This is a genomic window from Limosilactobacillus portuensis (assembly GCF_014838735.1).
GTDB lineage: Bacteria > Bacillota > Bacilli > Lactobacillales > Lactobacillaceae > Limosilactobacillus > Limosilactobacillus portuensis.
The window spans coordinates 57,672-101,382 of sequence record NZ_JABUXQ010000005.1 but is presented as its reverse complement, the minus strand read 5'-3'; the positions used below and the strand labels follow the sequence as shown (position 1 = coordinate 101,382).

The following is a 43,711-nucleotide window of genomic DNA, read 5'->3' as shown; positions in this document are numbered from 1 at the left end:
TTAACTTAGTCTCTAATGAGTACTTCTGATTATGCTTAGGTCTAATTAATCCCGCCAATCCAGCGAGTAGGAATTGCTTAATCCACTTACTCATGTTTGCTGGTCGGACACCATGGTAATCATGAAGTAATTTAAGCTTTTCAATAGTTGAATAACTTACAATGCAAAACACCCCCTAGGATTCACACTTTTATTATTTAAAGTGTCAACCCTAAGGGGTATTGTACGATCTCAGTTGCCTTTTTCTTCAGAGGGTAAGAACTATTTTTCTTGATCCTTCTTTGTAACTTCCATAACGTTATCAGTGGTTGTAACTTCTTGGTTAGCAGAAATCAATTGCTTGAAGTTAAATTCTTCACTGTTAGTAACGGTAACGATAACGGTATCGTCAAGACCGGCTTTCTTAATAGTTGGGTCCCAGAATTCCATTAATTCGTCACCTTTAGCAACGTGTTGTCCCTTGTGGAAGTAGGTAACAAATCCAGTACCGTGTAATTTAACGGTATCAATACCAATGTGGATTAACAATGCAATGCCATTATCAGAAACTAAACCGACGGCATGGCGGGTTGAGAAGGTTGCACGAACAGTACCGCTGAATGGTGCGTAAACCTTACCATCAGATGGCTTGATGGCAAATCCTTGGCCCATGCTTCCGTTAGCAAAGGCAGGGTCGCTAACATTCTTCAGGTCAACAACAGTACCAGCAACTGGGGCAGGAATTTCCGTTACACCAGGCTTAGGAGTTGATACTGATTCATCTTCATCAGCAATGATTGTTCCTTCGTCATCGCTCTTGTTAAGCTCTTTACCCCAAGTTTGTTCAAGTTCAGCAACAATCTTAGCGTGCATCTTTTCGTCCAACTTAACCTTAGTGGCAAAGATAATAACGGAAATGGCAAGCATGATTGCTGGTGCAAGGAACATAACAAGCTTAAATGTTGTTACACCTGATGCAGAAAGTGATGATGCGGTAGCTCCAGCAGTCATTCCGGCGGCAATTGCAGTAGGTCCGATGATCCAACCGGAAACGGCACCAGCGAATTTATCAAGCAAAGGCCGAACTGAAAGAGTTAATGATTCATCACGGTGTCCTAACTTTAATTGACCATATTCAACTGAATCAGTAATTGTCATTAAGACAACTAAGAAGACAAGTGGTTGTGGAATAAAGAATAATTCAGCACCAATTAGAACCATTACTAAAGAATGACCAGCAAAGGCAAAGATTAGTAATCCTAGTGCTAACATACTGATGGAACCATAGAATAACTTCCGCCGACTAATCTTATTAGTAAACATTGGGAAAGTAAGAACTGAGATAACACCGACAACCGTGTTCAAACCACCAAGGATTGAGAAGGCCTTGGCATTACCGAGAATATATGTGAAGTAGTAAAGTTCCATACTGTTAACAAGCGTAATCCCGGTTGTGTAGAACAAGTAGGACATTGCAATGGAGAATAGTTGATCGTTCTTAACAAGAACCTTGAAAACATCCTTAAGTTTAGTCTGTTCCTTGTTTTCACGAAGTAATGATTGTTGTTCGTGGGTTCCTAAACCAACACCAACAGCAGTAATGGCAGCGATGGCAGCGATAATTGCAGCAAAGATAAACCAACCACGGTCATCACCGGTACCGCCATTTTGGTTAGCAGAGAAGAATAGGACCATTGGCATAATAACAAAACCAACAATCTGACCACCAACAGTTGAACCAACCCGGGCAAAGGTAGCAATCTTATCACGTTCATGTGAATTGAATGATAAGGCTGGAAGCATTGACCAGAAACCAACATCGTTGAATGAATAGAAGATATCCATAATGATGTATAAGATGGCAAAAATAATTAAGTAAAGATAAGGGCTAGAAACGTTTAAGCCACCTAGTGGGGTGAAAAGTGCTGCTAAGATAACAGCAGAAATAATTCCACCACCAACAACCCAAGGCTTGAATTTACCCCAACGAGTATGGGTCCGATCAATCGCATTCCCGATCATTGGATCAATTAACAATTCGATAATCCGGAGAACCGCAATAATTGTGGTAATCCATAGAATCATGTGATCGTTGAACGCTTTGTTACCGGAATGGAATAAGTGTCCAGTAACATACATAATAAAGTAAGTAGAGAGTAAGGCATAGAAGGCATCGTGTCCAAATGCACCCATTGAGTAGGCGAAACGGGCACGACCAACATGTTCTTGACTCTTAGAACTATTGTTCATTGTAGACTCCCCTTTTCTGCATCAACATTTATAATAACTTACAGCCATTATGTTAAGCGCTTTCATAAAAGATGTCAATATTCTTTTAGTAAATTTTTACGAAAAAATTTGCTAAATAATTTGCTCATTAGGTAAAAAATGTTCAATTGGTATAGTTCTAATAGGCGAAATATAACAGGCAACGATGACTTAGTGATAATAAAATGACTAGGGAGAATGAGCGATTAGTAAATATTTATTTAATGATGAACAAAAAGGACTTATGATGACTTCATCATAAGTCCTTAATTTAATGGAACTTCGTTTAAATTATTGTTCTTCGTACCAGCTGTAGTGGTAGTTACCAGGACGATCTGTCCGTTCGTAGGTGTGAGCACCAAAGTAATCCCGTTGTGCTTGTAGTAAGTTTGCAGGAAGGACTTCAGCACGGAATGAGTCGTAGTAACTAATAGCAGCACTTAATGATGGAACTGGTACACCAGCCTTTACGGCAAGTGAAACAACGTCCCGAATAGCCTTTTGGTACTTCTTGGCAATGTCTTTGAAGTAGTCATCAAATAAGAGATTCTTCAAATCAGGGTTCTTTGTGAAGGCATCGGTAATATTTTGTAAGAATTGGGCCCGAATAATGCAACCAGCACGCCAAATTTGGGCTAATTCACCGTATTGGAGGTTCCAATCGTAACGTTCAGAATCGATTCTCATTTGTTCGAATCCTTGAGCGTAACTCATTACCTTACCGAAGTAGAGAGCTTGACGAATCTTTTCAACAAGTTCTTCCTTGTTGTCGATTGAAACAGCTTCAGTATCAACAGGTAATTCCTTACTTGCTTGAACCCGTTCCTTCTTCATCATTGAGATGTAACGAGCATAAACGGCTTCGGTAATAACAGATTGTGGTGCACCACCGTCAAGGGCAGTTTCAGAACTCCACTTACCAGTTCCCTTATTAGCACCACGGTCAAGAATCATATCAACGATTGGCTTACTCTTGTCATCGCCAAGGTCGTCTTTTCGGGTAAGAATGTCAGCAGTAATATCAACAAGATAGCTGGAAAGTTCACCCTTGTTCCATTCAGCAAAGGTTTTAGCAATATCGTCAACTGGCATCTTTAAGACGTTCCGCATGATATTGTAACTTTCATCGATCAGTTCTTCGTCACCGTATTCGATTCCGTTGTGAACCATCTTAACGTAGTGACCAGCACCGTTAGGACCAATGTAAGCAACACATGGCTTGCCGTCTTCTTCAGCTTTAGCAGCGATCTTAGTAAGAATTGGTTCTACCAAGTCATAAGCTTCTTTTTGACCACCAGGCATTAATGATGGACCATAGAGGGCACCTAATTCACCACCAGATACACCCATACCAATGAAGTTGATTCCGGACTTATCTAACTTAGCATTCCGCGCCATTGTGTCATGGAAGTTAGTGTTACCACCATCAATTAAAACATCACCCTTATCAAGTAATGGTAATAATTCATCGATAACAGCATCAGTAGCCTTACCAGCCTTAACCATCATCAGGATCCGACGAGGCTTTTCTAGTGAGTTAACAAAGTCTTCAATTGTGTAACTTGGCACTAATTTTTTATCACCGTGATCACGGATCATTTCATCAGTTCGGTTACGGTGACGGTTATAAACACCAACAGTAAAACCGCGACTTTCAATGTTTAAGGCGAGGTTCTTACCCATAACAGCTAAACCAACAACACCAATTTGTGCTTTTTGATCTGACATATTCTTACACTCCTTAGCTAATCTTGTGTTTATTTTCACAATAATTATTATACAGCAAACGACTTTGAAAGTAAAAACAAAAAAGGACAAGAAGAAAATTATTTTCTTCTCAGACCTTATCGGTAATTTATGTTATTTGTTAAGATCGTAAACCCACTTGCGACCGTCACGAGCTAACAATTCAGTAGCTGCGGCAGGACCCATTGATCCTGGAGTGTAGTTAGGGAATTGTGGCTTTTCGATGTCCCAGAGGTTCCGAATAACATCAACGAACTTCCATGCATAAGCAATTTCAGCCCATGAAGCAAAGTTAGTGTGGTTACCTTCAAGAGCATCGTGGAAAAGACGTTCGTATGGTTCTGTTGATTCCTTCTTGGCAGAGTCGCTTTGGAGGAACTTCAAGTCAACTGGTTCAATTGTGTAGCCTTGACCAACGTGCTTAGCATTTAATTGAAGAGCGAAACCAGACTTAGGTTCAACAAAGATAGTTAAAACGTTGGAATGAAGTGCTTGTTCATTACCAGAGTTTGGATTAGCGAAAATATCAATTAATGGCTTCTTGAAGACTACATCAATCCGTGTAAACTTGTCAGCTAACTTCTTACCAGTCCGAACGTAGAATGGAACACCTGACCAACGGTAGTTATCAAACATTAACTTAGCAGCAACGAATGTTTCAGTGCCTGATTCTGGATCAACACCATCTTCGTGCCGGTAATCAGGTTGACTGCCATCAGCACCATATTGACCACGAACAAAGTTAGCAGCGGCTTGTGATGGGGTGTAGACACGTAAACTACGTAATGCCTTGATCTTTTCAACACGAACATCGTCGTCAGTAAAGGCAACTGGTTCTTCCATTGCGAGTTGAGCGACAACTTGCATGATGTGGTTTTGAACCATGTCACGTAAAGCACCAGAATTGTCGTAGTATCCAGCACGTTCTTCAACACCAAGCTTTTCGCTAAGGGTTACTTGGATGTTGTCAATGTATCGGTTGTTCCAGAGAGCTTCAATAACTGGATTACCGAAACGCAATGCTTGGATGTTTTGAACCATTTCCTTACCAAGATAGTGGTCAATCCGGAAGATTTGGTTTTCTTCGAATGTTTGTGACAATTCGTCATTCAACTTCTTAGCTGAATCGAAGTCACGACCGAATGGCTTTTCGATAACAAGACGGTTGTAACCATCATCAGTTAATAAGCCTTGCTTCTTGATGTTGATAGCAATAGTACCGAAGAATTGTGGAGCCATTGACATGTAGAATAAACGGTTACCTTCAGTACCGAATTGCTTGTCAAGCTCAGTTAAGCGATCCTTCAACTTAGCATAATGTTCTGGTTTAGTAACATCATGAGCACAGTAGAAGAAATGCTTAGAAAATGCTTCTGCTTCGCCATCCTTTGCAGGAATATCCTTAATTGAGTTTAAAACCATTTCTTGGAATTCTTCGTCGCTCATTTCATGACGTGAAGTACCAAGTAATGCAAAGTGGTCAGCTAAGTAGCCCTTTTGATAAAGCTTGAAAAGGGAAGTGTAAAGCTTCCGCTTAGCTAAGTCACCAGTTGCACCGAATAATGTAATTAATGCCTTATTTTCTGTAGCCAAAATGTTCACTCCTTCTGAATATTCAGAAAATCTTCTAATGCTACAATTATATACTTTCAACAGCAATTCTGCATTAAAAATGGTAAACGTTTTCTCTATGAATTATTTACAAAAGTAATGGATCAACTGAGATCTTTATTCGTATGAAAAGAACATTCGCTATTGATAAATAATTGGTCTAGAACAAAACTTTTTTGCTTTTTATACAGAATTAAGCAAAATTACGAATGAAAAATCAAAAAATGATCGTTCTAATATATTAGAAAGGTGATTTTCAATGCCTTATTTTGGGACACTTGTTTGACGTGACACAAAATGAACAATATAATCAAAAAAGAGGATTTTAACGGAGGAAAAACATGACTGCACAGATATACCCATATTTAACATTTGAGAATGCAAAGGAAGCGATGGACTATTATGTTCAGAACTTTGATGCAGAAATTGTTTATCACCAGCCACTTAGTGAAGAGCAAGCGGAAAACTTGGGATTGGATATTGACTCGTTAAGCACTACAACTTTTCGTGGCATTTTTCAGGTTGCTGGTCAGAAGCTAATTTGTGCAGACGCGACGATGACGAATCCCCAACCATCGTCAATGGTTTCTATTATGCTTAATTTTGGTGAAGATGAGGCTGGGGCAGAGCAGTTATTTAATAAAGTAGCAAGCTCTGATGAACAGCGCGTTACAATTCCGTTCGGTAATCAAACAGCTGATAATCAACTTGGTCAAGTAGTAGACAAGTACGGAATCACTTGGTTGATTTGTAGTGGTAAATTGATGCAGGAAGATTAAATAAGGAGCTGGGAATTAACTTTCTCGGAGGGACGGTTGACTAACCTAGAACGATGAATGATGATGAAATCATCAGAATCGTTCGTAGTTAGGCTCGAGTCCCTCAGTTACGATACGAAGTGAGCCTATTTGGATTCCCGCGATTAGACTCTATAGGTTCGGAGAGCGCTAAATATGGAAAGAGGATGAGAAAAAACGCTTAGTTTTTTCCCATCCTCTTATTTTTTATCGATCACACTTTATTTTTCATTCCATCTCTTTGCAAGACGATCGTAGATAACCTCGATATCTTGAGAGGTTCCGCGAAGTTCATAATCAGCAAGGAAAGGAGCATCAAATTGCTTAGCGTACTTTCTTGCAGTTAGGCAGTATTGCTCGTTGAAGTTTCGGTTACCGCTGCCGACAATTCCGAGACACTTCTTAGCGTTGTCGCCATAAGCAATGTATTCGCCTAGAGCGGTGGTCATAATTTCTGTAAAGCCGGAAGTAATACCATCGCCACCATCTAAGTATGTCGGAACAAAAACAAAGAATGGTTCTTGCTCATTAGCTGGTTCTGTTTGGTCAGTGATTTCCTTAAGGTTTAGTAGTGGGCTGCTGGGATTAAAACTATGTTGTTGCTTAGCGTATGTTTCCATACGACTAAGAAATGAACGCGTATTTCCCTCAATGGAGATATAAATAATGTTCATTGATGTCATTTGAGATCCTCTTTCTATTATAACGTAATTGATTCTTAATCTATTTTAGATGAATAGGGCGATAAATAACAGTATAAATTATTTTATTGTTAAGGATTGCTAATAGTATTGTAAATGATGGTGAAATTCATTAAGCTCTAAAAAATAGCCTAAGAAATATTGAAGTAATCAGTAATTAGTAAAATATAAAAATCATTTTAAACCGATGACATAGTCTATTTATATAATTACATGATAAAATTAATCTATAATGTTTCTTAATTTGGGAGGACTCGATTTGAGTAGTATTGTTTTAGATAACTTAACATTCGATGCTAAGTCTGGGGATCAGCTTGAAAATGTTTCATTAGAATTGACTTCACCACAAGTGATTGCTTTTTGTAGTAATGATAATGGTGCGATAACAGCATTAAAGCAACTCTTAGATGCTCAGGGAAGCATTGAAGAGGGAGCAGTACTTGTAAACGGTGAGCCATTGGGAAAAGTAAATCGTCGCCACGGCAACTCGCTAGTAGCTCATTTTGATGATGTTGAGCTGAAAGGGAAAACTGTTTTAAAAGCAGTAAAGAATTCCCTTAAGCACCACCAAAATGTTTTGACTGTTGATCAGACTAACCAAATGCTTGAATCACTTGGCATTGTTCCAGGAAGACGAATTGCTGACTTAACTCCTGACGAACAGCAAAAGCTTCGAATTGTGCTCCTCCTTTCTTGGTGTCGACCGATTGTTCTTCTTGATAATGCCTTTGATGGTCTTGATGAAGATAGTCGCCTAACAATGAGTGACCTTGTTGCTGACTATACTAAAAAGACTGACTCATTAGTCATTTTTACAAGCCAGGACGTTTCAACATTGATGCGTTTTTCTAAAATAATTTATTATTTTGAAGGGAGTCATCTTACATCTGCTCGTAATGTTGAAATGCTGGATAGTGTTGACTGTGTAGTAACAATAATTGGAACAGGTTTTCCGGTTGAAAACGCGGTAAAGTTAGGAGCTCATATGTTAGAGGAAGCCCCGAAAGAAACACGCTTTCTTTTCACCGGTAATATTCAAGTCTTACTGCCGCTTCTAGAGCAGAGTACAATTACTGATGTTCGAATTGAAGACGCAACGGTGGAGGATGAACTGATGACTTGGTAAATGTTTAAGGAGGAATGCATGTGGGTAGAGTAGTACTGGTTGATAACCGGGAGGATGAATTGGCACTTAAAATTATGAAGAAGGTGCCGGATGCCATTGTATCAACAAACTTCAAGGTTCAATTTCAATCAGGAGATATTCTATGCTGGTTACCAAAACCAAGCGAGTACGTGGATGACGAAGTTCAAGAATTAGCCGATTTAATAGATCAGAGCACGTTTTTACCAATAAAAATTATCATGTTAAGCATTCCCGGAACAGCAGACGATGCTTCACTGGAGCAAGTAGAGAAGTGGTATGGTAAGGATGCACGTTCAATGATAATGGCGCATCAATATGCTATTAAGATGATTGATGAGTTTGAGATCCCGTATACGATTTTCCGTATTCCTCCATTGACGTTGATGAATACAAGTGTTTCAGTTGTTGGTGAAGGTCAACCGATGACTGGCGATAAACTAGGAATAAACCAACTAGTCTCGATTTTCCAAACGGTTCTTGAAACCAACCGCTACCTTAATCAGTCAATTGGGATTGTTAATAGCGAGGGAGGTCAACAATGACAAACTTAACAGAATTTAAACGCTGGGAGAATGGGATCTCCCGGATGCATTTTCCAAAATGGGAAGAATTACCAAGCTTGGGATTATATGTTGATCAAGTGGCAGCAGTAATTAATGAGTATTTAACGAGTTTGGGGATGGAACCCCTTACTAAGTCAATGATTAACAACTATGTAAAAAAGAAAACAATTCAGGCACCAATTAAGAAAAAGTATGCAGTTAATCAAATCGTTGACTTATTGCTGATTGGTTTTTTCAAAAACACTTTTACGATTAATGATATTCGACAAGGAATTCTTCAAGTCACCACCAAGGATTATCCTAAGCAAGCTTATAACCGGTTTGTGGAAGTCCTTAATGCGCGGTTAAGAAATGAGCCGATCCCAGCTAACCCTAATTTCAACTCGTCAAATGAACAATTAATGGTTCTAGGAATTGACGCTGTTCTGGCTGGGTTGAAGGCTCGATACCTGCTAGAAATAATAGCGGATAATAACAAAACAGAAAAAGAATAAAAATATGGGAGAGTTAATCCAGAGTCATGTGTGACTCCAGAGGAACTCTCCCATTAAATTATTCAGTTGCTAAGCGTTTATGGGTATCTGTCTTAATAATTTTATAAATAGCAGCGAATAACGGTACGGTAAACATCATTCCTAAAATACCGTAAATTCCACCACCAATAATAACTGCGGCAAAGACCCAAACGCTAGGCAGGCCAATTGATTTTCCGACAACTAGCGGGTAGGTAATTCGGTTATCAAGCTGTTGGAGGATGATAATAAAGATTAAAAATATTCCTGCTTGAATTGGAGAAACTGCGAAGATAATAATTACACCAATTCCGGCACCAAGAATTGCGCCAATAATGGGGATTAGGGCGCCAATCGCCGTTACCACGCCAATCATTGACGCGTATGGCATTCGGAGAACACTCATCCCAATAAAACAGAAAATTCCCAAAATAGCGGCATCTTTACATTGACCAACAATGTAACTGCTGTAGCTATCATTAAAAACCTTGGTAACGTAGAAGATATGCTTGCCTAACCGAGGAAGGTAGGCATTAATAAGCCGTTTTATTTGGCGGCTTAGAGTTTCCTTATAAATTAGAAGGTAAATGGAGAAAAAGAGAGCAACCACTGCAGTCGCAACAGTTGAAAATACCGATGATGCAGTTGAAATGATTGCCTTAAAAGTCCCGCCAAAACCAGTAGTAAGGTATTTGCCAACCTGATTCCATTTAATCTTTTCTAAATCAAAACTATTCCATAAGGTATTTAGATCCTTATTGTGTTCAATAAACCTTACGAAACGGTTAACAACTTGTCCATGATTAGCTACTAGTAATTTAATACAGGAAATAAGTTCCGGAATTACTAACGATGAGACGATCACTAGGATCAGAATAATTGTTAGGTAGGAAAGGACAATCCCGAATAATCGTCGGTATTTTTGAGCCCGCTTTGTTTTAAACGTTCTGGAATAAAGATGCTCGTACTGATTGAGAAGAAGGTTAACAATATATGCGATAATTCCGCCAATTAAGAGCGGCATCGCGGCACGAGTAACTGACCCAATTAATTTAGCCACTGTGGGCCAGTACCTTACTGCCAGGTACAGGCAAAAAAGAGCAATTATTAATGATAGGTGGTTTTTTTGAATTTTAACTTTCACACTATTCTCCTTGCATTAGTTTTTTAGCGATGGTGGTAAGATAACGGTGACTTTCAACCTGTTCATGACAATTCCATTGATCGCGAAGGTTAATTTCGTAGATGCTGCTAGCATCTGGGTTCAGTAGCTTTAGTACAGGAGCCCAATCAATCTTTCCCTTACCTAGCTGCAGACTATCATGTGTTTGTCCCATTGAATCTACAAGGTGGTAGTGGACAACGTGATCACGCAGATGCTTAAGCGATGCCTGCAGTGCGTGATTATCACCATGCATCTCAATGAAACAGTGTGAAGTATCGAATGCTAGTCGGTAGCCATGACTTAGTATCTCGTCTTCTTGTTCGGGATGGCCGTACGCAAATACTGGTGCGATTGAATTTTCGAACATAATATGACGACCGCCAGCCTTCGCAAAGCGATCTAACCGCTTATAAACTGCTTGACGAGCTTCTTCTGTGCTTGAATAAAGGTTAACCATTTCCTGAACTTCTTTACCAGCATAGCCACCGTGGACTAGCACTTGGATATCTCGCTTTTTGGCTAGATCAATTAATTGTTCAGTTGATGTTTCAATGAAACGATAAAGCTCGGGAAAGTTTTTTTCGGGTGCAACAACCTCTGAGTGCCACTCGTGGTAGACCATTGGGTGGTGAATAACAATCCTTTGAATTCCCTTTGACTGAACATATTGAACTGCTTCATCAAGCTGTTGATACCCTTCAGGTGTAAAGTCAGCAGCACTTGTATAAAATTCATATACGTCAGGGTGATATTGAAGGCGATCGTCAATCTGCCGCTGATCACTACTTCCCTTTAACCCTAGCATTGGCATAACCATCATTGTCAGTCCTTCCAATAAAATAGTTACCTTCATTTTAGCAGATTATATAGTTAGCGACTGATGAAGAAAGTAGAACCGTTTCACATGGAACAAAATAAGCTGAAGCTGGGAATTAACCCATTTAAGAGCCTGGTGGACTAACCTAGAACGACGAATGATGATAAATTCATCAGAGTCGTTCGTAGCCAAATAGGCTTGCTCCGCTGCGTTAGACTCGAAGGCTCGGGTTACGAAACGAAATGAGCCTATTTGGATTCCCACAATTAGACTCAGTAGTTTCGGAAATTACTGGTAATAGTAAGAAGCCGAGAAAAAACGTCTTGTTTTTTCTCGGCTTCATCTTATTTTTGAATATGCTACAGATTCTTATCCATAATAAATGTTAATTTAGAAAGCTCAAGACCATGCATAATTAAGTTACTCATTAACTCTTTAGTCCGTTTTGCCATTTCCGCAACCATCTTGTGGGTTTCTTCACTGAGGTAGGCACAAGCATCGTTATCACTCATCCCTTCAACCTTTGGCGCAACCTGATTGACCCACCGGTAAAGATATTCACGTGAGTCCTTTAAGTAGTTAAGGTCATCCTGAGTAAATTCAGCGTGATGAGCTTCAACAATCATTGAAAGTGCTCGATACATCCAGTAAGCACTCTTTAGATCCATATTAAGCTTCTTTGGTGTTTCACGGTAGCTGACATCAATATCATCTGCGTTACCAAAGAATGGAATATAAGGGGTGAAGGTTGGAATACCAAAACTCATCCACATAATGGTAGAGGAAGCTTCTGGTAGATCATTCCGTACTTGAAGGACGTGGGAGTTTTGTGTCCGGTTAAGAGAAATTGGCCGGAACAAGTGCTTTTGTTCTTCGGTACCGTGACCTAGTGGATCATATGGAGTGCCTTGATAGTGGCTGCTCAAAATCTTTTGCACATCTGCCAAAGTAATCCGGTGGTTGGTTCGCATAATGAATGGAAGATCAAAATCAAGTGGATCCTGTTCGACACTTGGATTGAGGACCTTATGACCGTACCATTGCCGTGGTGTATTGTAGTGCTGATCGAATACGTCGGCCGTTCCAAAGATGTGCCGGAAATCCCAACCGTATTTATCGGGGTTAAGATGATTCTTTTCAACAAATTCTTGAATATCTTCTGACCACATAAAGTTATCATGATCGTTGAAGTCCACTTGTTGAATGGCAACCCGATTGCCAGTTACTGCATAAGCATCATCTGGGATTCGTTCAGCAACCCAGTGATGACCGGTAACGATTTCCATGTACCAAACATCATTTTTATCACTAAAAATAACCCCGTTTCCTTCTGCGGAACCATACTTTGCAATCAATTGACCGAGGTACTTAACACCATCTTTAGCACTGTCAATAAATGGAAGCGTTGCGGCAACGATTAGGTCTTCATTAATGCCAGATTCAGTATTTAGCGGATCACATGCCAAAACTCGTTCGTTAGCATAAACACTTTCAGTGGCGCTCATTCCAACATTTTTTTCGTTAAAGCCGCTTTCATCAAAAACTCCCTCAGTCTTGTAATTAACGTTTGGAGTTCCTTGGTACCGATATCCGTCAGCTGGCCGATCAACAACACACTTATTTAAGTATGCTTTTACTTGATTAGGGTGATTATGGTAAGCAGGATAAGTGACGAACCGTTGGGGTGTTAATGGACCAAACGTATCGTCATTTCTGGCTGCCATTGTTGAGCCGTCAATTGTAGCGTCCTTACCAACCAGGACGGTGGTACAAGCAGATAAATTTTTCTTCATCTATTTCAAGACCTTTCTAGATAAAACATAAAAAATTGGTCATTATCATTTTAAGCTTCTTGATACCGGTTATCAATTTGAGTGCATAAGTTAGCTTAACGAGAACCGATTATATTGATTAAGTTAACAATGTTAAGAATGTTGTTCAAGATCAGCAAATTCAGCGTGAACCAGTTTAGCTAAGTCCTCTGAATTTAATTTAACCGAACGACCAAGCTTGCCAGATGAAACGTAAATCTCGCCTTGTTCTTTTGCCTCATTATCAATGAAAATTGGGTACTGGAACTTTTCGTAAATACCAATTGGGGTATTGGCACCGTGGACATATCCCGTAGTCTTCAAGAGGTTTTTTAACGGCACCATATTTACCTTTTTATTTCCAGAAACCTTAGCAAGTTTCTTTTCATCAAGGTGCTGATCTACCGGAACCACGCCAACAAGGGGACCAGTAACGTTACCGGAAAGCACCAGTGTCTTATAAATGTGGTGTTCATCAACACCGGAATGATCAACACTCATTGTTCGGACGTCACCATCTTGGTGGGTAGGAAATTCTGCTTGTTCATATGGAATGTTATTTTTATCCAGGATTTGTTCAACCTGGGTTTTCTTCATTTTACTTTTTTTCTTTTTACTCATAAATCTTAAGCTCCTTTTTTCTGGGACGAACCAATTTTTATTGAAATAGATCCCAATTTTAAATAGGTCTGCTATACTAGAAATAGAATTAATCGTCTATCAAATAATCCGAGGAGTAAATGACATGGCAGATTTAGTATACCGCTCAGTAATGAGTGATATAAAACAAAAAATCTTAGCAAATCAATATCCAGGAATGAAATTGCCTGATGAGCGGAGTCTTAGTGCAAGCTATAAGGTGAGCCGTAGTTCGATCAAACGCGCACTTGGTGTTTTAGCTCAGCAGGGGATTATTTTCAAAAAACGGGGATCTGGAACGTTTATTAATCCCTTATACCTAAAGAACCGGTCACTATTCCGCTATGAAGGAAGTAACTTGGGGGTTACCGACAGTTTTAAGTTTGGTGACAAGAAGCAGAGTATCAAATTAATGGACTATCAGGTCATTCCCGCAAGTAAAGATCTTCAGCAGGACCTTTTCCTTGAAGATAATGATTTTGTCTACAAGGTTAAACGACTTCGCTTAATTGATGATCAACCTTTTATTATCGAAACCGGTTATATTCCAATTAAGATCATTCCAACCCTTTCACCAGACATTGTTAAGAGTTCGATTTTTAATTATCTGGAAACTGCCAAGGGAAAGCGAGTTACAAAATCCTTTATGTCGATTAGTGTTGCCCCATCAAAGGCAGATGACCAGCGACTGCTTAAATTAAAGCCAACTGAACCGGTTGCCATTATGGAAGGGGTTTTCTTCCTTGATGATGGGACGCCATTCGAGGTTTCTAATATGCGTGTTCATTACCGTTACATGAAGTACGATACCTTTGTAGGTTTGGATCAAGAAAATTAAAATGTAAAGAACGGCAACTCTGATGCTAGCGTATCTATAGCATCAGAGTTGCCGTTCTTTACATTTTAATCGTCGGTAATAACTTTTAAGATATTACCAGCTAAATTCTAAAAAGACAACATAAATTAGCCATTAATTAGGTGGCGAAAGTGAAAGTTGTACTTAATAGTTGACCATAACCAATGGAAACCATAGGCGGAAATAAATGCTAACAAAACGGTCATTAGAATTAGAAGTGGAAATTTGATCATTAACGGAATTGTCCAGTGAGCTAATAGTTTCCAGTTCCAGTAAAGCCAGAATACGTGGGAAAGGTAAGCGCGGTGAGCATAGAGCGCCACCCAATGAACTAAGGGTAACCATTGGCTGTGAAACTTTTGCATATACAGCGCAATTGTTGCGATTAAACTAATTGAAGCTAAATTATAGAAAATCATTGATGGTAAATAATAAGGAGCATTATCTAGCCTGACTGGTGTACCATAATTAAAAAAATTGAAGGTAACGTAGTAAAGAAGAAGACACCAAATGGTAACCAGCAGTCCCCAATGATTCATTACGAATAAACAAAGGGACTCATGGAAAACCCATAAGAGGGTACCGCTAACGGCAAAAATAATAAAACTCGGAAATATTCGATCAAATAAGTACCATTGCTGAGCTTGCGGACCATGGAAAATTTCTAATTTATAAATCCAATGCCAGGTTAGTTCAAATGCTAGGGTTAGACTAAAAATGAGAATTCCCCGGTGCGGTTGCCCCGTACACCAACGAGCTAGGCTCCAAAAAATTGGCATTAAAATAATAAATTGAAGCATCATGACGTTGTACCAAAGGTGTGGGGCAGCATTCCCACTGATAAACTGCCAAACAAAACTGATTAGGTCATGATAGTGACCATGTTGTTGTAGTTGTGGTAAGAAAACTAGGTAGACCGTTGTCCAAAGAATTGAGGGGATGAACAAAATGTGCCAACGGTTAATCATAAACCGAGGATAATCGCATAGCCGAGCCTGGGGATGGGTCCGGGTCGATGAGAAGAGAATACCAAAGATAAAAGCAGATGCAGAAAATTTAACTACTTCATATATTCCGCCAAGTAAGAATTGCTGCCCTGTGGGTAAGGCGGTTTGCATCAAGAAACTAATGATCGATTGGATCATTACGGTAGTTACAGCGAAAAGCTTTACAAAGTCTCCAATATCCGCCTGACTGTTTGCGCCTAATTGTTGCAAAATTACTCCTCCATATTGTTATTTAAACTTACATTAATAAGTGTAAAGCGAGATTCTTTTTTCGTCACTAGTTTGGTAGGCTAATTATTCGTAAAAGCAAATTATATAAATTGGATCGGATCAATTTGTTAAAAGGTTGACTTTTATTTTAAATCCGTTATTATTAGTAATGTAAATTTGAATGATTTACGTATTGTTTAACGGCAAGAACGTATTTATTTATTCAGAAGGAGTGTTTATTAGAATGGCAGTAGATTACGATTCCAAGAAGTACTTGGAAAGTGTTGATGCTTACTGGCGTGCAGCCAACTACCTTTCAGTTGGTACATTATTCTTAATGGGTGACCCATTATTACGTCAACCATTAAAGGCGGAAGACGTTAAGCCTAAGCCAATTGGTCACTGGGGTACTATTGTTCCTCAAAACTTCATTTACGCACACTTAAACCGTGTAATTAAGAAGTACGACCTTGACATGTTCTACATCGAAGGTTCAGGTCACGGTGGCCAAGTTATGGTTAACAACTCATACTTGGATGGTTCATACACTGAAATTTATCCAGAATATACTCAAGATACTAAGGGAATGGCAAAGTTATTTAAGCACTTCTCATTCCCAGGCGGTACTGCATCACACGCCGCACCTGAAACTCCAGGTTCAATCCACGAAGGTGGGGAACTTGGTTACTCACTTTCACACGGTGTTGGTGCAATCTTGGATAACCCAGACGTTATCGCCGCTGTTGAAATTGGTGATGGTGAAGCTGAAACTGGTCCATTGATGGCATCATGGTTCTCAGACAAGTTCATCAACCCAATCAAGGATGGTGCGGTATTACCAATCATCCAAGTTAACGGTTTCAAGATTTCTAACCCAACTATCCTTTCACGGATGAGCGACGAAGAACTTACTAAGTACTTCGAAGGTATGGGCTGGAAGCCTTACTTTGTTTCAGCTTACAAGGAAGCTGATCGTGAAGGTGAATTTGATGGTTACAAGGACCACATGGAAGTTCACGAACAAATGGCTAAGACTATGGATACTGCTATTGAAGAAATCAAGGCTATCCAAAAGAATGCTCGTGAAAACAACGATGACTCATTACCACAATGGCCAATGATCATCTTCCGTGCTCCTAAGGGTTGGACTGGTCCTACTAAGGATCTCAACGGTAACCCAATCGAAAATTCATTCCGTGCTCACCAAATTCCAATTCCGGTATCACAAGATGACATGGAACACAAGGACATGCTTGTTGACTGGATGAAGTCATACAAGCCAGAAGAATTGTTTGACGAAAACGGTCACCCAGTTGCTCTTGTTGAAGAGAACACACCAGAAGGTAACCGTCGGATGGCTATGAACCCTATCACTAACGGTGGTATCGATCCTAAGCCACTTGTATTGCCAAACTACCGGGACTTCGCTGTTGATGTTCAAACACCAGGTTCTGTTGTAAAGCAAGACATGCTTGAATGGGGTAAGTACCTCAGCAAGATGGCTGAATTGAACCCTAACAACTTCCGTGGATTTGGTCCTGATGAATCTAAGTCAAACCGTCTTTACGCATTCCTTGACAATGACAAGCGTCAATGGATGGAAGGTATTCATGAACCAAACGATGAAAACCTTGCACCTGCAGGTCGGATGATCGATTCACAACTTTCCGAACACCAAGCTGAAGGATTCCTTGAAGGTTACACCTTAACTGGTCGTCACGGATTCTTCGCAACTTACGAAGCATTCGGTCGTGTTGTTGACTCAATGCTTACTCAACACATGAAGTGGTTACGTAAGGCTAAGGATCTTTACTGGCGTCACCAATACCCAGCATTGAACTTTGTTGATACTTCAACTGTATTCCAACAAGACCACAACGGTTACACTCACCAAGATCCAGGTCTGTTAACTCACATGTTCGAAAAGGAACGTCCAGATCTTGTTAAGGAATACTTACCAGCAGATACTAACTCTCTGATGGCTGTTTCTAACAAGGCCTTCAACGACCAAGAATGCATTAACATCTTCGTAACTTCCAAGCACCCACGTGCACAATGGTTCTCCATTGATGAAGCTACTGAATTAGTTGATAACGGTCTTGGCTACGTTAACTGGGCATCTACTGACCAAGGTAGCGAACCAGATGTTGTCTTTGCATCAGCAGGTACTGAACCAACTGAAGAAGCTCTTGCTGCTATTGACATTCTTCATGACAACTTCCCTGAATTGAAGATTCGTTACATCAACATCATTGAAATCATGAAGTTGATGAAGCAAGACAAGAACCCAGAAGGTTTGTCTGACGCAGAATTCAACCGTTACTTCACTACTGACAAGCCAGTTATCTTTGCATGGCACGGATTCCGTGACATGATCCAAGCATTGTTCTTCGATCGTGCAAACCGGAACGTTCACATTCACTCATACGAAGAAAATGGTGACATCACCACTCCATTCGACATGCGTGTATTGAACGAACTTGATCGTTTCCACTTAGCTAAGGATGCAATCCAAAGCGTTCCTGGTTACGAACAAAAGAGTGCTGCATTTGTTGCCAAGATGGACAACATGATCAACAAGCACAACCACTACATCCGTTCAGAAGGTAAGGACTTACCAGAAGTTACTAACTGGACTTGGAAGGGTCTTAAGTAATCACCGTTGATTACTAATTAAACACTTAATAAATTGAAAATAGCTGAAGAAAAGATTGTTTTTCTTCGGCTATTTTTTTGCTCTTAAGTTGAACGAAAAGATTTGTAAAGTAATTTTTAGCAGGGTACAATTTAAGTGTAGATATTATTTTTGTTATAAAAGATTGAGGGTGAAGATTATCAGTGGAAAAACAACGAGTCCCAAAAAGTTATCTTTTATTTCAATTTACTTTTTAGGCATTAATGGTGTTATTGGCTCTGGAGCCTTTCTGTTGCCACAGGTGATTTATAAGGACATGAATTTAGCAAGTGTGCTTGTTCTCCTCTGTGCAGCTATTACCGTTAGTATGGTTGCCCTATGTTACGCGGATCTCTCTAGTAGGTTTACAGGATCAGGAGCGGCCTGGCTATATTCATACAATGCGTTTGGCCGTTTTTGGGGTTATGAGTTAGGAATCTTTACGTGGTTTTTAGGATGCTGCACTTTATCAGCAGAAGTTGTTGCGCTGTTGACAACGCTGAAGAGTTTCTTACCAATCTTTAGCAATCATTGGGTTTATTATTCATCTGTATTTGGTCTAATTCTGTTCTTTTCGCTTATTAATTTTTATGGAAGAACAATTGTAAAATTTGTTGATAACTTATCATCTGCTGCAAAGATGATTACGATGATCGTATTCATTGTTATTGGTGCCTTTTGCATTCATTTTGCAAACTTTTCGCCAGTTATTCCGCATGCGGCGATGACTGGTGCAATGCCGTTAGCCAAACATTTTGGTGCGGCCTTTAGTGTTGTTTTCTATATGTTTACTGGCTTTTCTTTTATTCCGATTGCTGCTAAACAAATGAATAATCCTGAGAAGAATATTCCACGGGTGCTAGTTTCAGTAATGATTAGTGTAACTATTTTATATTCGTTAATGATGCTAGTTGCGATTGGGATTTTAGGAACGAAAATGGTAAATTATAGCACACCAATTGCGAATGCTTTTAATGTAGGTGTCGGTCGCTGGGGATATATTTTAGTTATTGCTGGGATGCTGATTAGTATTTTTGGGGTTGCTTTTACAGCTTCATTTAATACGCCATCCTTAATTGCCTCTTTGGCGAGTGAACATGCGATGTTACCAAAGTGGATTGGGAAGAAGAATTCTCATGATGCCCCGTGGGTAGCGATTATTTTAACCGCAGTAATTTCTCTTCTTCTAGTAACGCAATCTTACCTGTTCTTGGTATCTTGTATTGTGCTTGCTTCATTTGTTCAATATGTTCCGTCAATTTTGGCGGTAATTAAGTTTAAGCATACTGATGAATTTCCAAACCATGGCTTTAAATTACCAGGTAAGTATGTAATTCCCGCGCTTGCCTTAATAATTTCCTGCTACATGGTGACTAACTTTACAATTAAAACGATCACTGTGGGAGTGGTTGTTGCCGTGCTTGCTGCTGTATCGTACTTCTTTATTGAACGCGATGAGAAACATGAAGCTCAGCATCAGGCTAAGTTAGAGATGCTAAAACGGCATTAAGTAGTTCGAGTATTAATTAAACCCTCTGGAGTTAGTTATTTAGCCGACTCTGGAGGGTTAAATGATTATTTTAGTTCAAACAGCTGATTTTCTTCTCTGCGGAAAATAGTTGTGTATAATATTAATGATAACTGAAGTGAGGTGTTAGTGAGTATGCAACGGCAGTACCTAAGTATTGATATTGGTGGAACAACGATCAAAAGTGCCCGAATTGATCATTCTGGAAATATTATGACTAAAGGAAGACAGCTAACACCACGCTCCAGAGATGGTTTTTTGCAGGCTCTGCAAACAATTATCCAAGAAAACCCAGTAATTGCTGCCGTCTGCGTGAGCGTTCCTGGAATTGTTGATCCACAAACGGGAAATGTTCAATTTACAGGGGTATTGAGTTATATGGGAAACTTTGAGTTAGCTCAGTATCTTGAAAAGACGACTCAGTTGCCTGTCTACGTTGGTAATGACGCTAATTGTGCAACGTTAGCAGAGCAATGGCTAGGAAACCTGGTCGATGTTGATAATGGTGCGGTTATTACTCTGGGGACATCGGTTGGTGGCGGAATCGTAGTTAATGGAAAACTTCTTCATGGTCCGCATAGTCGTGCGGGAGAGTTAAGCGCGATCGTAACTAATCGTGATGATCCGTTAATTGAACAACGGACGGTGGGGGCTACTACTTCAGCGGTTAGAATGGTTGAAATGATAGCCCAAGCATGCAATCTTCCTGATCCAGCAGATGGTCAACAGGCATTTCAAAAAATTATTGCTCATGATCCGCTTGCTTGGGAAATCTTTGAAGAGTATTGTCAACGGGTTGCCTATTTAATCGTTGCTCTTCAGGCAGTCCTTGATCTCGAAGTAGTTCTCATTGGTGGTGGAATTAGTGTTCAGCCAATCTTAATTGAGGAAATTAAAAACCAGTTTATTAAAGTCCAACAAGCGGATCGGCGATTGATGGCTGATATTACAATGCCAGTTATCAAAGCGGCCAACTTTGGCAATGAGGCCAACCTTCTTGGAGCGCTTTACGGGTTGCTTTTAAAAATTGAAAAATAAAAAGAGAAAGTAGGGACTAGAAAAACAAAATGTTTTCTAGTCCCTGCTTTCTTATTTCAGGTTACTATTTATTAACTTTTGCGGGTCTTTCTCGCTCTGCTTGACAAGGATTGAGTTAAGGACATCTTGCAAAGAAATTGTTGCTAGTTTTGCTTTCGCTGCCATTTCTGCCTGATTATAAAAATCGTTAAGGGTTGCCTGGATGTTACCACCAACAATGCAATCGGGATTTGTTTTGGGATCAATTGCAAAGAGATGCTGTTCATCTTCGACTGCAAGGAAAACGTTATAGAGTGAAATATCTTTTGGCTCGCGCATTAGCTTAGGGTCAGCTGATCCATGGACGGTCTTGATCAATCCGGCACTCCGTAGTTTTCCCATTAATCGACGAACAACAACCGGAGAAGTTTCAATGCTTGCAGCGATATGCTCGCTACTTAATGGTAATTTACCCTTGTAGGTTTCAATAAAAGCGAGAATATGGATACTATCGCTAAAACGAGTTGAGATTCTCATGTTAATTACTCCTTTTCTGTATAACTAATTGTAACAGCTGATGTTACAATTATCCAGAAGAAAGTCATTTGTATTTCTTGACAACATATTATCAGTAATATAAGCTTAGAATTATAAGATTGATCGATGAAACTTTTTGAGTTACTAATCATGGAGGCAGAAGAATGACAACTCGTTTAAGGAAGTTGATTACTAGACTAGCTTTGCTTGGCATAATGATTTTGGTTGGTAGTAGTATTCCAATGACCATCAGTGCAAGCAGTAAGCCGATTATCGTTGGTTCTAAGAGCTTTTCGGAAAGTAAAACAGTTAGTGAAATTTACGCATTAGCATTAGAACATGCTGGATATAAGGTAGTGCGGAAACCAAATATCTCTAATTCTGTTGTTTTCCGTGCGGTGAAGACTGGGCAGATTGATGTTTATCCAGAATATACTGGAACAATTGTCGAGGCGTACCTAAAGAAAAGCGCTAATGGTAAGAGTGCTTCACAGATGGCATCGTTAGCACAGAATGGTGTAAAGAAAGATGGCCTAGTAACTTTTAATTATGCACCAGGAGATAATCGTCAGGGAATTGGAATGCGGACAAGTGTTGCTAAAAAATATAATATTAAGACGTTAAGCGATCTCCAAAAAAATGCTAGTCATATTCGGTTTGTTTCCCAAGGAGAGTTTGATAAACGGGCAGATGCGTTACCAGGGATGAATAAGAAATACGGGAAATACAACTTTAAGTCCCACAAGGATTACGATGACAGTTTAAAGTATAAAATTATGTCACAAAATAAGGGAGATGCAGCACCGGTTTCTACTACGGACGGTCAGCTTGCTACTAGTAAGTTTACCTTGTTGAAAGATGATAAAGGACTGTGGTCGCCATATAATCTTGTTCCACTAGTAAATAAGAAGGCAGCCAAGAGTCACCCAAAGATGGAAAAGGCTTTGAACCAGGTTGATGCTAAGTTGACTACCAAGCAGTTGACTAGTCTTAATAAAAAGGTTGATGTTGATGGTCAAAACTATAAGACAGTAGCGAAAAATTGGTATAACGAGCACGTATTGAATTAGTAGATGGGTCGTTTCAAAGAAATTGGGGAGTGACGTTTTGTTATCGCAAATTATTCATTATTTTCAAACGGACAGTGGTCAATACTGGCTATATGTTTGGCAGCATATTTATCTTAGTGGGATTACATTGGTGATTGCAATGGCAATTGCGTTGCCGTTGGGGTATATTGGTTCGCAAATTAGGGCAGTAGCCGCTTTTTGTACTGCTTTTTCTCAAGTGTTGCGAATTATTCCAAGTTTAGCGTTACTCTTTTTATTAATCCCGTTTATCGGAACGGGGATGACGCCAGCATTGATTGCGCTAGTCATTTTGGCATTACCACCGTTATTAATCAATACAATTCTTGGCTTTAACGAGGTTAGTCCGTTATATAAGGAAGTTGGCACTGCCTTAGGGATGAATCGTCAGCAGTTAAGGCGGCAAATAGAGATCCCGCTTGCCTTACCCTATATCTTGAACGGAATTAAGCTCGCCCTTGTTGAAATCATTGCGAGTGCAACCCTTGCTACTTATATTGGTGCCGGTGGTTTAGGAACATTAATTTTTACCGGATTAGGGTTATATGATATGACCTATGTTATTATCGGCGGAGTCAGTGTAGCGATTCTAGCATTGCTTTCGATGGTTGGATTTGATTTTTTGATTAGGAGGGCTCGGCGGTATGACGAAGCCAGTTATTCAATTTAAACATGTTCAAAAGCGGTTTGGCAAAAATGTGGTAATTCCAGACTTGAATTTTGAAATCAATCAGGGAGAGTTTGTGACAATCCTAGGTTCTTCCGGTTCCGGTAAAACAACGACCCTTAAAATGGTTAATGGCCTCTGGAAGCCAAATGCTGGAGAAATTCTGATTGATGGTCAAAAAATTAGTGATCTTGATCTAGTAAAATTACGTCGTCATATGGGTTACGTTGTTCAGCAGATCGGGCTTTTTCCTCACATGACGATTGCGGAAAATATTGCGGTAGTGCCGAAGATGCTGCATTGGGAGCAGCCAAAAATTGACCAGCGGGTGAAGAAATTACTTGCTTTAGTTCAACTTGATCCAGCAAAATATGCTGATCGATACCCTAGTCAACTTTCTGGTGGGCAACAGCAACGAGTTGGCGTTGCCCGGGCATTAGCTGTTAACCCGCCATACGTTCTTTTTGACGAACCTTTTGGGGCATTGGATGCTCTAACGCGAATTGAATTACAAAAAGAAGTTAAACAAATCCACGAATCACTAGCAAATAAGACGTTCATGTTTGTCACCCACGATATTAATGAAGCCTTTTTCCTGGGGCAAAGAGTGATGATAATGCACGAGGGACGAATTGAACAGTTTGCAACACCAGGAGAGATTATTTCTCATCCCGCAACTTCTTTCGTTAAAGAACTTTTGGGGACAGTTCAACAGAATCAAGAGCTCTGGAGGCAATATCATGATTGAGTATTGGAAAACTAATTGGCCAACGATGATCATTGATTTGCAACAGCACGCTGTTATGGTTCTGACTTCTTTAGGAATTGCTCTAGTAGTGGCGGGAGTAATTATTTTATTACTGATGTACAGAAGAAACTGGTTGAATGGTTTAACCTACTTTTTTTCGTTACTTTATTCAGTTCCCAGTTTTGCCTTTTTTGCCCTCTTATTGCCTATTTCTGGCTTGGGGATGCGCACGGCAATTATTGTCTTAACAATTTATTGTGAGTACGTTCTGTTAAGGACATTCATTACTGGTATTCAGGAGATCGACCCAGCGTTAATTGAAGTTGCTAAGGGAATGGGGATGACAAGGAGGCAAGTCTTCTTTAAAGTTCAACTTCCTCTTGCTACGCCTGCTATTTTTAGCGGACTTCAGGTTGCCTTAGCTTCAACAATGGGAATTGCCACAATTGCAGCTACGATTAATGCTGGTGGATTAGGACAGCTACTATTTGAAGGCCTCCAGTCACAGCAAGTAGTACCAATCCTATGGGGAACGTTGTTAACGGTTGTGCTAACGCTTTTGTGTGCCGGGAGCTTAAAGTTAATTGAATGGTTGCTAATTCATCATTGGCGAGCAGCAATTAATTAAAACGGGGTCTGAAAAAACAAAACGTTTTTTCAGACCTCATTTTAGTTATCTTTTACGTGTGCCATTGCTGGGACTTGATCCCATTTAACAGGATAGCCAGCACCGTGAGCACAGAAAACAGAATTTGGAGTGTTAGGCAAATCAGCGGTCGGGTTATAGTTTGCTTTTGTAATAACCTCATCAGCGTTATGACACTTTTGGTAGCCACTGACCGTTAATTCAAGCTGCCCTTGTCCATGAGTATACGCTCGGACTACTGATGCGTATTTGCGCATCTCGGTTACTGGAGCAGTTCCTGTAATAACGGTGGTGGACGAATTGGAATTATTTTCGTTAAGCTTGAATGTACCGCCCATCTGCTGAATGTCGTTAATCGCACGACCAACATGTTCCTGGCTAACAGTTAACCTGAATTGATACCAAGGCTCAAGGAGTTCGCAGTTCCCAGCTTGTTTAAGTTCCATTAATCCTTGACGAACGGCCCGAGAAGTTGCTTCACGGAAGTCCCCGCCAACAGAGTGAACAATACTTCCGCGACCGTTAACTAGGGTGATTTTGACATCCGTTAACGGCGCACCAGTTAGAACGCCCCAATGTTCCTTATCCCGTAAACTGGTCATTACCTGTTCCTGCCAATTATGGTTAAGAATATCAACACTACACTCGTTAGCGAAGGATAGGCCACTTCCTGAATTGCCGGGTTCAATTAAAAGGTGAACCTCAGCATAGTGCCGCAGTGGTTCAAAGTGCCCAATGCCGATTACCCTTGAAGTAATGATTTCCTGATAAAGAATGTTTCCTTCATCAAAGGTGACACTGATCCCGTATCGCTGGTCAAGAAGTTGCTGAATGGTTTCAAGCTGGACTTCTCCCATGATTTGAAGATGAATTTCCTGAAGGTGTTCTGACCATTGAACATTAAGGTGGGGTTCTTCGTCTTCTAGTTCTCGTAATGCCAATAAGCACTTATGGGGATCGGTGCCGTTTAAGTTAACTGCATAACTAAGAACTGGTTGAATTTCGTTGAGTGGTAAATCATCAGCAGTCCCTAATCCCTGACCCGGAAAGGTTGTGGTAGGACCAGTAACTGCACAGACGTCACCGGCTGAAATTTCTTGAACGACTGTAAACTTAGCACCATTATAGACACGCAATTGATTAGCCTTTTCATTTGGGATGAGTTCTTCCTTTGCCTTGAGACTGCCGCCAAGAACCCGAACCCAGGTAAGGCGTTCTCCCTTGTTATCATGAGAAATCTTAAAAACGCGTCCCTGAAATTCTGTCGATAGTGATGGCTCAACGGTCCATTTAGAAAGACCAGCAATAAAATCATCAATTCCCGTTAATTTCAAGGCTGCACCAGAATAAACTGGAAAAACCTTCCGCTGGTTAATTAATTGCTGGATTACGTCACCGCTAAGTTCACCGGATTCAAGATAAGCACTTAAAACCTCATCATCGGTCATTGCAATTGCCTCAATTGTATCGGCAGTTAATGGTTCAGAAAATGATAAACAGGCGGGAGAAAATTCTGTCTGTAATTCTTGAACTACTTTGACTGGTTCAGCACCAACGACGTCTGTCTTATTGATGAAAATAAAGGTTGGAACTTGGTATTTCTCTAGGAGTCGCCATAACGTTCGGGTAGATCCCTGGATTCCATCAGTTGCTGAAACGACTAGAATAGCGTAGTCAAGAACGGGGAGCACCTGTTCAGTTTGTCCAGCAAAATCAACGTGTCCCGGAGTATCAAGCAGGGTGAGGTGGAGGTTGTCATAAGTGACACTTGCTTGATGAGAAAAGATAGTGATTCCACGTTGCTTTTCAAGGGTGTTCGGATCAAGAAAAGAATCTCCATTATCAACCCGTCCTAGTTGTCGTTGCGTTCCTCCACGGTAAAGAAGCGCTTCTGAAAGGGTTGTTTTTCCTGCGTCAACGTGGGCGACAACTCCTGCGACAATTTTTTTCACAAGTTCCTCCTAATTATTATCTTCCGTCCGAACAACAAGAACATCACAGAGGGCGTTACGGTTAACGTAATTAGTAACTGAACCAAGAACAAACCGTTCAACGCTTGAGAGTCCCGTGGTACCAATAACAATTAAATCGCTATGGTGATCTTTGGGGAAGTCCTCAGCAATGACCCGTTTGGGATTACCGAAACGAATGTGGATACTAACGTCAAGAAGCCCCATTTTCCAAGCGCGCATTTTAAGATCTTCTAACCGTTCTTTAGTAGCTTCCACTAAACTATAGGTTTGCTCACTGCTGACCGTTGTGTCAGTAATATAGCCGTCAGTAATTTGGCCTACTTGTTCAATCGTGAGGAGATCCAGGTGGGCATGATTTTGAAGTGCAGATTTAACTGCCGCTGTTAACACGGGGATGGTTGCCTTTGAACCGTCGATTGCCGCAACGATGTTTTGATATTGCATATCCTTCATCGGACTTACTTCCTTTCGAACTCTTTACTTTAATTATAAATGTTTATCTTAAATCGCAGTTAATAAAAATATAATTTTAGTAAAATTAATTTCCATGATTGAAAACGGTTGCAAATAGGACTAAACTTTAAAAGTAGATTAAAGGACAATTTACCGAATTTAGTCTAATAATAGTTAGAATCTTCACAAAGGAGTTGCAATTAATATGCGATATGTTTCAATGACTTCCCACAATATTGGGATGAACTTGGCAACCGAACAGTATTTGATGAATGATAAGGATTTTGGTCGGGAACCATTAGTGCTTTTTTACTATGAAGACCCATGCATCATTGTTGGACGAAACCAGAATACTCTTGAAGAAATCAACCAAGATTACGTTAAGGAGCATAATATTCGGGTAACCCGGCGACTTTCCGGTGGTGGTGCTGTTTACCAAGATCTCGGCAATCTCTGCTTTAGTTTTGTTGTCCCAAGCGATAGTGAAGAATTCGGTGACTTTAAGTCCTTTACCCAACCAATTGTTGATGTTTTGCATAAAATGGGGGCAACGACTGCAGAAGTTAGTGGCCGGAATGATATCTTAGTTGATGGTAAGAAGTTTTCTGGTAATGCAATGTATTCACGGAATGGCAAGACATTCTCACATGGTACATTGATGTTAAATGTTGATCTGAGCGTTGTCGCGGATGCCCTCCATGTTGCTAAGGATAAGATCGCATCAAAGGGAATTAAGTCAGTTCGGTCACGGGTTACTAACTTACGTCCATTCCTTGATAAGGAATATCAGGACATTGATGTGCCAACCTTCCGTGATGACTTGATTAAGGGACTCTTCCACGTGGATAGCTTAGATGAGATTAAGGATAAGCAATACGTGGTTACTCCAGAAGATCAAAAGGAAATTGATAAGATTTATGAACAGTACTATAACAACTGGGACTGGGTCTACGGCAAGTCTCCTGAATTTACCATTAAACGGCGGAAGCACTTTGACATGGGGACAATCGATGCCCGGTTTGATGTTAAAGATGGTGTGATTAAGAATGTAAAGTTCTATGGTGACTTCTTTGGTCCACAAGATATTAATGAATTAGCGGCCAAGCTTCAGGGAGTTAAGTATGACCATGACGCGATTGCAAAGGTTTTAAATGAAAATGGTACCCAGCAATACATTACAGGAATTCCAACGGATCAAATTGCGGATCTATTGGCTTGATTGAGCTTTACTGTGATCTTTAGTAAAATGTGGTTGATTGATCATTTCCGGATGGTGGATTAACCACATTTTTTTGATCCGGTAAGGAGAGACGGAATATGAAATTAACAGTTGCAGATTATTTAGATCAGGTTGTTGGAAACAAGGTACTTATTACTGAAAATGAGACAACCGCGTCAAAGGTTCAACAAAAAACAATGTTAAAGAAAGCAATCGAGACAGTGATTGAAGCACTGGATACAGGACATTTAGGAAAGTATCAAATCACTATTAGAGTCAAGAAAGGTGATCCAGTGGTTTTTCATCTGGATACCAACCTGATCAATATTCCAATGGCAGAAGCTGAACGGCTAGACGGTAAGCTTTTGGATAAGGAGATTAGTTACCCGGTAAATCTCTATATGGTAATGGAGAGCAAAGATGTAAATAAGTCTGGGCTACGGATCGATGAGTTAGCTAACGAAACTGACTTGGCAGGAAACATTGATCCCCTTGTTGAACGGCTTCAAGAGTGGCTTGCTGAGCATCTTGCCGATGTGATGGAAGCACGAGCAGAGGCATAAGACTTGCGCAAATAGCTCATTCGTGTTAGACTATTCTTTGCGATGAGTCGAGAGGTCTGGTAGCAACCCAAATAGCTACCATAAGACATTTCGAATGTGGGGCACAAAACTCACCGGATTGTGAGGTGCCCGGAAATAGTCGGAGTGGACACTGGCTGGTTTCCTGAGATAGTATCAATACACGGAGCGGGCCTAGAGTTGTTAATGCAGCTCTAGGTCCGCTTTTTCTTTTTCCTAATTGCTAGCTTTCTTTGCTGAAAGGGCTTACAATAATAATGAGGGGTGATCGAAATGAGAGAATGGTATTTCTTTGGTTACTTTGTTTTGTTCGTTCTTCTGTTATTCGCATATTGTACGTTTATCCACTAAAAAATATTTTAATATTTAATAATAGAAAGAAGCTGACGAATCCTTTGGTTTTCGTCAGCTTCTTTCTATTATTAAAATGAATGTTGATCTTTAAAAACGCATTCCAGTATATTTCTTACTTAGAACTAAGACGAGGATTGTTGCGGCAAGGCCATAAACCGCACCGACGTAGCCTAAGTTGCGCATCGGCAAAAGGCCACGGCTTGGGAAGCGGTGAATGATCCAAGAGAAATCCCGATGTTAGCGAAGATTGAGTTAAGGGATGAGGCAAGATCTAATGACTGCGGATACTCTTTTTCAGCAATGTCAAGGAACATTAGCTGGGTTGAGGAACCATAGGAGGAGAAGGCAACACAAAGCAATGCAACGATGATAATAGCAACCCACTTGAATGAAAGTAATGGTCCAAAGAGGAGGTAGAGGATCGTCATTGCAATGTAAATTCCGCCTAACCGATGAATCCCGCCATTATCAGCAATGTAGCCACCAAACTTATTTCCGATGATAAAGAAGATCCCCATACCGAACAGCAACCAGTTTAGCCAGGTGTTACTAAAGCCCATTTCATTAGTGATTAATGGCCGGATATAAGTATAGATAGTGTAATCAGCGGCACAGACCGTAACGATAAAGATAACCCCAAGGAGGACCCGTGTATCTTTTAAGAGAGTGAATTGCTTGCTTAAAGTACTTTTGAATTGTGGTGTGTCTTTTGGAACCAGCCAAATTAAGGAAACAAAGACAAAAATCGTTAGGCCAGAAATCATCCAGAAACTGTCGTGCCACGAGAAAGTAGTACTGATTACCGTACCGATTGGAATTCCAATAACGGAGGCGATACTAAAGCCGGCAAAAACCCAGGAAACCAGACTAGCCCGCTTTTCTCGTGGAGCTACAAAGCTAGCCATTACTAACACGATTGAAATAATTGCTCCGGCAACGGTAGCTGTTAGTACCCGTGAGAAGAGCATTGAAATAAAGTTGCTAGCAAGGGCGGTCCAGGTGTTACCGATAAAAAATACCACCATTAAGACGAGCAAAACATGGTGTCGTCGCCAGCGATTCGCGAGTGATGTAATAATTGGGGTGAAAATAGCATAAACAAGTGCAAAGACAGTTACGAGCAGTCCAAGCGTTGATAATGAATCGTGGTACTGGTGTGCAATATCGGGAAGGACACCAACGATCATGTATTCATTACACCCGAGCATAAACGCAACAAACACGAATAAAATTGATTGGAGACGGTATTTCATTGTATGCAACCCTTACTGATCGACAGAATGCCGGACAGTTTTCCTTTCTTTAAAAATTCCAAACTTGCAATATTGTATCGAATAATAACTTGAATTACTAGGGAATACACAAAAAAAGACCCGCCACTAAAAGTTTGCGGTCTTTAGTTACTTTGCGAGGTAAATTTGCTCGTCAATTAAATCGAATGAATGAAGTTGCCGGTTAACCCTTTGCAAAGCTTCATCCTGGCTTAATTGGGCACTATCCCAGAAGGTCTTTGAATTAGTTGCACCATTCTTCTCACCGATTACGAGAAGGTTAATTTCTGGATAATCTTTTCTGAGAAGTTGGAGAACTTCCCAATCGGTCTCCTGCTTATCTGGTGCCCAAGACATAATGACGAATTTAACCTGATTACCATATTTTTTAATTGCCTCGATGGCATCTAACTTTTCAATTTGGGTGACAGGGTGTTTACCGGTCTCATTCTCCTTTGTCCAGGCTTGACTATCAGTAGTAAAGATCTTTTCCGTAGGGTTATTATTCCGGATTCCCTTAGAGATATAGCCGTTTCCAGCCATAATTTCGAGAACTGGTTCACCATTTAAGTATTCCGCTAATGCCTTGGCAAAGGGAGCATTGACGTATGACCACATGCCATAAGTATCTTCAAGGTAGTCACGGAAATTGCGAAGAGCTTTATCGAGCTTAGGCAGGGCTGCTGAATATTTATCCCATAAAGCGTCACCCTGAGGATCGCCCTTTGGGTAATGCTGGTTAACGTACGTAAATACTTGATCTTGAATGTCATCAGGAAGAAGAAGGTGGGGTAGTGGTTGTGGTAAGAGACCGTTTTTAAGTAAGCGGTCACTTTCTAAGGCGTTATTAATTAAGAATTTAACTTCCGGAAAGGGATCAAATAAGTCACGATATTGAGTAAGTTCTTCAATATATTTGGGCTGTTGAAGAATTTTCTGGGCCTTTTTAACGCGCTTCTTAAGCTTCTTTAATTGCTTTGGATTCATAATAACTCCTCACTTTAGCTTTAGATTAAGCTGTTCTTGTTTGCCATAGAATTTGTCAGTATCAAGACGGTTATTCCGTCCCTTTAAATAACCATCGATCAGCTGGAAAATTTCGTAACGATCGTCGCTACCAATATCAGTTTGGTTAAAGGTCAAATTGCGAGCGGAAATTAATAGTTTAGCAAGGTCAAAGTCATCTCGATCTGACTTTCCGGTAAGGTAGTCAAGACTGACATCAAAAAACTCGGCAAGCTTGCGGGCTTCAATGTAAGATGGCGTCCGGATTCCCCGTTCCCAGTTACCGATCTGTGAAGCGGTATTTGGCTTTTCGTTGGGGCCGAGGTTTTGGTTGAGGTGTTCAGCTAATTCTTTTAATGTGATCTTTTGCCCTTTACGTAAGGCACGTAATCTTTCTGGAAACATCAAGTCACTCCCTTTAATACTAACCTTTATTTTAACATTGGAAGCCACGTTTCGTGGAAAAATGTGCAATTAAAAATATTCTGTGATAAAATCATGAACGTTAATAAAAATGCAACATGGGGTTAATTATTTTGAGTTCACAAAAAAAGAAACAAAAGCATTGGGTACGTCGCGGGATAGTCACGGTATTAGTAGTACTTGGAATTACGCTTTTCGGTGCAGGATCTTATTTTTTCCACGTTGGAATGGTTCCGGGGCATAAGTCATTCGTTAATAATAACCAGCGAATCGAAAAAAGTGATCCGCTATATGACCAGAAGATGTGGTTTAAACATGCTAAAAAACAGCAATGGACAATGAAATCTGCCACTAAGGATTACCGGTTGGTTGCTGATTATATTCCTGCGAGTCATCACACAACTAAGAACGTGGTAATTCTTCATGGCTTTATGGGAAATAAAGAAAAAATGGGCGAGTATGCGGCGCTGTTTCACCGGATGGGGTACAACGTTTTGATGCCGGATGCTCGTGCACATGGTCAAAGTCAGGGGAAATATATTGGCTATGGCTGGCCGGAACGTTATGATGTCCGTAAGTGGACGCAAAAACTGATTACCCATAATGGTCAAAATAGCCAAGTTGTAATTTATGGGGTTAGCATGGGTGGAGCCACGACGATGATGACAAGTGGGATTCACATGCCGAAACAGGTGAAGGCCTATGTTGAAGATTGTGGATACAGTAGCCTTAATGATGAGCTTAACTATGAAGCTGGCAACTTATATAACATTCCAACACCAATTCGTTGGCCATTAATTAAAACTCTTAGCTTAATTAATCGAGTTCGTAACGGCTTCTTTACAGGTGAGGCCAGTTCCGTTAATAGTCTGCACCATAATCATTTGCCAATGCTCTTCATCCATGGGAGTAACGATCATTTTGTCCCAACCGACATGGTGTATGCCAACTATCGGGCTACTCAAGGACCTAAGCAATTATGGATTGTTAACGGTGCCTCCCACGCTTCTTCCTTCGCCCACGCTCCCCAATCCTACCGCCACCATCTTGAGAAATTTTTGGGAAGGTATGTAAGATAGAGTGCCTTCGCTCCAAAGAGTTTCCGGAAAGCTAGCGATTTCTCCTGACGAAGGCGACTTGCGTCTAGGAAGGAGGTCGCTAGCTCTAGGAAACTCGGGCGAAGCACGTTTAAAGTAGAGTGTGAAGCCGTTAAAAACTTCCGGTGGCTAACGATTTCTCCACCGAACGGCGGTAAGCCGTCGGAGGTGGAGGTCGTTAGCTCGAGGAAGTTTAGGCTGAGCACGTTTGGTCTATGTTGCAGTAGGAGCTACCTAGCCAGAAGTTGCGGTCACGGCGAACACGTTTTGACTCTGTGACAGTAGAACTTCATCTAGGTGGAAGCTCATTTCAACAATGTTATAATTAACCGTTAAAGCAAAAACGGATAGGAGAATCAAAAATTGGGAATTGCATTTGAAATCGTTACAATCTTAATTGGAATTGAACATCTGGGAATTATGGTACTGGAAATGTTTGCCAGTCCTGCCAAACAGGCTAAAGCGTTTGACATGGAAGAATCTTTTCTCCGGCAAAAGGCTGCGAGAATTTCAATGGCTAATCAGGGAATCTACAACGGGATGCTTGGAGCGTTATTAATTATTAGTCAGTTTATCTTCCCGGGGATAACGGCGATCATGGTAGGACGCTTATTACTTATTTTCGTTGCAGTCGTTGGGTTATACGGTGCCTTAACCGCTACAAAGAAAATTTGGTTATTCCAATTTATTCCAGCGATAATTGGATTGATTTTATCACTTTAAATAACTGAGAGGCTGAGAAAAAACAAAACGTTTTTTCTCAGCCTCTCGCTATTACCGATAATTTCCAATAAATTTAATCGCGGAAATCAAGCAGAGCCCTAGTGTCTAGTTACGAACGGAGAACGGTTCTAATCGAACCAACCTCCGTTCTCGACTAGCCATACGGACTCTTAAAAAGCTTGATTTCCAGCTTCATTTTTATTCCATTGATTGGACCATTACAAGTTCATCAGTTGAAATTTGTTCATTAAGCGCGTTCGCAAGTGATTGGGAGAATTTACCGTCAACGAGACATTGTTGAACATACGAGTGCTCTAACTGAAACGCTTCGACAAAGAGAGCGTTTATTCTATCGGCATCAACTCGTGAATCACGGTTGAAGAAGTGCGATCGTTGAAGGTAAGCTCGACGAATCATTGTAATTTCATTGACGTTTTTAGGGGTTTGAATTGTATCAAGGTATTTATTAACACGTTGGTTAAGAAGGTTGAAAACTTCTTTAAATGATAAAAACTGGTCAGGATGAAGTTGGTGCTGTTCAAGCTGACGACGATGTTGCGCTTGGACTTTACCGTTACGGTGCCGGATAATTCGCCACTTAATTCGGTGAATAACAGTGGAAATAAAGGACATGAAAGTATGATTTCCAGTGTTATAAATTGAACGAGCGACAATTCGGGAATACCATTCTGCTTGGCGTTCAGAGATTTTTTCCTCTTCAGCAAGTTGTTCGATGACTTCTAGTTCTAATTGGTGAGATTTACGAGCAATTTTCTCGAAAACATCTGTATTGATATGATGATACTGGGTCATTTGGCTACTTAACTGATCCATAATGATCGCTTTTTCAGCTCGATCTTCAGTATTTGATTTTAGTTCATTAATTGCATATTGAACTGTTTTTACTAGGGCACTATGAAATTCTGCTGCACTGTAATCATTGGCTTTTCGTGGAAGAATTATTGGAAAGGCAATCGCACCAACAATGATACTGGTTAGAATTACTAATGCCGAGATGAGGATAATTGAGTTCCGGAAAGCAAATTGATGACCGCTAACAATAATCGGTAGGGAGAACGCTAAAGAAAGTGTAATGGTACCGTGAACGCCCCCTAGAGCAAGCAACCAACTATCACGGTTAAGCTCTTCCTTTGGTGAATGGAGGTTAACTAACCGCCAGCGAGCCCAAGCATACCGAAGAATTAACATTATTAGGAAGAGCACTACAGAGAGACTAATTAGTTTTAAGAGGTTAGCGGGTGTTGTTCGACCAATTACTTGAGGAATTAATAATCCCAAGAGGACAAAGACAATTCCGTTTAATGCATCACTAATAATTGACCAGATTGTTTTTGTTGCCATTTGGACCTTAGCGGAAGTTAAACGTAATCGGTCATAGAGAATACTATGAACAACCCCTGCGGAGACAACCGCTAAAATCCCGGAAAAGTGACATTCTTCAGCTAACCAGTAGATAACAACTGGCGTCATAACGTTAATCGGGATCACAATTGAACCGATATCAACGTGCCGACTCATTAATTTCATCCGCAGAGTAATCAAAAGGTTACCCAAGATTGCCCCGAAGATGATTCCACCGAAGAAAATGTAAGAGAAGTACCAGATCCCGTGAGCAAGTGAAAAAGTCCCAGAGGTAAAAGCAGCAAGCGCGAGATCCAACAGAACGATTCCTGAAGCATCGTTAAAGAGAGACTCAACCTCCAAAGTCGTATTAACATTTTCAGGCATCATTACGTTAGTGGTTAACGACTTGACAGCAACAGCATCGGTTGGCGTAATAATTGCCGCTAGCATAAAGGCAAGCGGCAGAGTAAACAGCTTGGGGAAAGCTAAGTGAAGAGTTGCCCCGATAATAATTACAGCAACAAGCGCAAAGCCGACACTTAGCGACAGGATATTTCTAACGTTTTTTGATAAAACTCTGAAAGACTGATTTTGACCGTCATTAAACATTAATGGAGCAATAACCGCCATCATGAATAACTCTGGATGCATTGTAAAGTCAGTGGCGGTGGTTGGCAGGGATGCCATTAAAATCCCGGCTACGATCTGATAAATTGATAGTGGGATTTTCGGATAAATTAGGTGAATGATATTAGCGATGACAACGGCAGTCAGTAATAGAAAGATTGTAAAAATCGTGTTCATTTACTTACTCAGCTCCTTCTAAAAGACTGCTAAACTATTCACGACCAAGAAGAACTTTCACTGCCATTGCAATATTGTAAATATAGAGGATTAACGCAATTAACAGTGCAAAGGTTAAGAGGATCCCACTGAATGCACCTAGGTTGGTAATTATTGAATGCCAAGCTGCTACGCTAATGAAGAGGAAGCAGAAGATAATGTACAGTAATGGGAAAATCTGCGTCCAAAACGCTAACTTAGCCTGGTGTTTAACCCAGGGATTATCGCTTCCAGCAACAATCCAGACAATTAGCGGAAAAATTACCGGAAGAAAAAGAATACTGAGGTACGAAAGAGCCCCAATGATTCGTTTTGATAAACTAATATCGTTATTCATAATGAAAAAATCTCCAATCATTTTTCTTCATTATGCCTGATCTATTGCGGGAGTGCAATTAGCAGAACTTGAAGAATAGTGATACTAACGATGAAAATCACCCAATCAGACCAAAAAATAGGGATTTGGACAGTGTGAGTCCGTGGCTGTCCTTCACGGAAACCGTGAGTCTCCATTGCCTGAGCCAGTTGGTCCGACCACCTAATAGCTGAAAGAATTGCTTTGAAATAAAGGGTTGGTGACCACCAGTGAAGGTTTATCCCGCGCATTCTTCCAGCAACCCTAATTGAAATGACGGTTTGCTTAATCCGCGGCAAAATATTTAATGCTGCTAAAGTACCATAGGCAAACTTACTGGGGAGATGACAGTTCTGTTCTAATGATCGCGCTAGGGCAAGAGTTGAGGTTGTAAAAGTCATTACCCCACCAGCAAAAACATAAACGTAAAAACGGCTTACCATACTCCATCCAGTAAGCCAACTATGCCCTGGACCATATCCACCAATAGTGATCAGAACTGCAATTCCAGGAATTAAAGGAATTAGCATTAGCCACATAAAGCGACGCCATGTTAGGTGGTGAAAAAGAAGAACGAGCAAAAGACAGACGATCAAAATTAGGTTTACATAAAGCTGATTTGTAAAGCTAATCTCAAGTGAAATGAGGAGAAGGAGGAGAAGTTTAATACTGGGATTCATTTTGTGATCCTCCTTGGTATGAAAGCTGCTGATTAGTAAGGTTAAGGTGATAATCAACTACGCCAGCTAAGTAATCCAATTGGTGACTCACAATTAGCAACGTTTGTGGAAAGGATTGCTTACTTTGTTCAATAAGTGCCAGTAATTTTTGTAATGATTGATGATCGAGACCAGTAAAGGGCTCATCCATTAGCAGAACTTCCTGTCCCATTATCAACATGACAAGGTTTTGAATGAGTTTTCGTTGACCGCCACTCAGGGAATAAATAACTCTTTGACTAATGTCGGGTAAACCGACCATTGCTAAAAGTTCTTTTACCGTCTTTTGAGTTAGAAACGGATTATGACCATTCTTGAGGCTTAACATTAATTCTTCACCGACAGTAACGTTTAAGAATTGCTGATTAGTTTCTTGGAAGATTAGACCGACTTTGGAATAATATTTCCCGGGGAATATTTTTTGAATATTTCGCTTCTTATATGTTATTTTTCCCTGGTAAGAAGTTAGCTTAGCGATTGATTTGAGGAGAGTTGATTTTCCCGCACCACTAGGACCAGTTAATAAGGTGATTTTGTTCTGAATGATATTTAAACTGGTGGGCCTAATAAGGGAAGTTTGATTACGGCTTACAGCATAATCTTTTAATTCCATAACGATATTAGCAGTTAGCGGCGGAACCTTAGTGGTGAGCCTGTTCCTATGTTGGTGATTAGCATTTTCTAAAAGCATCAAACTATCATGGTGTGACAGTAGGGTGACTTTAGAATTGTGAAACTGAACAACAAGCTGACTAAACTTTTGGTAATTATGGAGATCGTGATCGCTGATAATGATCGTTGTGCCATTTTCATTTTGTAGTTGGGTTAACTTTTGAAGGAGAAACTGTCGGTTAGCTTCATCAATACTTGAAAAAGGTTCGTCTAGTAGAATGATCTCCGCCTTCATAGCAATTGTAATTGCCAACGCAACTCGCTGTAATTGACCGCCAGAAAGGGTAGTTAGTTTTTGCTGGGCAAGTTTTTCTAAGCCGACAAAGGTTAGGGCACTCTTTACCTGCTTATTGATTTCTTCGTGGGGAACTTGAAGATTCTCTAGGGTAAACTCTAATTCATGTTGCGGGGTATCCATCGTGAACTGCATCGCTGGATCTTGAAAGAGCATGCCAACTCGCTGCCCGCTAGGAATGGCAACTTTTCCTGAACAGCTGCCACCATATTTTGGAAGCAAGCCAGCGATCAACTTCAGCAGGGTTGTTTTTCCACTGCCAACGGACCCGCTAAAGATGATTGAAGTATGAAGTGGCAATTCAAGGGAGACGTCATTAAGGATCGGCTGGCCGTCCTCATATGAAAATGTCAGGTGTTGAATAGCGATTGATTCCATTTATTTTACCTCGGAAGAACGTGACTTCTGTTTAACAGGTTAACGATGAGCTTAACAAGGACGCCGGTGAAGAAAAACATTGATAACCAGCGAACAATTAACATCACGATTAACATTGAAAATGGAAAATGGCTGTAACCATTGCGGAACCAGTCCCAGGCAAATGTCAGAATCGTGGTAGTGGTTGCGGAGAGGAGTAAGGTCACCCAATTGTATATTTTATAAAGCGTTAAGGTAAAACCGAGTTCAGTCCCGATCCCTTGAACCAGCCCTGAGAGCAGAGTGGTCACACCCCATTGATCACCGAGGAGCATCTCCACAACGGCACTAAGAAATTCACCGAGAAATGAGGCACCAGGAAGACGGAGCATAAAACCAGCTAACGGACCAGCCATACACCAAATACCTAATGTAATATCGTTAGCCATTGGTCCATAGCCAAAGGGAGTCAGGGCAATTGTTAAGCCGTTGTAGAGCAGACCAGTTGCTAAGTAGATTACTCCAAAAACGATCCCGATGATTGCTAAGAGAATAATGTCCTTTAAGTGAAATTGATGAAACATAATAATTCCTTTCTTGGGGAAAGAAAAAGAACCGTGACAAAAAATGCCATGGTTCCTTAAATGGTCGATTAAAAACGCGCTTCCCTCGCTAGCATTATCTAGACAGGTTCAATGGGTCTAATCTCAGCCAAGTGGCACCCCAGACATATAATTTTCTTTTATTATTACCATTATACAACAAAAATGGGTTCTTCGACAGTTAATTTAGTGATTAGCAAAAAGATTAGTCAGGTGGTTCATAAAGACGGGAACAAATCGTTCTTGGTTAACGTTAATTGCCACCTTAACATTTGGGTGGGGTTCATTCAGCCGTGTTTTATCCCCGATTGTTCGGGCATAGTTATGCTTATTGGTAATAACCTTCATTGGCAGGGCAAGGGTGGTTACAAATGATGGGTCAATTGCCACGCCAACTGCCAATGGATCATGAATTGCACAGCCACGCTTATCAATTCCTAACCGGTAATAGGCATCAATGTAGAAGTCGGTAAGATCAGCATAAGCAATTCCAGCCCGTGTTCCCAAATTGTGCCACTGCTGAGTTTCTTTTTTAGTGAGGAGGGTCCGTAAAGTAACGTCAAGGCCGACCATTGTAATTGGTAATGGACTGGTAAAAACCTCGTTAGCTGCTTCGGCGTCTTGATTGATATTCGCCTCGGCAACATCGCTAACGTTTCCTTCGACCGTTAGCGCACCACCCATTAAAGTAACATTACCGATTAATTGGCTAATCTGTGGATCCCGATGTAGTGCAGCAGCAAGATTTGTCAATGGGCCGGTCGGAACGATAATGAGATCTTTGCTGTACTGGTGGGCCGCCTCAATGATAAAGTCGACACCATCTTTTGCTTGAACTTGATGGCGCGGTTCGGAGAGTGAAATATCACCAATTCCATTGCTTCCGTGGATCTCCTTGCTGACTTGCATGACATTGAAATGATCAGTAGTACTTGAATGGCTAAGGCCCTTAAAAACAGGAACATCTTGGCCGAGCAATTCAAGAAGCTGTAATGAATTTTTAGCGGTTTGTTCTAGTAAGTTATTACCATAAGAAGCAACAACCCCAATTAAGTCAATCTGTGGGTCAGCAATTGCATACGCAAGAGCTAACGCATCATCGACCCCGGTATCTAGGTCCAAGATCATTTTTTTAGTGGCCATGATATTTTCCTCCATTTAGCTAGTTATTTATTTCAATAATAGCTAAATGATGAAGACCCCGCAATTTTAATTTTAGTAAAAATCAATTACAATAAGAAAAAAGAACAGAGAGGAGCCATTACGAATGGCAAAGATGTATGACATTACAATTATTGGTGGCGGTCCCGCAGGAATGTTTGCGGCCTTTTATTGTGGACTCCATGAATTAAACGCCCAATTGATTGAAAGTTTGCCCCAACTTGGCGGTCAAGTTAATGCTCTTTATCCGGAAAAACAAATCTGGGACGTTGCGGGACTTCCGGGAGTTACGGGACATGAACTAGTAAGTCAGCTTCAAAAGCAACTTGCTGTGGCTCCGGTTGACCAGTTTACAGGTGAGACTGTTGAGGACGTTGTAAAGGAAGCAGATGGAACGTTTACAGTTAAGAGTGCTGATCGCATTTCGCATTCCCGGGCAATTGTGATTGCATTAGGAAACGGTGCATTTAAGCCCCGAAAATTAGCTCTTGATGGAGCAGATGAAATTGAAGGACACCAGCTTCACTACTTTGTTACTCACCGCGATGACTTTGCTAATAAACGAGTAGCTGTCCTAGGAGGCGGGAATTCAGCAATTGACATTGCTTTAATGCTTGAACCCGTAGCTAAGCAGGTTTCGTTAGTTCACCGTCGGGATCAGTTTCGGGGGATGGAACATTCTGTTTCGCTCTTAAAGAAGTCAAGTGTGGATCTGGTTACACCATTTTTGCCAAAGGAACTTCAAGTGGAAGATGATCGATCCGTTACGTTGAAACTAAAGAAGATGCGGAGCGATGAAATAACAAGTTTGAACGTTGATCGGCTTGTGGTTAACTATGGTTTTACGTCCAATAATGCGGCACTTGATCAATGGTCGCTTGATTTAGCCGCAGAACGAAACTTGATTAAGGTTGATTCAACGATGCAAACAAATATTGAAAATGTTTATGCGATTGGGGATGGGATTACCTATCCTGGAAAGACTGCACTTATTGCAACTGCTTTTGGCGAAGCGCCGACTGCAATTACTGCCCTTGCTAAGAAACTTTACCCGAATAAGCGGCTGGCAACGCACAGTTCATCAATGAAAATTGGTTAATTCCAGCGATTAGGCATAAGTGCAGAAGATAGTGAAAAAAGCAAAGAGGATGGAAAAAAACGTCAAGTTTTTTCTCATCCTCTATCCATATTTAGCGCTCTCCGAACCTATAGAGTCTAATTGCGGGAATTAAGCAGAGCCCTAGTGTCTAGTTACGAACGGAGAACGGTTCTAATCGAACCTCGACTAGCCATACGGACTCTTAAGAAGCTTGGTTCCCAGCTTCCTCAATTTTAGGGTCGCTAAAATAGATCAAAAAATAATTTAAAAAGGTAACAGATGTTGAGAATAATCCAAAATTTAAAGAAGATCCCCCATGTGATAATCGCTAATTGAAAATGACACAGATCATAGATGATTACGAGAGAAATAAAGAGGATGTTTCCTCGCAGAATATCCTTTGACCATTTGTGGGTGACAATGTATGTCCAAAGATTGCTAAAAAGACTATTAATACTTTGCATAGGGCTGATCTCCAATTAAATTAAGTTAGCACAAATCACTGCAACGATAAAAAAGAAAATTGCGGTAAGATAGCTAATTTTCAAATTTTGACGCATTTTGTTACCTCGTATTATTCATTAAAAAGACGATTGATTATCTAATAGTCTATAATATAATAGAAATGATTTTATTGGTAGTTGAATTAAAAGGGGTAAGGTAAAATCAATGAAAAAAAGTAGATACGTTATTTATGCGTTATTCTGCCTACTTATTGCTATTTTTGGTGTTCATTCCAGCCTGAAAACTAGTGCAAATGATCAGGGGAGTACGGCAGCTACTACCGTTACAAAAACAGTTGCACAAAAGTCGGCAGCATCTTCTAATTCTAGCAGTCAGATGCGGACACCAATTGATTGGCAAAAGTCTTCTGAAACAAAGGCATATCCTGATTTGAGCAAGGTTAAGCACTTGTGGATTAAGGTCAATTTAAGGACTAACCGCACGTATTTATATGATGGTAATCACGTGATCTACACTATGTATTCAACTGGTGGGATTTATAAAAAAGATCCTAAAACAGGTAAAATGAAAAGTATGACACCAACGGGTACTTTTTATGTTCAACAGGAACGGGGAAATAGTTTTTATAACGCGCGATTAAAGGAAGGCGCTAACTACTATACTTCCTGGTTAAACCATGGAGAATATTTATTCCACAGTGTTCCAACAAATGCAGACGGGTCATATAATAAAAAGGAAGCTGCTAAGTTAGGAAAGTCCACAGGCTCACATGGCTGTATTCGGTTGTCAGTGGCAGACGCTAAATGGATGGAAGAGAATTTACCAGTGGGGACAAAAGTTGAAATAGTTGGTTAAAGGCAACTGATTGGAGAATAAAAATGAAAAAGGTTATTGCTTTTCTTTCGACATTGTTACTGATGATTTGTTGTGTGGTTGCTAGACCACAAACAGCATCTGCTGCTCAGGTGATCGATAGTCGATCCGCAATTATGATCGATGCTGATACGGGGCAGATTATTTATCAACAAAATAGTGAGGAAAAGCTGCCGATTGCTTCAATTAGTAAGCTATTAACGGTAAGTGTGATTGAAGATGAGATTAATTATCACCAGCTTACGTGGAATACCAAAGTAAAGATTAGTAAAAAGATCGCTGATGTTTCTAACGATTCAAACTATTCTGCAATTGGGTTGCAAGCTGGACAATCATACACGGTTCGTGAGCTTTTTAATGCAACTCTGATTAAATCTGCTGATGGGGCGGCCTTGGCATTAGCAACCGCTGATGGAAGCACCATTAAACAGTTTAACGAAAAAATGCAGAAGAAGGCTCGGCAAATAGGAATTACCGATGCCACGATTGTTAATCCAGTTGGGTTGAAGAATGGTGACCTGAAAGGATTAAAGCAAGCGGGAATCAGTAATAACGCTGAAAATTCGATGACTGCACGGGATGTTGCTTTACTGTCGCAGTACTTGGTTAAACACTACCCAAGTGTTCTAAAAGTTACAAGTCAACCTAAAGCTCAGTTTACAATTGCCAAGGGGAAGACAAAGGAAGTTGAAAACCTGAATAAGATGCTTCCTGGTGGTAAATATACCGTTGAGGGTGTGCAAATTGATGGTCTAAAGACCGGGACTTCTGATGCTGCGGGAGCTTGTTTTGCTAGTACAGGAATTTACCAGGGACATCGACTAATTACTGTTGTTCTTCATGCTAACGGTAAGGATAAGGATGCTCGATTTACGCAAACGCAGAAATTGTATCAGTACTTTATTCAAAATGCTCACCAACAAGTGCTAACACTGAATAAAAAGCAATCACAAAAGCGGGTTTCTAATGGTACTAAACGGATGCTAACCGTTGGACCACATTCATTTACGGTATGGCAGATGCAAAAGACTGCCCAGTATACTATTCAGCCTCGTTATTACAAGCACTTAAC

39 protein-coding genes, 2 pseudogenes and 1 riboswitch (1 of these 42 running past the window's edge) are annotated in these 43,711 nt (G+C 40.4%); of the genes and pseudogenes, 19 read left to right on the top strand and 22 right to left on the bottom strand.

Translation table 11 applies throughout. The annotated features are described in order from the left end of the window. From HUK49_RS11540 to zwf, 4 genes and pseudogenes are all read right to left on the bottom strand, one after another. A pseudogene (locus HUK49_RS11540) lies at positions 1 to 145 on the bottom strand (helix-turn-helix domain-containing protein); the annotation flags it as partial. 116 nt (positions 146 to 261) lie between these two features. Then, positions 262 to 2,229 carry a glycoside-pentoside-hexuronide (GPH):cation symporter gene (locus tag HUK49_RS02745; protein WP_191912562.1) on the bottom strand — a complete coding sequence of 656 codons (1,968 nt, stop codon included), beginning with the start codon at positions 2,227 to 2,229 and terminating at the stop codon, positions 262 to 264. Positions 2,230 to 2,538: 309 nt separating this feature from the next. Beyond that, positions 2,539 to 3,975, bottom strand: a complete 1,437-nt coding sequence (gndA, locus tag HUK49_RS02740; RefSeq protein WP_102167900.1) for an NADP-dependent phosphogluconate dehydrogenase — start codon at positions 3,973 to 3,975, stop codon at positions 2,539 to 2,541. A 132-nt stretch (positions 3,976 to 4,107) separates the two neighbouring features. After that, a complete protein-coding gene (gene zwf, locus HUK49_RS02735) occupies positions 4,108 to 5,586 on the bottom strand; it encodes a glucose-6-phosphate dehydrogenase (protein ID WP_191912561.1) in 1,479 nt (492 codons plus the stop codon). A gap of 359 nt (positions 5,587 to 5,945) precedes the next feature. On the opposite strand from zwf, the gene HUK49_RS02730 reads away from it, so the two are divergent. Then, entirely contained in the window at positions 5,946 to 6,383 is a 438-nt protein-coding gene (locus tag HUK49_RS02730; RefSeq protein ID WP_191912560.1) for a VOC family protein, read from the top strand. Positions 6,384 to 6,622: 239 nt separating this feature from the next. Here HUK49_RS02730 and nrdI read toward each other — a convergent pair whose 3' ends face one another. After that, positions 6,623 to 7,084 carry a class Ib ribonucleoside-diphosphate reductase assembly flavoprotein NrdI gene (gene nrdI, locus HUK49_RS02725; RefSeq protein ID WP_102169550.1) on the bottom strand — a complete coding sequence of 154 codons (462 nt, stop codon included), beginning with the start codon at positions 7,082 to 7,084 and terminating at the stop codon, positions 6,623 to 6,625. 277 nt (positions 7,085 to 7,361) lie between these two features. On the opposite strand from nrdI, the gene HUK49_RS02720 reads away from it, so the two are divergent. The 3 genes from HUK49_RS02720 to HUK49_RS02710 are packed head-to-tail and all read left to right on the top strand — an operon-like array spanning position 7,362 to position 9,306. Beyond that, positions 7,362 to 8,228 carry an ATP-binding cassette domain-containing protein gene (locus tag HUK49_RS02720; RefSeq protein WP_191912559.1) on the top strand — a complete coding sequence of 289 codons (867 nt, stop codon included), beginning with the start codon at positions 7,362 to 7,364 and terminating at the stop codon, positions 8,226 to 8,228. 20 nt (positions 8,229 to 8,248) lie between these two features. Then, the gene (locus HUK49_RS02715) at positions 8,249 to 8,791 is read left to right on the top strand and encodes a saccharopine dehydrogenase related protein (RefSeq protein WP_191912558.1); all 543 of its coding nucleotides are present in this window, start codon (positions 8,249 to 8,251) and stop codon (positions 8,789 to 8,791) included. Continuing rightward, entirely contained in the window at positions 8,788 to 9,306 is a 519-nt protein-coding gene (locus tag HUK49_RS02710) for a DUF1836 domain-containing protein (protein WP_191912557.1), read from the top strand. The genes HUK49_RS02715 and HUK49_RS02710 overlap by 4 nt, the downstream gene beginning before the upstream one ends. Before the next feature lie 58 nt (positions 9,307 to 9,364). Here the strand turns inward: HUK49_RS02710 and HUK49_RS02705 are convergent, their stop codons facing one another. The 4 genes from HUK49_RS02705 to ybaK all read right to left on the bottom strand — a co-directional run bounded on the left by HUK49_RS02705 (position 9,365) and on the right by ybaK (position 13,738). Further along, the gene (locus HUK49_RS02705; protein WP_191912556.1) at positions 9,365 to 10,468 is read right to left on the bottom strand and encodes an AI-2E family transporter; all 1,104 of its coding nucleotides are present in this window, start codon (positions 10,466 to 10,468) and stop codon (positions 9,365 to 9,367) included. 1 nt (position 10,469) lies between these two features. Next, positions 10,470 to 11,306, bottom strand: a complete 837-nt coding sequence (locus HUK49_RS02700) for a TIM barrel protein (protein ID WP_191912567.1) — start codon at positions 11,304 to 11,306, stop codon at positions 10,470 to 10,472. Between the two features lie 359 nt (positions 11,307 to 11,665). Next, positions 11,666 to 13,099 carry a C69 family dipeptidase gene (locus HUK49_RS02695; protein ID WP_191912555.1) on the bottom strand — a complete coding sequence of 478 codons (1,434 nt, stop codon included), beginning with the start codon at positions 13,097 to 13,099 and terminating at the stop codon, positions 11,666 to 11,668. Between the two features lie 132 nt (positions 13,100 to 13,231). Beyond that, positions 13,232 to 13,738 (bottom strand): Cys-tRNA(Pro) deacylase, encoded by a 507-nt coding sequence (gene ybaK, locus HUK49_RS02690; protein ID WP_102169544.1) that lies wholly within the window; start codon positions 13,736 to 13,738, stop codon positions 13,232 to 13,234. Between the two features lie 124 nt (positions 13,739 to 13,862). On the opposite strand from ybaK, the gene HUK49_RS02685 reads away from it, so the two are divergent. Then, complete coding sequence (locus HUK49_RS02685; RefSeq protein WP_191912554.1) at positions 13,863 to 14,594, top strand: GntR family transcriptional regulator; 732 nt, start codon at positions 13,863 to 13,865, stop codon at positions 14,592 to 14,594. Between the two features lie 125 nt (positions 14,595 to 14,719). On the opposite strand, the gene HUK49_RS02680 is transcribed toward HUK49_RS02685, so the two are convergent. Then, positions 14,720 to 15,829, bottom strand: coding sequence for an acyltransferase family protein (locus HUK49_RS02680; RefSeq protein ID WP_178696398.1), 1,110 nt, complete (start codon positions 15,827 to 15,829; stop codon positions 14,720 to 14,722). Positions 15,830 to 16,073: 244 nt separating this feature from the next. Here HUK49_RS02680 and HUK49_RS02675 point away from each other — a divergent pair, with 244 nt between their 5' ends. The 3 genes from HUK49_RS02675 to HUK49_RS02665 all read left to right on the top strand — a co-directional run bounded on the left by HUK49_RS02675 (position 16,074) and on the right by HUK49_RS02665 (position 21,069). Beyond that, complete coding sequence (locus HUK49_RS02675; RefSeq protein ID WP_102169542.1) at positions 16,074 to 18,485, top strand: phosphoketolase family protein; 2,412 nt, start codon at positions 16,074 to 16,076, stop codon at positions 18,483 to 18,485. Between the two features lie 169 nt (positions 18,486 to 18,654). Then, positions 18,655 to 20,013, top strand: coding sequence for an APC family permease (locus tag HUK49_RS02670; RefSeq protein ID WP_191912553.1), 1,359 nt, complete (start codon positions 18,655 to 18,657; stop codon positions 20,011 to 20,013). A gap of 153 nt (positions 20,014 to 20,166) precedes the next feature. Further along, complete coding sequence (locus tag HUK49_RS02665; protein ID WP_191912566.1) at positions 20,167 to 21,069, top strand: ROK family protein; 903 nt, start codon at positions 20,167 to 20,169, stop codon at positions 21,067 to 21,069. Positions 21,070 to 21,120: 51 nt separating this feature from the next. On the opposite strand, the gene HUK49_RS02660 is transcribed toward HUK49_RS02665, so the two are convergent. Further along, positions 21,121 to 21,585: an Rrf2 family transcriptional regulator gene (locus HUK49_RS02660; RefSeq protein WP_191912552.1), complete on the bottom strand. Its 465-nt coding sequence runs from the start codon at positions 21,583 to 21,585 to the stop codon at positions 21,121 to 21,123. Between the two features lie 164 nt (positions 21,586 to 21,749). Here HUK49_RS02660 and HUK49_RS02655 point away from each other — a divergent pair, with 164 nt between their 5' ends. Genes HUK49_RS02655 through HUK49_RS02640 form a run of 4 tightly spaced genes read left to right on the top strand, consistent with a single transcriptional unit; the run spans position 21,750 to position 24,716 of the window. Then, on the top strand, positions 21,750 to 22,655 hold the full coding sequence (locus tag HUK49_RS02655) for a glycine betaine ABC transporter substrate-binding protein (protein ID WP_102168405.1): 906 nt from the start codon (positions 21,750 to 21,752) through the stop codon (positions 22,653 to 22,655). Positions 22,656 to 22,677: 22 nt separating this feature from the next. After that, entirely contained in the window at positions 22,678 to 23,343 is a 666-nt protein-coding gene (locus tag HUK49_RS02650; protein WP_191912551.1) for an ABC transporter permease, read from the top strand. Next, on the top strand, positions 23,318 to 24,088 hold the full coding sequence (locus HUK49_RS02645) for an ABC transporter ATP-binding protein (protein WP_102168403.1): 771 nt from the start codon (positions 23,318 to 23,320) through the stop codon (positions 24,086 to 24,088). The genes HUK49_RS02650 and HUK49_RS02645 overlap by 26 nt, the downstream gene beginning before the upstream one ends. After that, a complete protein-coding gene (locus HUK49_RS02640) occupies positions 24,081 to 24,716 on the top strand; it encodes an ABC transporter permease (protein WP_102168402.1) in 636 nt (211 codons plus the stop codon). The genes HUK49_RS02645 and HUK49_RS02640 overlap by 8 nt, the downstream gene beginning before the upstream one ends. Before the next feature lie 41 nt (positions 24,717 to 24,757). Here HUK49_RS02640 and HUK49_RS02635 read toward each other — a convergent pair whose 3' ends face one another. Both HUK49_RS02635 and HUK49_RS02630 read right to left on the bottom strand, forming a co-directional pair. Beyond that, entirely contained in the window at positions 24,758 to 26,686 is a 1,929-nt protein-coding gene (locus HUK49_RS02635) for a GTP-binding protein (RefSeq protein WP_191912550.1), read from the bottom strand. A gap of 9 nt (positions 26,687 to 26,695) precedes the next feature. Further along, complete coding sequence (locus tag HUK49_RS02630; protein WP_191912549.1) at positions 26,696 to 27,160, bottom strand: universal stress protein; 465 nt, start codon at positions 27,158 to 27,160, stop codon at positions 26,696 to 26,698. Positions 27,161 to 27,365: 205 nt separating this feature from the next. Between HUK49_RS02630 and HUK49_RS02625 the strand changes: the two genes are divergently transcribed. Further along, positions 27,366 to 28,379, top strand: coding sequence for a lipoate--protein ligase (locus tag HUK49_RS02625; protein ID WP_191912548.1), 1,014 nt, complete (start codon positions 27,366 to 27,368; stop codon positions 28,377 to 28,379). Between the two features lie 98 nt (positions 28,380 to 28,477). Then, the gene (locus tag HUK49_RS02620) at positions 28,478 to 28,942 is read left to right on the top strand and encodes a hypothetical protein (RefSeq protein ID WP_191912547.1); all 465 of its coding nucleotides are present in this window, start codon (positions 28,478 to 28,480) and stop codon (positions 28,940 to 28,942) included. Positions 28,943 to 29,401: 459 nt separating this feature from the next. On the opposite strand, the pseudogene HUK49_RS02615 reads toward HUK49_RS02620, so the two are convergent. From HUK49_RS02615 to HUK49_RS02605, 3 genes and pseudogenes are all read right to left on the bottom strand, one after another. Further along, positions 29,402 to 30,567: pseudogene (locus tag HUK49_RS02615) on the bottom strand (MFS transporter). Between the two features lie 147 nt (positions 30,568 to 30,714). Beyond that, complete coding sequence (locus tag HUK49_RS02610; RefSeq protein ID WP_191912546.1) at positions 30,715 to 31,572, bottom strand: SAM-dependent methyltransferase; 858 nt, start codon at positions 31,570 to 31,572, stop codon at positions 30,715 to 30,717. A 9-nt stretch (positions 31,573 to 31,581) separates the two neighbouring features. Then, positions 31,582 to 31,995 carry a helix-turn-helix domain-containing protein gene (locus tag HUK49_RS02605; RefSeq protein ID WP_102168395.1) on the bottom strand — a complete coding sequence of 138 codons (414 nt, stop codon included), beginning with the start codon at positions 31,993 to 31,995 and terminating at the stop codon, positions 31,582 to 31,584. A 116-nt stretch (positions 31,996 to 32,111) separates the two neighbouring features. Here HUK49_RS02605 and HUK49_RS02600 point away from each other — a divergent pair, with 116 nt between their 5' ends. Both HUK49_RS02600 and HUK49_RS02595 read left to right on the top strand, forming a co-directional pair. Further along, positions 32,112 to 33,092 (top strand): alpha/beta hydrolase, encoded by a 981-nt coding sequence (locus tag HUK49_RS02600; protein WP_191912545.1) that lies wholly within the window; start codon positions 32,112 to 32,114, stop codon positions 33,090 to 33,092. Positions 33,093 to 33,473: 381 nt separating this feature from the next. Continuing rightward, positions 33,474 to 33,833: a DUF1304 domain-containing protein gene (locus HUK49_RS02595; RefSeq protein ID WP_206705593.1), complete on the top strand. Its 360-nt coding sequence runs from the start codon at positions 33,474 to 33,476 to the stop codon at positions 33,831 to 33,833. Positions 33,834 to 34,031: 198 nt separating this feature from the next. On the opposite strand, the gene HUK49_RS02590 is transcribed toward HUK49_RS02595, so the two are convergent. The 6 genes from HUK49_RS02590 to HUK49_RS02565 form a co-directional block, all read right to left on the bottom strand. Next, positions 34,032 to 36,002: a cation:proton antiporter gene (locus tag HUK49_RS02590; protein ID WP_191912544.1), complete on the bottom strand. Its 1,971-nt coding sequence runs from the start codon at positions 36,000 to 36,002 to the stop codon at positions 34,032 to 34,034. A gap of 34 nt (positions 36,003 to 36,036) precedes the next feature. Continuing rightward, a complete protein-coding gene (locus HUK49_RS02585; RefSeq protein WP_148444510.1) occupies positions 36,037 to 36,378 on the bottom strand; it encodes a DUF4870 domain-containing protein in 342 nt (113 codons plus the stop codon). 41 nt (positions 36,379 to 36,419) lie between these two features. Then, complete coding sequence (locus HUK49_RS02580; RefSeq protein ID WP_191912543.1) at positions 36,420 to 37,076, bottom strand: energy-coupling factor transporter transmembrane component T; 657 nt, start codon at positions 37,074 to 37,076, stop codon at positions 36,420 to 36,422. Continuing rightward, complete coding sequence (locus HUK49_RS02575) at positions 37,060 to 38,460, bottom strand: ABC transporter ATP-binding protein (protein WP_191912542.1); 1,401 nt, start codon at positions 38,458 to 38,460, stop codon at positions 37,060 to 37,062. The genes HUK49_RS02580 and HUK49_RS02575 overlap by 17 nt, the downstream gene beginning before the upstream one ends. A 5-nt stretch (positions 38,461 to 38,465) precedes the next feature. Then, the gene (locus HUK49_RS02570; RefSeq protein WP_191912541.1) at positions 38,466 to 39,023 is read right to left on the bottom strand and encodes an ECF transporter S component; all 558 of its coding nucleotides are present in this window, start codon (positions 39,021 to 39,023) and stop codon (positions 38,466 to 38,468) included. 64 nt (positions 39,024 to 39,087) lie between these two features. Continuing rightward, a riboswitch (TPP riboswitch) is annotated at positions 39,088 to 39,175 on the bottom strand. 52 nt (positions 39,176 to 39,227) lie between these two features. Further along, positions 39,228 to 40,184: a nucleoside hydrolase gene (locus HUK49_RS02565; protein WP_191912540.1), complete on the bottom strand. Its 957-nt coding sequence runs from the start codon at positions 40,182 to 40,184 to the stop codon at positions 39,228 to 39,230. 124 nt (positions 40,185 to 40,308) lie between these two features. Here HUK49_RS02565 and HUK49_RS02560 point away from each other — a divergent pair, with 124 nt between their 5' ends. From HUK49_RS02560 to HUK49_RS02550, 3 genes are all read left to right on the top strand, one after another. Next, positions 40,309 to 41,301 (top strand): NAD(P)/FAD-dependent oxidoreductase, encoded by a 993-nt coding sequence (locus tag HUK49_RS02560; RefSeq protein WP_191912539.1) that lies wholly within the window; start codon positions 40,309 to 40,311, stop codon positions 41,299 to 41,301. Between the two features lie 669 nt (positions 41,302 to 41,970). After that, complete coding sequence (locus HUK49_RS02555) at positions 41,971 to 42,621, top strand: L,D-transpeptidase (RefSeq protein ID WP_191912538.1); 651 nt, start codon at positions 41,971 to 41,973, stop codon at positions 42,619 to 42,621. A 23-nt stretch (positions 42,622 to 42,644) separates the two neighbouring features. Further along, positions 42,645 to 43,711 carry the 5' portion of a D-alanyl-D-alanine carboxypeptidase family protein gene (locus HUK49_RS02550; RefSeq protein ID WP_191912537.1) on the top strand. It continues 169 nt past the right edge of the window, so 1,067 of the gene's 1,236 nt are visible here — the first part of the coding sequence; its start codon is at positions 42,645 to 42,647; its stop codon lies beyond the right edge, outside the window.

Bases quoted from the DNA above. Each gene is read 5' to 3' on its own strand.
- HUK49_RS02745 (WP_191912562.1), bottom strand. From the start codon at position 2,229: ATGAACAATAGTTCTAAGAGTCAAGAACATGTTGGTCGTGCCCGTTTC.
- gndA (WP_102167900.1), bottom strand. From the start codon at position 3,975: ATGTCAGATCAAAAAGCACAAATTGGTGTTGTTGGTTTAGCTGTTATG.
- HUK49_RS02730 (WP_191912560.1), top strand. From the start codon at position 5,946: ATGACTGCACAGATATACCCATATTTAACATTTGAGAATGCAAAGGAA.
- nrdI (WP_102169550.1), bottom strand. From the start codon at position 7,084: ATGACATCAATGAACATTATTTATATCTCCATTGAGGGAAATACGCGT.
- HUK49_RS02710 (WP_191912557.1), top strand. From the start codon at position 8,788: ATGACAAACTTAACAGAATTTAAACGCTGGGAGAATGGGATCTCCCGG.
- HUK49_RS02700 (WP_191912567.1), bottom strand. From the start codon at position 11,306: ATGGTTATGCCAATGCTAGGGTTAAAGGGAAGTAGTGATCAGCGGCAG.
- HUK49_RS02695 (WP_191912555.1), bottom strand. From the start codon at position 13,099: ATGAAGAAAAATTTATCTGCTTGTACCACCGTCCTGGTTGGTAAGGAC.
- ybaK (WP_102169544.1), bottom strand. From the start codon at position 13,738: ATGAGTAAAAAGAAAAAAAGTAAAATGAAGAAAACCCAGGTTGAACAA.
- HUK49_RS02685 (WP_191912554.1), top strand. From the start codon at position 13,863: ATGGCAGATTTAGTATACCGCTCAGTAATGAGTGATATAAAACAAAAA.
- HUK49_RS02675 (WP_102169542.1), top strand. From the start codon at position 16,074: ATGGCAGTAGATTACGATTCCAAGAAGTACTTGGAAAGTGTTGATGCT.
- HUK49_RS02665 (WP_191912566.1), top strand. From the start codon at position 20,167: ATGCAACGGCAGTACCTAAGTATTGATATTGGTGGAACAACGATCAAA.
- HUK49_RS02660 (WP_191912552.1), bottom strand. From the start codon at position 21,585: ATGAGAATCTCAACTCGTTTTAGCGATAGTATCCATATTCTCGCTTTT.
- HUK49_RS02655 (WP_102168405.1), top strand. From the start codon at position 21,750: ATGACAACTCGTTTAAGGAAGTTGATTACTAGACTAGCTTTGCTTGGC.
- HUK49_RS02645 (WP_102168403.1), top strand. From the start codon at position 23,318: ATGACGAAGCCAGTTATTCAATTTAAACATGTTCAAAAGCGGTTTGGC.
- HUK49_RS02640 (WP_102168402.1), top strand. From the start codon at position 24,081: ATGATTGAGTATTGGAAAACTAATTGGCCAACGATGATCATTGATTTG.
- HUK49_RS02630 (WP_191912549.1), bottom strand. From the start codon at position 27,160: ATGAAGGATATGCAATATCAAAACATCGTTGCGGCAATCGACGGTTCA.
- HUK49_RS02625 (WP_191912548.1), top strand. From the start codon at position 27,366: ATGCGATATGTTTCAATGACTTCCCACAATATTGGGATGAACTTGGCA.
- HUK49_RS02620 (WP_191912547.1), top strand. From the start codon at position 28,478: ATGAAATTAACAGTTGCAGATTATTTAGATCAGGTTGTTGGAAACAAG.
- HUK49_RS02610 (WP_191912546.1), bottom strand. From the start codon at position 31,572: ATGAATCCAAAGCAATTAAAGAAGCTTAAGAAGCGCGTTAAAAAGGCC.
- HUK49_RS02605 (WP_102168395.1), bottom strand. From the start codon at position 31,995: ATGTTTCCAGAAAGATTACGTGCCTTACGTAAAGGGCAAAAGATCACA.
- HUK49_RS02600 (WP_191912545.1), top strand. From the start codon at position 32,112: ATGGGGTTAATTATTTTGAGTTCACAAAAAAAGAAACAAAAGCATTGG.
- HUK49_RS02590 (WP_191912544.1), bottom strand. From the start codon at position 36,002: ATGAACACGATTTTTACAATCTTTCTATTACTGACTGCCGTTGTCATC.
- HUK49_RS02585 (WP_148444510.1), bottom strand. From the start codon at position 36,378: ATGAATAACGATATTAGTTTATCAAAACGAATCATTGGGGCTCTTTCG.
- HUK49_RS02580 (WP_191912543.1), bottom strand. From the start codon at position 37,076: ATGAATCCCAGTATTAAACTTCTCCTCCTTCTCCTCATTTCACTTGAG.
- HUK49_RS02575 (WP_191912542.1), bottom strand. From the start codon at position 38,460: ATGGAATCAATCGCTATTCAACACCTGACATTTTCATATGAGGACGGC.
- HUK49_RS02570 (WP_191912541.1), bottom strand. From the start codon at position 39,023: ATGTTTCATCAATTTCACTTAAAGGACATTATTCTCTTAGCAATCATC.
- HUK49_RS02565 (WP_191912540.1), bottom strand. From the start codon at position 40,184: ATGGCCACTAAAAAAATGATCTTGGACCTAGATACCGGGGTCGATGAT.
- HUK49_RS02560 (WP_191912539.1), top strand. From the start codon at position 40,309: ATGGCAAAGATGTATGACATTACAATTATTGGTGGCGGTCCCGCAGGA.
- HUK49_RS02555 (WP_191912538.1), top strand. From the start codon at position 41,971: ATGAAAAAAAGTAGATACGTTATTTATGCGTTATTCTGCCTACTTATT.